The organism is Mycolicibacter virginiensis (genome assembly GCF_022374935.2).
Lineage (GTDB): Bacteria > Actinomycetota > Actinomycetes > Mycobacteriales > Mycobacteriaceae > Mycobacterium > Mycobacterium virginiense.
In genome coordinates, this window is record NZ_CP092430.2 from 113,248 (window position 1) to 170,100 (window position 56,853).

At 66.9% G+C, this 56,853-nt stretch carries 56 protein-coding genes (2 of these 56 cut by a window edge); 37 read left to right on the forward strand and 19 right to left on the reverse strand.

The annotated features are described in order from the left end of the window. Both MJO54_RS00590 and MJO54_RS00595 read left to right on the forward strand, forming a co-directional pair. On the forward strand, positions 1 to 511 hold the 3' portion of the coding sequence (locus MJO54_RS00590) for an SDR family NAD(P)-dependent oxidoreductase (RefSeq protein WP_240175491.1). The gene continues 221 nt to the left of window position 1, outside the view; 511 of the gene's 732 nt are visible here — the last part of the coding sequence; the start codon falls outside the window, past its left edge; its stop codon occupies positions 509 to 511. Beyond that, positions 508 to 1,974, forward strand: a complete 1,467-nt coding sequence (locus tag MJO54_RS00595; RefSeq protein ID WP_047320354.1) for a flavin-containing monooxygenase — start codon at positions 508 to 510, stop codon at positions 1,972 to 1,974. The genes MJO54_RS00590 and MJO54_RS00595 overlap by 4 nt, the downstream gene beginning before the upstream one ends. Here the strand turns inward: MJO54_RS00595 and MJO54_RS00600 are convergent. Then, the gene (locus MJO54_RS00600; RefSeq protein WP_047320408.1) at positions 1,955 to 3,070 is read right to left on the reverse strand and encodes an alcohol dehydrogenase catalytic domain-containing protein; all 1,116 of its coding nucleotides are present in this window, start codon (positions 3,068 to 3,070) and stop codon (positions 1,955 to 1,957) included. The genes MJO54_RS00595 and MJO54_RS00600 overlap by 20 nt on opposite strands. Positions 3,071 to 3,084: 14 nt before the next feature. Between MJO54_RS00600 and MJO54_RS00605 the strand changes: the two genes are divergently transcribed. The 16 genes from MJO54_RS00605 to MJO54_RS00680 all read left to right on the forward strand — a co-directional run bounded on the left by MJO54_RS00605 (position 3,085) and on the right by MJO54_RS00680 (position 19,243). After that, positions 3,085 to 3,540 (forward strand): acyl-CoA thioesterase, encoded by a 456-nt coding sequence (locus tag MJO54_RS00605; RefSeq protein ID WP_047320355.1) that lies wholly within the window; start codon positions 3,085 to 3,087, stop codon positions 3,538 to 3,540. Positions 3,541 to 3,576: 36 nt separating this feature from the next. Then, entirely contained in the window at positions 3,577 to 4,017 is a 441-nt protein-coding gene (locus MJO54_RS00610; protein WP_047320356.1) for an SRPBCC family protein, read from the forward strand. Between the two features lie 20 nt (positions 4,018 to 4,037). Then, positions 4,038 to 5,726, forward strand: coding sequence for a fatty-acid--CoA ligase FadD5 (gene fadD5 / locus MJO54_RS00615; protein WP_047320357.1), 1,689 nt, complete (start codon positions 4,038 to 4,040; stop codon positions 5,724 to 5,726). A gap of 281 nt (positions 5,727 to 6,007) precedes the next feature. Then, positions 6,008 to 6,745, forward strand: coding sequence for an MlaE family ABC transporter permease (locus MJO54_RS00620; RefSeq protein ID WP_109519646.1), 738 nt, complete (start codon positions 6,008 to 6,010; stop codon positions 6,743 to 6,745). 1 nt (position 6,746) lies between these two features. Continuing rightward, on the forward strand, positions 6,747 to 7,616 hold the full coding sequence (locus MJO54_RS00625) for an ABC transporter permease (RefSeq protein WP_047320359.1): 870 nt from the start codon (positions 6,747 to 6,749) through the stop codon (positions 7,614 to 7,616). Positions 7,617 to 7,621: 5 nt separating this feature from the next. Continuing rightward, entirely contained in the window at positions 7,622 to 8,833 is a 1,212-nt protein-coding gene (locus MJO54_RS00630; protein WP_047320360.1) for an MCE family protein, read from the forward strand. Then, positions 8,830 to 9,858, forward strand: coding sequence for an MCE family protein (locus MJO54_RS00635; RefSeq protein ID WP_047320361.1), 1,029 nt, complete (start codon positions 8,830 to 8,832; stop codon positions 9,856 to 9,858). Before MJO54_RS00630 ends, MJO54_RS00635 begins: the two co-directional genes overlap by 4 nt. Further along, complete coding sequence (locus MJO54_RS00640; RefSeq protein ID WP_047320362.1) at positions 9,855 to 11,459, forward strand: MCE family protein; 1,605 nt, start codon at positions 9,855 to 9,857, stop codon at positions 11,457 to 11,459. The genes MJO54_RS00635 and MJO54_RS00640 overlap by 4 nt, the downstream gene beginning before the upstream one ends. After that, entirely contained in the window at positions 11,456 to 13,021 is a 1,566-nt protein-coding gene (locus MJO54_RS00645; RefSeq protein WP_047320363.1) for an MCE family protein, read from the forward strand. Before MJO54_RS00640 ends, MJO54_RS00645 begins: the two co-directional genes overlap by 4 nt. Further along, a complete protein-coding gene (locus tag MJO54_RS00650; RefSeq protein ID WP_230987332.1) occupies positions 13,021 to 14,190 on the forward strand; it encodes an MCE family protein in 1,170 nt (389 codons plus the stop codon). Before MJO54_RS00645 ends, MJO54_RS00650 begins: the two co-directional genes overlap by 1 nt. Further along, positions 14,184 to 15,776: an MCE family protein gene (locus tag MJO54_RS00655; protein ID WP_047320365.1), complete on the forward strand. Its 1,593-nt coding sequence runs from the start codon at positions 14,184 to 14,186 to the stop codon at positions 15,774 to 15,776. Before MJO54_RS00650 ends, MJO54_RS00655 begins: the two co-directional genes overlap by 7 nt. Next, positions 15,746 to 16,399, forward strand: a complete 654-nt coding sequence (locus MJO54_RS00660) for an Rv1363c family protein (protein WP_047320366.1) — start codon at positions 15,746 to 15,748, stop codon at positions 16,397 to 16,399. Before MJO54_RS00655 ends, MJO54_RS00660 begins: the two co-directional genes overlap by 31 nt. After that, complete coding sequence (locus MJO54_RS00665; protein WP_047320367.1) at positions 16,396 to 17,352, forward strand: RDD family protein; 957 nt, start codon at positions 16,396 to 16,398, stop codon at positions 17,350 to 17,352. The genes MJO54_RS00660 and MJO54_RS00665 overlap by 4 nt, the downstream gene beginning before the upstream one ends. Continuing rightward, the gene (locus tag MJO54_RS00670) at positions 17,349 to 17,897 is read left to right on the forward strand and encodes an Rv1363c family protein (protein WP_047320409.1); all 549 of its coding nucleotides are present in this window, start codon (positions 17,349 to 17,351) and stop codon (positions 17,895 to 17,897) included. Before MJO54_RS00665 ends, MJO54_RS00670 begins: the two co-directional genes overlap by 4 nt. Next, entirely contained in the window at positions 17,831 to 18,541 is a 711-nt protein-coding gene (locus MJO54_RS00675) for a hypothetical protein (protein ID WP_052956956.1), read from the forward strand. Before MJO54_RS00670 ends, MJO54_RS00675 begins: the two co-directional genes overlap by 67 nt. 33 nt (positions 18,542 to 18,574) lie before the next feature. Then, on the forward strand, positions 18,575 to 19,243 hold the full coding sequence (locus MJO54_RS00680) for a YoaK family protein (protein WP_047320369.1): 669 nt from the start codon (positions 18,575 to 18,577) through the stop codon (positions 19,241 to 19,243). Between the two features lie 15 nt (positions 19,244 to 19,258). Here the strand turns inward: MJO54_RS00680 and MJO54_RS00685 are convergent, their stop codons facing one another. Genes MJO54_RS00685 through MJO54_RS00730 form a run of 10 tightly spaced genes read right to left on the reverse strand, consistent with a single transcriptional unit; the run spans position 19,259 to position 29,691 of the window. Continuing rightward, positions 19,259 to 20,053, reverse strand: coding sequence for a mannan-binding family protein (locus MJO54_RS00685; protein WP_047320370.1), 795 nt, complete (start codon positions 20,051 to 20,053; stop codon positions 19,259 to 19,261). A 10-nt stretch (positions 20,054 to 20,063) separates the two neighbouring features. Beyond that, positions 20,064 to 20,618: an Rv1363c family protein gene (locus MJO54_RS00690; protein ID WP_047320371.1), complete on the reverse strand. Its 555-nt coding sequence runs from the start codon at positions 20,616 to 20,618 to the stop codon at positions 20,064 to 20,066. A gap of 19 nt (positions 20,619 to 20,637) precedes the next feature. Further along, entirely contained in the window at positions 20,638 to 21,888 is a 1,251-nt protein-coding gene (locus MJO54_RS00695; protein ID WP_047320372.1) for an MlaD family protein, read from the reverse strand. Continuing rightward, a complete protein-coding gene (locus MJO54_RS00700; protein ID WP_047320373.1) occupies positions 21,885 to 23,123 on the reverse strand; it encodes an MCE family protein in 1,239 nt (412 codons plus the stop codon). Before MJO54_RS00700 ends, MJO54_RS00695 begins: the two co-directional genes overlap by 4 nt. A 3-nt stretch (positions 23,124 to 23,126) precedes the next feature. Then, a complete protein-coding gene (locus tag MJO54_RS00705; protein ID WP_082108104.1) occupies positions 23,127 to 24,260 on the reverse strand; it encodes an MCE family protein in 1,134 nt (377 codons plus the stop codon). Further along, positions 24,257 to 25,300 (reverse strand): MCE family protein, encoded by a 1,044-nt coding sequence (locus MJO54_RS00710; protein WP_047320374.1) that lies wholly within the window; start codon positions 25,298 to 25,300, stop codon positions 24,257 to 24,259. The genes MJO54_RS00705 and MJO54_RS00710 overlap by 4 nt, the downstream gene beginning before the upstream one ends. Beyond that, positions 25,293 to 26,387 (reverse strand): MlaD family protein, encoded by a 1,095-nt coding sequence (locus tag MJO54_RS00715; RefSeq protein ID WP_046283295.1) that lies wholly within the window; start codon positions 26,385 to 26,387, stop codon positions 25,293 to 25,295. Before MJO54_RS00715 ends, MJO54_RS00710 begins: the two co-directional genes overlap by 8 nt. Further along, entirely contained in the window at positions 26,384 to 27,961 is a 1,578-nt protein-coding gene (locus MJO54_RS00720; RefSeq protein WP_047320375.1) for an MlaD family protein, read from the reverse strand. Before MJO54_RS00720 ends, MJO54_RS00715 begins: the two co-directional genes overlap by 4 nt. A gap of 1 nt (position 27,962) precedes the next feature. After that, complete coding sequence (locus MJO54_RS00725; RefSeq protein WP_047320376.1) at positions 27,963 to 28,820, reverse strand: ABC transporter permease; 858 nt, start codon at positions 28,818 to 28,820, stop codon at positions 27,963 to 27,965. A gap of 1 nt (position 28,821) precedes the next feature. Further along, complete coding sequence (locus MJO54_RS00730) at positions 28,822 to 29,691, reverse strand: MlaE family ABC transporter permease (protein ID WP_047320377.1); 870 nt, start codon at positions 29,689 to 29,691, stop codon at positions 28,822 to 28,824. Between the two features lie 323 nt (positions 29,692 to 30,014). Here MJO54_RS00730 and MJO54_RS00735 point away from each other — a divergent pair, with 323 nt between their 5' ends. The 4 genes from MJO54_RS00735 to tnpB all read left to right on the forward strand — a co-directional run bounded on the left by MJO54_RS00735 (position 30,015) and on the right by tnpB (position 33,581). After that, positions 30,015 to 30,662, forward strand: a complete 648-nt coding sequence (locus MJO54_RS00735; protein ID WP_052956957.1) for a hypothetical protein — start codon at positions 30,015 to 30,017, stop codon at positions 30,660 to 30,662. A gap of 185 nt (positions 30,663 to 30,847) precedes the next feature. After that, positions 30,848 to 31,474, forward strand: a complete 627-nt coding sequence (locus MJO54_RS00740) for an Rv1363c family protein (protein WP_047320411.1) — start codon at positions 30,848 to 30,850, stop codon at positions 31,472 to 31,474. A 69-nt stretch (positions 31,475 to 31,543) separates the two neighbouring features. Continuing rightward, positions 31,544 to 32,128 (forward strand): IS607 family transposase, encoded by a 585-nt coding sequence (locus tag MJO54_RS00745; protein WP_047320378.1) that lies wholly within the window; start codon positions 31,544 to 31,546, stop codon positions 32,126 to 32,128. Further along, positions 32,121 to 33,581, forward strand: a complete 1,461-nt coding sequence (gene tnpB / locus MJO54_RS00750; RefSeq protein ID WP_105294448.1) for an IS607 family element RNA-guided endonuclease TnpB — start codon at positions 32,121 to 32,123, stop codon at positions 33,579 to 33,581. The genes MJO54_RS00745 and tnpB overlap by 8 nt, the downstream gene beginning before the upstream one ends. A 41-nt stretch (positions 33,582 to 33,622) precedes the next feature. On the opposite strand, the gene MJO54_RS00755 is transcribed toward tnpB, so the two are convergent. Further along, entirely contained in the window at positions 33,623 to 34,345 is a 723-nt protein-coding gene (locus tag MJO54_RS00755; protein WP_047320379.1) for a pirin family protein, read from the reverse strand. 65 nt (positions 34,346 to 34,410) lie between these two features. On the opposite strand from MJO54_RS00755, the gene MJO54_RS00760 reads away from it, so the two are divergent. Both MJO54_RS00760 and MJO54_RS00765 read left to right on the forward strand, forming a co-directional pair. Beyond that, positions 34,411 to 36,324, forward strand: a complete 1,914-nt coding sequence (locus MJO54_RS00760; protein WP_047320380.1) for a putative alpha/beta hydrolase — start codon at positions 34,411 to 34,413, stop codon at positions 36,322 to 36,324. After that, entirely contained in the window at positions 36,324 to 36,881 is a 558-nt protein-coding gene (locus MJO54_RS00765) for an LppA family lipoprotein (protein ID WP_230987334.1), read from the forward strand. Before MJO54_RS00760 ends, MJO54_RS00765 begins: the two co-directional genes overlap by 1 nt. A gap of 4 nt (positions 36,882 to 36,885) precedes the next feature. On the opposite strand, the gene MJO54_RS00770 is transcribed toward MJO54_RS00765, so the two are convergent. Together MJO54_RS00770 and MJO54_RS00775 are read right to left on the reverse strand one after the other, a co-directional pair. After that, positions 36,886 to 38,010, reverse strand: coding sequence for an NDMA-dependent alcohol dehydrogenase (locus MJO54_RS00770; RefSeq protein ID WP_046283287.1), 1,125 nt, complete (start codon positions 38,008 to 38,010; stop codon positions 36,886 to 36,888). A 68-nt stretch (positions 38,011 to 38,078) separates the two neighbouring features. Continuing rightward, complete coding sequence (locus MJO54_RS00775) at positions 38,079 to 38,822, reverse strand: glucose 1-dehydrogenase (protein ID WP_046283286.1); 744 nt, start codon at positions 38,820 to 38,822, stop codon at positions 38,079 to 38,081. 48 nt (positions 38,823 to 38,870) lie between these two features. On the opposite strand from MJO54_RS00775, the gene MJO54_RS00780 reads away from it, so the two are divergent. From MJO54_RS00780 to MJO54_RS00800, 5 genes are all read left to right on the forward strand, one after another. After that, a complete protein-coding gene (locus tag MJO54_RS00780) occupies positions 38,871 to 39,722 on the forward strand; it encodes an alpha/beta hydrolase (RefSeq protein ID WP_240175492.1) in 852 nt (283 codons plus the stop codon). A 45-nt stretch (positions 39,723 to 39,767) separates the two neighbouring features. After that, positions 39,768 to 40,520 carry a DUF2786 domain-containing protein gene (locus MJO54_RS00785; protein ID WP_105294447.1) on the forward strand — a complete coding sequence of 251 codons (753 nt, stop codon included), beginning with the start codon at positions 39,768 to 39,770 and terminating at the stop codon, positions 40,518 to 40,520. Positions 40,521 to 40,531: 11 nt separating this feature from the next. Beyond that, positions 40,532 to 41,041: a TIGR04338 family metallohydrolase gene (locus MJO54_RS00790; RefSeq protein WP_240176026.1), complete on the forward strand. Its 510-nt coding sequence runs from the start codon at positions 40,532 to 40,534 to the stop codon at positions 41,039 to 41,041. Positions 41,042 to 41,152: 111 nt separating this feature from the next. Next, entirely contained in the window at positions 41,153 to 41,740 is a 588-nt protein-coding gene (locus tag MJO54_RS00795) for a TetR/AcrR family transcriptional regulator (RefSeq protein WP_064890426.1), read from the forward strand. Next, on the forward strand, positions 41,737 to 42,957 hold the full coding sequence (locus MJO54_RS00800; protein WP_207543274.1) for an NADH:flavin oxidoreductase: 1,221 nt from the start codon (positions 41,737 to 41,739) through the stop codon (positions 42,955 to 42,957). The genes MJO54_RS00795 and MJO54_RS00800 overlap by 4 nt, the downstream gene beginning before the upstream one ends. 122 nt (positions 42,958 to 43,079) lie before the next feature. On the opposite strand, the gene mymT is transcribed toward MJO54_RS00800, so the two are convergent. Further along, positions 43,080 to 43,229, reverse strand: a complete 150-nt coding sequence (gene mymT / locus MJO54_RS00805; RefSeq protein ID WP_081654569.1) for a copper-binding metallothionein MymT — start codon at positions 43,227 to 43,229, stop codon at positions 43,080 to 43,082. Between the two features lie 122 nt (positions 43,230 to 43,351). Between mymT and MJO54_RS00810 the strand changes: the two genes are divergently transcribed. Further along, positions 43,352 to 44,011, forward strand: a complete 660-nt coding sequence (locus MJO54_RS00810; protein ID WP_240175493.1) for an O-methyltransferase — start codon at positions 43,352 to 43,354, stop codon at positions 44,009 to 44,011. A gap of 128 nt (positions 44,012 to 44,139) precedes the next feature. Beyond that, positions 44,140 to 44,583 carry an SPW repeat protein gene (locus tag MJO54_RS00815; protein ID WP_105294441.1) on the forward strand — a complete coding sequence of 148 codons (444 nt, stop codon included), beginning with the start codon at positions 44,140 to 44,142 and terminating at the stop codon, positions 44,581 to 44,583. Between the two features lie 57 nt (positions 44,584 to 44,640). Here MJO54_RS00815 and ilvD read toward each other — a convergent pair whose 3' ends face one another. Beyond that, complete coding sequence (gene ilvD, locus MJO54_RS00820) at positions 44,641 to 46,362, reverse strand: dihydroxy-acid dehydratase (RefSeq protein ID WP_434085427.1); 1,722 nt, start codon at positions 46,360 to 46,362, stop codon at positions 44,641 to 44,643. A gap of 76 nt (positions 46,363 to 46,438) precedes the next feature. Here ilvD and MJO54_RS00825 point away from each other — a divergent pair, with 76 nt between their 5' ends. The 4 genes from MJO54_RS00825 to MJO54_RS00840 all read left to right on the forward strand — a co-directional run bounded on the left by MJO54_RS00825 (position 46,439) and on the right by MJO54_RS00840 (position 49,889). Next, a complete protein-coding gene (locus MJO54_RS00825) occupies positions 46,439 to 47,011 on the forward strand; it encodes a DUF305 domain-containing protein (protein ID WP_082957277.1) in 573 nt (190 codons plus the stop codon). Then, positions 47,008 to 47,301 carry a copper-sensing transcriptional repressor RicR gene (gene ricR / locus MJO54_RS00830; protein ID WP_064888580.1) on the forward strand — a complete coding sequence of 98 codons (294 nt, stop codon included), beginning with the start codon at positions 47,008 to 47,010 and terminating at the stop codon, positions 47,299 to 47,301. The genes MJO54_RS00825 and ricR overlap by 4 nt, the downstream gene beginning before the upstream one ends. Before the next feature lie 79 nt (positions 47,302 to 47,380). Continuing rightward, positions 47,381 to 48,592, forward strand: a complete 1,212-nt coding sequence (locus MJO54_RS00835) for an MFS transporter (protein WP_065152321.1) — start codon at positions 47,381 to 47,383, stop codon at positions 48,590 to 48,592. A gap of 160 nt (positions 48,593 to 48,752) precedes the next feature. Then, positions 48,753 to 49,889: a L,D-transpeptidase gene (locus MJO54_RS00840; protein ID WP_046284818.1), complete on the forward strand. Its 1,137-nt coding sequence runs from the start codon at positions 48,753 to 48,755 to the stop codon at positions 49,887 to 49,889. Positions 49,890 to 50,006: 117 nt separating this feature from the next. On the opposite strand, the gene MJO54_RS00845 is transcribed toward MJO54_RS00840, so the two are convergent. After that, the gene (locus tag MJO54_RS00845) at positions 50,007 to 52,052 is read right to left on the reverse strand and encodes a M13 family metallopeptidase (RefSeq protein WP_046284819.1); all 2,046 of its coding nucleotides are present in this window, start codon (positions 52,050 to 52,052) and stop codon (positions 50,007 to 50,009) included. A gap of 51 nt (positions 52,053 to 52,103) precedes the next feature. Here MJO54_RS00845 and MJO54_RS00850 point away from each other — a divergent pair, with 51 nt between their 5' ends. Continuing rightward, the gene (locus MJO54_RS00850) at positions 52,104 to 52,817 is read left to right on the forward strand and encodes an Rv1363c family protein (RefSeq protein WP_046284828.1); all 714 of its coding nucleotides are present in this window, start codon (positions 52,104 to 52,106) and stop codon (positions 52,815 to 52,817) included. After that, positions 52,814 to 53,527, forward strand: coding sequence for a hypothetical protein (locus MJO54_RS00855; RefSeq protein WP_046284820.1), 714 nt, complete (start codon positions 52,814 to 52,816; stop codon positions 53,525 to 53,527). The genes MJO54_RS00850 and MJO54_RS00855 overlap by 4 nt, the downstream gene beginning before the upstream one ends. A gap of 23 nt (positions 53,528 to 53,550) precedes the next feature. On the opposite strand, the gene MJO54_RS00860 is transcribed toward MJO54_RS00855, so the two are convergent. Together MJO54_RS00860 and MJO54_RS00865 are read right to left on the reverse strand one after the other, a co-directional pair. Then, positions 53,551 to 54,045: a helix-turn-helix domain-containing protein gene (locus MJO54_RS00860; protein WP_046284821.1), complete on the reverse strand. Its 495-nt coding sequence runs from the start codon at positions 54,043 to 54,045 to the stop codon at positions 53,551 to 53,553. Further along, positions 54,042 to 56,853: the 3' portion of an MMPL family transporter gene (locus MJO54_RS00865; protein ID WP_046284822.1), read on the reverse strand. The gene runs 176 nt beyond the window's last position; the window shows 2,812 of its 2,988 coding nt (coding positions 177–2,988); its start codon lies off the right edge, out of view; it ends in the stop codon at positions 54,042 to 54,044. The genes MJO54_RS00860 and MJO54_RS00865 overlap by 4 nt, the downstream gene beginning before the upstream one ends.

The following is a 56,853-nucleotide window of genomic DNA, read 5'->3' on the forward strand; positions in this document are numbered from 1 at the left end:
CCAACGGTTCGGGGCGCTGACCGCGCTGATCAACAACGCCGGCACCCTGCACCGTGCGGCGATCGCCGATGAGACACCCGAAGACTTCGAAAAGGCCTGGCGGGTCAACTGTCTGGGCGCATTCCTGGGAATCCAGGCGGCGCTGGACCAGCTGCGGACGGCCGAGGGCGCCGCCATTGTCAACACCTGCAGCACCGGGGCGATCCGTCCCTTTCCGCAGCACAGCGCCTACGGGTCGTCGAAGTGGGCGCTGCGCGGCCTGACCCAGACCGTCGCCGCGGAGCTCGTCACGGCGGGCATCCGGGTCAATGCGGTGTTCCCCGGGCCGATCGCCACCCCGATGCTCGACGAAGTCACCCAGCAGCGCCTGGCCGCGGTGTCGGCGGGCGGCCGGCTCGGCCGGCCGGTCGAGGTGGCTGACGCGGTGGCGTTCCTGGTTTCGCAAGCCGCGTCGTTCATCACCGGCGCCGAGCTCGTCGTGGACGGCGGCCAGTGCCTGCAGATCCGATGAACATCGGCATCATCGGCGCCGGGCCGGGCGGGCTGGCGCTGGGAATCCTGTTGCAGCGTGCGGGATTCTCCGACTTCACCATCTTCGACCGGGAGGACGGTGTCGGCGGCACCTGGCGGATCAACACGTATCCGGGGCTGGCCTGTGACGTCAAGTCACACCTGTACTCCTATTCCTTCGACCTGAATCCGCACTGGTCGCGGCAGTGGTCGCAGCAACCCGAGATCCTGGCCTATTTCGAGCGGTGCGCCGCCGACCACGGCCTGGCCGCGCACCTGCGGCTGCGCACCGAGATTCGCTCGGCCCGTTGGGAAGAAGACCGCCGCCAGTGGTGTCTGACCACCGACACCGGCGCGCAGCATCGGTTCGACGTGGTGGTCTCGGCCGTCGGGCTGTTCACCCAGCCGGTGCTGCCCGATCTGATCGAAGAACAGCCCTTCGCCGGCACCGTGATGCATTCGGCGCGGTGGGACCATTCGGTGCCGATCGCCGGGGCGAAGGTCGCCGTGCTCGGGACGGGTTCGACCGCGGCGCAACTGCTGCCGGAGCTGGCCGAGGTCGCCGAGAAGGTGTACTCGCTGCAGCGGTCACCGACCTGGATCCTGCCCAAGCCGGACCGGCGCTACACCCCGCGGGAGCGATGGGCCTTCGCCCGCATCCCATTGGCCAAACGGCTGTACCGGATGCGACTGTGGCTGCGCAGCGAGTCGAACATCTCGGTGATCGAGAACGGCAGCGACAAGACCCGGGAGTTCACCGATATCGCGCGAAAACTCTTGGACAGCACCATCGCCGACGAGCAACTACGCCAAGCGCTCACCCCGGATCACCCGCTGGGCTGCAAACGTCTGGTGTTCTCCTCGGACTACCTGCCCGCGCTGGCCCGACCCAACGTCGAAGTGGTGACCAGCCCGGCCCGGGCCCTGCGCTCCCGATCGGTGGTCACCGAGGACGGCACCGAGTGCGAGGTCGACGTGGTGGTCTGCGCCACCGGATATGCCGCTGCGGACTACCTCGGTCAGATCGAGGTGACCGGGGAGGACGCCACCACGCTCAAGCAGGCCTGGCGGGACGGGCCGCGTGCTTACCTCGGTATGGCGATGCCCGGGTTCCCCAACTTCTTCATGCTCTACGGGCCCAACACCAACGTCGGCTCCAACAGCGTCATCTTCGTGCTGGAAGCCCAAGCGCGCTACATCGTGCGGGTGCTCAAACACCTTCGGCGCACCGGCAAGTCCTACGTCGCCGTGCGGCCGGCCGCGCTGGCCGACTTCATCACCAAGATCGACCGGTGGATGCACGGCACCGTGTGGACCACCCGCTGCAGCAACTACTTTCGTGCCGCCAACGGCCGGGTGGTCACCCAGTGGCCGCGCAGTGCCGGCGCCTTCTGGGCGATGACCCGCCGATTCCGGGCCGCCGACTTCACCTTCGAACCACCAGTCAGTGCGGATCGAAGGTGATGATCTGACGTACCGCGGTGCCGTCGGCGAGTGAGTCCATGGCCTCATTGATCTGCTCCAGCGGCACTGTCGCCGACACCAGCCGCTCGACGGGGAGCCGGCCCGCTCGCCACAACTCCACGAAGCGAGGGATGTCACGCGCGGGGACCGCCGAACCCAGATAGCTGCCGATCAGTGAGCGTCCTTCGGCGACCAGACTCAGCGGGGACACACTGATCCGGGCGTCCGGCGGCGGCAGGCCGACGGTGATGGTGCGCCCGCCCGGCGCGGTCAGGCCGATCGCGGTCTCCAGCGCGGCGGGGTGGCCCGCCGCCTCGATCACCACCGGGGCGCGCACGCCGGCGTCGAGTGCCTGCTGCGGCGTGTAGGTGCGGTGCGCGCCCAACGCGGTTGCGGCGGCCATCTTGTCCGGCAGCCGGTCGATCGCGATCACCTGCACGCCATCGTGGGCCAGCGCGGTCAGCACCGCGGCCATCCCGACCCCGCCGAGCCCGACCACCGCGACGGTGCCACCGGGCGCCGGACGGCCGACGTTGAGTACGGCGCCGCCGCCGGTCAGTACCGCGCAGCCCAGCAGGGCGGCCACTGTCGGCGGCACGTCGTCGGGAACCGGCACCGCGCTGGCCGCACTCACCACCGCATGCGTGGCGAACCCGGAGACACCCAGGTGGTGGTAGACGGTCTGGTCGGCGCGGTGCAGCCGCAGCCCGCCGCCGAGCAGAGTGCCCGCGCCGTTGGCGGCGCTGCCGGGCTCGCACGGCGCCATGCCGTCGGTGGCGCACGCCGCGCAGTACCCGCAGCGCGGCAGGAAGGTCAGCACCACCCGCTGGCCGGGGCGCACCCCGGTGACCCCGGCGCCGACCGCCTCCACGATGCCGGCGGCCTCGTGGCCGAGCAGCATCGGCACCGGTCGCACCCGGTTGCCGTCGACCACCGACAGATCGGAGTGACAGACCCCGGCGGCCTCGACGCGCACCAGCAGCTCGCCCTCGCCGGGCGGGGCCAGCTCCACCTCCGTCACCGTCAGCGGGCGCGAGGCGGCGTAGGGGCGAGGCGCACCGATCCGCTCCAGTACGGCCCCGCGGATCGCGATCATGCTGGAATACAACCATGAGTGTCCCGCCCGCGCCGGAAGGGTTGACCAGCCAGGACTTTCCGGTGCACTGGCCGGTGCTGACCCGCTGGGCCGACAACGACATGTTCGGCCACCTCAACAACGCGGTGTACTACCAGCTGTTCGACACCGCGATCAACGGCTGGATCGCCGCCCATGTCGATATAGACCCGGTCGCGATGCCCGAGCTGGGGGTGGTCGCCGAATCGGGCTGCCGATTCCTGGGCGAACTCGCCTTCCCGGACCGGCTGGCGGTGGGGCTGGCGGTGACCCGGCTGGGGCGCAGCAGTGTCACCTACCGGCTCGCGGTGTTCCGCACACCGGATGACGCCGGCGCCGTCCCGCTGGCCGCGCTCGGGCACTGGGTGCACGTCTATGTCGACCGCACCACCCGGCGGCCGGTGCCGATCCCCGACGGTATTCGCGCGTTGCTGGCCACCGCCCAGGTTTAGCTCGGCGGCAGTTTCGTCGGTGGCTATGCTCGGCGGGTGCCGCTCGTGAGTAAGACCGTCGAAGTCGCCGCCGACGCCGCCACGATCATGGGGATCGTGGCCGATTTCGAGGCGTACCCGCAGTGGAACGAAGAGGTCAAAGGGATTTGGGTGCTGGCGCGCTACGACGACGGCCGGCCCAGCCAGCTGCGGCTGGATGCGTCCTACTCCGGCTTCGACGGCACCTTCATCCAGGCGGTGTACTACCCCAGCGCGACCCAGATCCAGACCGTGCTCCAGCAGGGCGATCTGTTCAGCACGCAGGAGCAGCTGTTCTCGGTGGTCGAGATCGGCCCCACCACGTTGCTCACCGTCGACATGAACGTCGAGACCGAGATGTCGGTGCCCAAGCCGATGCTCAAGAAGGCCTTCAGCAACGCATTGGACTACCTGGCTGACAATCTCAAACGGCGCGCCGAAGAACTGGCTTCGGGCTAGCACGAAGCGGGAGACCCGAATTGAGCCACCCAACCGTCGACCCCGCCGAGCAGCCCTACCGCGCTCGTCGACAGAACTGGGTCAACCAGCTGGACCGGCACGCGCTGATGACACCGGACGCCCCGGCACTGCGGTTCCTGGGCCAGACCACCACCTGGTCGCAGCTGCGTGATCGGGTTGGCGCGCTGGCCGACGCCCTGAGCCGCCGCGGGGTTCGCGCCGGTGACCGGGTGATGATCCTGATGCTCAACCGCACCGAGTTCGTCGAGTCGGTGCTGGCCGCCAACATGCTGGGCGGGATCGCGGTGCCGGTCAATTTCCGGCTCACCCCGCCGGAGATCGCCTACCTGGTCACCGACTGCGAGGCCAGGGTGCTGATCACCGAACCGGCACTGGTGCCGGTCGCCGCCGGTGTGCGAGAGCTGACCGGACTGCTGGACCACGTGGTGGTGGCCGGCGGTTCAGCGAGGCTCGACGGAGGAGAGGCGAAGCTGGGACCGCCGCATGAGCCCGGAGCGCCGGCCGATGAGGCGGCGGGCCTGCTCGCCTACGAAGACCTGATCAGCGAGACAGGCGAGCCGCACGCCCCGGTGGACATCCCCAACGACTCACCGGCCCTGATCATGTACACCTCGGGGACCACCGGCCTGCCCAAGGGAGCGGTGCTCACCCACACCAACCTGGTCGGTCAGACGATGACCGCGCTGCACACCGCCGGAACCGGCACCTCCGACGTGGCCTTCATCGGTGTGCCGTTCTTCCACATCGCCGGTGTGGGCAACCTGTTGCCCGGCATGTGGCTGGGCATCCCGACCGTCATCAACCCCCTCGGCGCTTTCGACGCCGGCCAACTGCTCGACGTGCTGGCCGCCGAGAAGGTCACCGGCATCTTCCTGGTGCCGGCTCAATGGCAGGCGGTCTGCGCCCAGCAGCAGGCCAACCCGCGCGACATCCGGTTGCGGACCATGTCGTGGGGTGCGGCGCCGGCCTCCGACGCCTTGCTGCGACAGATGGCCGAGACCTTCCCCGGCACCAAGATCCTGGCGGCCTTCGGGCAGACGGAGATGTCGCCGGTGACCTGCATCCTGCTCGGCGAGGACGCCACCAGAAAGCTCGGTTCGGTCGGCACGGTCATCCCGACCGTCTCGGCCCGGGTGGTCGACGAGCAGATGAACGACGTCGCGGTCGGCGAGGTGGGCGAGATCGTCTACCGGGCGCCCACCCTGATGAGCGGCTATTGGAACAATCCGGAGGCCACCGCCGAGGCCTTTGCCGGCGGCTGGTTCCACTCCGGCGACCTGGTCCGGATGGATGAAGAGGGCTACGTCTGGGTGGTCGACCGCAAGAAGGACATGATCATCTCCGGTGGCGAGAACGTGTACTGCGCCGAAGTGGAGAACGTGCTGGCCGATCACCCCGATATCGCCGAGGTCGCCGTCATCGGCCGCCCGGACGAGCGATGGGGCGAGGTACCGATAGCGGTCGCCGCGCTGTCCCGGGCCGGCCTCACCCTGGCCGACCTCGACGATTTCTTGACCAAGCGGCTGGCGCGCTACAAGCACCCCAAGGCGCTCGAGATCGTCGACGCCCTGCCCCGAAACCCGGCCGGGAAAGTGCTCAAAACGGAACTGCGCATTAACTACGGGACGGCTCAGGGATCCGAGCGGGGCAGCACCCCAAGCGATGCCGCGCGAAACACCGATGAGTGAGGTGGCGGCACGTTACTCTCCGGTAGGAAGCCCGCGTAGGTTCCGCCCGTTCGATGTCCTTCTCACGGAGACATCAGGTATGGTCCGATGGTCGCCAAGGGCACTTCGGGCCGATAAGGTGACGCGGGTCTCGCTGAACGACGGACGGGAGAAGACACTGTGCGACGCGGTTCCTTGCTGAGTCGTGCGGCGGGATTTCTGGTGAGGGGGGTGGTGTGACGGCTCCAGCGCGTCCTCGTGTCGCCGACTTCCTCCGGGATCGGGTGCTGCCGCCGCTGATCATGGTCGGCGGATTCTTCAGAATGTGTGCCCTGACCGCCCGCGCGCTTTTCGTACGCCCGTTCCAATGGCGCGAGACCCTGCAGCAGGGCTGGTTCATCACCAGTGTCGCCATCATTCCGACCATCGCGGTCGCCATTCCGCTGACCGTGCTGCTGGTCTTCACACTGAATATCCTGTTGGCGCAGTTCGGTGCTGCCGACGTTTCCGGCGCCGGCGCCGGTATCGCCGCCGTCACCCAGTTGGGGCCGCTGGTCACCGTGCTGGTGGTCGCGGGCGCCGGCTCCACCGCGATCTGTGCCGACCTGGGTGCGCGCACCATCCGCGAGGAGATCGACGCGATGGAGGTACTCGGCATCGATCCGATCCATCGACTGGTGGTCCCCCGGGTGATCGCCGCGACCGTGGTGGCCTTGCTCCTCAACGCCTTGGTGATTGTGATCGGCTTGACCGGCGGCTTCCTCTTCGGTGTCTACCTGCAGAACGTGTCCGGCGGCGCCTATCTGTCCACGCTGACTCTGCTCACCGGGCTGCCCGAGGTGGTCATCTCGACGGTGAAAGCCAGCGTGTTCGGACTTATCGCGGGCTTAGTCGGCTGCTATCGCGGACTTACCGTCCGCGGCGGCTCCAAGGGTCTGGGCACCGCCGTCAACGAAACAGTCGTGCTGTGCGTGCTTGCGTTGTTCGCCGTGAACGTGGTGCTGACCACCATCGGCGTGAAGTTCGGAACGGGGACCTGACATGTCGACATCGACAGTAGTTCGGGGACGCTTTCCCGGGCTGGTTGCGAACTACCAGCGCTACGTCGGGATGGCCGGCCGCGGACTCGAAAGAAGCGGCCGGCTCGGCTGGTTCTCGGTAACCGCCCTCCGGCAGATCCCGTGGGCGCTGCGCCGGTACCGCACCGAGACGCTGCGTCTGGTCGCTGAACTGGGCATGGGCACCGGCGCCATGGCCGTGATCGGCGGCACCGTCGCCATCATGGGCTTCGTGATGCTGGCCGGCGGCTCGCTGATCGCGATCCAGGGCTTCACCTCGCTGGGCAACATCGGTGTGGAGACCTACACCGGTTTCGCCGCGGCCTTGGTCAACGTCCGTGTGGTCGGCCCGGTCAACGCCGGTATCGCCCTGGCTGCGACGGTCGGGGCGGGAGCCACTGCCGAACTCGGCGCGATGCGCATCAGCGAGGAGATCGACGCCCTCGAAGTGATGGGGATCAACTCGATCGCCTACCTGGTGTCCACCCGCGTGGTGGCCGGCTTCACCGTGATCATCCCGCTGTACGCACTCGCGCTGATCATGGCGTTCGCCGCACCGCAGATCGTCACCACACTGTTCTTCGGACAGTCGTCGGGTACCTACGACCACTACTTCCGAACGTTCTTGCGGCCCGACGATGTGTTCTGGTCGTTCATTGAAACGATCTTGATCGCGGTGGTGGTCATGGTCACCCACTGCTATTACGGCTTCAACGCCAGTGGTGGTCCGGTCGGCGTCGGTGCCGCGGTGGGCCAGTCGATGCGCCTGTCCCTGATCACGGTGCCCACAGTCGTGCTGCTCGCAGCGTTGGCGCTCTACGGCGTCGACCCCAACTTCAACCTAACGATGTGACGCGTATGGCAACCGGGAAGCAGAACAAAGTGCACAACCCGCCGTTCCGGCTCGCGGGCGTGGTGACCTTCGCCGTCCTGGCGCTGATCGGCGGCCTGGTCTACGGCCAGTTCCGTGGGGCCTTCACGAAGACGACGTCGCTGACCATGGTCGCCCCGCGCGCCGGTCTGGTGATGGACCCGGGCGGACCGGTGACCTACAACGGCGTCCAGATCGGGCGCGTGGCCGACATTGCGCCGACCGAGTACGAGAACAAGCCGGCCGCCAAGTTCACCCTCGACGTGAACCCCAAGTACCTCAAGCTGATTCCGTCCAACGTCAAAGCCGACATTTTGGCTACCACGCTGTTCGGCAACAAGTACGTGTCGCTGACCGCCCCGGAACACCCGGCGCGGGAACGCATCACCAGCAAGAACATCATCGCGACGTCGGTGACGACGGAGCTCAACACGCTGTTTGAGACCATCAACAACCTGTCCGAGCACGTGGACCCGATCAAGCTGAACCTGACGCTGCACGCCGCAGCCGAGGCGCTGACCGGGTTGGGCGACAAGCTCGGCGAATCGCTGGTCAACGGCAACGCGATTCTCGACGACGTCAACGCGCGGATGCCGTCCTTCCGCCGCGACCTGAAGGGTTTCGCAACCCTGGGCGAGGTCTACGCCGACGGCGCACCGGATCTGGTCGGCTTCCTGGACTCCTCGGTGGTGACCGTCAAGACCATCACCAACCAGCAGAAGGAACTGGACGCCGCGTTGCTGGGCGCCGCCGGGGTGGGCAACCTCGGGGCGGATGTCACCCAGCGGTTCGGGCCGTACTTCCGTGCGCAGTTCTCCGACCTGGTCTCGGTGTCGGCGCTGTTGGACGAGTACAGCCCGGAACTGTTCTGCGCCATCCGCAACCTGGCCAATGGAGGACCCAAGGTCTACGACTTCCTGGGCGGCGACGGCTACTCGCTCGCCACCAACAGTGAGCTGGTCGGTCCGGCCAACCCCTACATCTACCCCGAGAACCTGCCGCGTTACAACGCCCGGGGTGGGCCCGGCGGTGCGCCGGGCTGCTGGCAGGAGATCACCCACGACTTCTGGCCGGCGCCTTACCTGGTGGCCGACACGGGAGTCAGCCAAGCGCCCTACAACCACTTTGATACCGGATCGCCCCTGGCCATTGATTACGTCTGGGGTCGCCAAGTCGGGGATTACACGATCAACCCATGAACATCACCAGAACCGCCCTCAAACTCGGCGCCGTCGGCTCGGTGCTGCTGCTCTTCACGGTCGGCCTCGTCGTGGTCTTCGGGCAGATCCGGTTCGACCGGACGGCCCGCTACTCCGCGGAATTCAGCAATGCCAGCGGCCTGCGTCAGGGGCAGTTCGTGCGTGCCTCCGGGGTGGAGATCGGCAAGGTCAAGAGGGTCCGACTGGTCGACGGCGGCCGTCGGGCGGTGGTGGACTTCGACGTCGACCAGTCACTGCCGCTGTTCCAGTCGACCACCGCGCAGATCCGCTACGACGACCTCATCGGCAACCGCTACCTGGAGCTCAAACGGGGCGAGGGTGAGGGCGCCGACCAGCGGTTGCCCATCGGCGGATTCATTCCTGCTTCCCGTACCGAGCCGGCGCTGGACCTGGACGCATTGATCGGCGGTTTCAAGCCGGTGTTCCGGGCGCTGGACCCGGAGAAGATCAACACCATCGCGTCCACCATCGTCACGGTCTTCCAGGGCCAGGGCGGCACCATCAACGACATTCTTCAGCAGACCGCTCAGCTGACAGCTCACATCGCCGACCGGGATGCGGCGATCGGCGAAGTCGTCAAGAACCTCAACGTCGTCCTGGACACCGCGGTTCGCCATCGCCAGACCTTCGATGAAACGGTCGACAACTTCGACAAACTGGTCAAGGGTCTGAACAGCCACGCCGACCCGCTGGCGAACGGCACCGCGGAGTTCGGTAACGCCGCCGGCAATCTGGCGGATCTGCTGGCCGACAACCGCACCCAGTTGCACAGCCTGTTCCCGGTCGCCGGTCCGGAGCCGCCGGACCGGCTCGCCGATGTCGACGAGCTGCTGCAGAAGATTCCGAGGGCGTTGAAGTTGATCGGGCGCACCGGGGTCTACGGTGACTTCTTCAACTTCTACCTCTGCGACGTGACTATCAAGCTTCCTGGATTGCAGCCGGGCGGGCCGGTGCGAAACGCTCGGTTGTGGCAGCAACCGACGGGGAGGTGCACGCCTCAGTGAGGACTCTGGAACCGCCCAACCGGGCACGGATCGGCATCATCGGTGTCGCCACAGTGGCGTTGGTAACCCTGGTGGGGCAGACCTTCACCACGGTGCCGATGCTCTTCGCCGAACCGAGTTACTTCGGACAGCTCTCCGATAGCGGCGGCCTGAACGCCGGCGACAAGGTGCGCATCTCCGGCGTGGACGTCGGCAAGGTACAAGATCTGTCGATCGAGGGCGACCACGTGCTGGTGAAGTTCTCGGTCGGTGCCAACCCGATCGGCAGCGACAGCCGGATCGGGGTCAAGACCGACACCATCTTGGGCCGCAAGGTGCTGTCGATCGAGCCCAAGGGTGAGCGCCGCATAGCGCCGCAGGGTGTGCTGCCGTTGGGCCAGAGCACCACCCCCTACCAGCTCTACGATGCGGTCTTCGACGCCACCAAGGCCGCCTCCGGCTGGGACATCGACACGGTCAAGAAGTCGTTGAAGGTGCTGTCGGAGACGGTCGATCAGACCTACCCGGACCTGAGCGACGCGCTCGACGGCGTCGCGAGGTTCTCCGACACCATCGGCAAACGTGACGACGAGATCACTCACCTGCTGGCACAGACCAACCAGGTCGCGAGCGTTATCGGTGACCGCAGCAACCAGATCGACGCGCTGCTGCGCAATACTCAGACCCTCTCGGCAGCAGTGAACCAGCGCAGCCAGGCGATCTCGGCGTTGCTAGGCAACATCGCCTATTTCGGCGAACAGGTTCAGGGCCTGGTCCGCGACAATCCGGGTCTGGATCTGAACCACGTCTTCGAAGAGGCCTCCACCATCACCGACATGCTGGTGCGGCGCCAGGATGACCTGCGGGAGATGTTCACCATCCTGGGCAGGTACCTGACGATCGTGAACGAGGCGATGGCATCGGGCCCCTACTTCAAGGTCTCGACGCTGAACCTGATCCCGTACTGGATCCTGCAGCCCTGGGTGGACGCGGCGTTCAAGAAGCGTGGCATCTCGCCCGAGGAATTCTGGCGCAACGCCGGCCTGCCGGAGTTCCGTTACCCCGACCCGAACGGAAATCGGTTCGCCAATGGTGCACCGCCGCCCGCTCCGCAGGTGCTTGAGGGCACCCCCGAGCACCCCGGGCCGGCCGTCGCGCCCGGTTCGCCGTGCTCGTACGCACCTGCCGCGGGCATGTTCCCGACTCCGGGCAACCCGCTGCCATGCGCCAACTTGGACCCGAACGACGGCCCGTTCGGACGGAGCGGACCGTACCCGGGGCCGACCGATGTGTTGGTCTCGCCGCCCAACCCGGACGGCATCCCGTCGTCGCCGGGCATCTCGATCGCGGGTCGTCCGGGCGAGACGCCGCCGGTGGTGCCGGGCACGCCGGTTCCGATGCCCGACGCCAACCCGGGCGGGCGTTCGGAGCCGATGGGCCCGGTCGCCGGTCCGGCTCCCGCCAACCCGGGCGCGGCACCCCCACCGGCACCGCGGGCACCCGGTCCGCCTGTTCCGCCTGGACCCGGCAACCAGCTACCGGCACCGTTCATCACGCCTGGTGAAGGCGGCAACAGCCAGCCCGGTGGCGGCGGTGGCGCAAGAGGGAGTGAGCGTCCGTGAGTACCGTCTTTGATGTTCGCAACCTGCGACTGCCGGAGCGATCGCGGACGACGGTGATCGTCGGGTCGCTGCTGTTGGCGCTGGCCCTCGTTGCCGGCTTCGGAGGAGTGCAGCTCTTTCGCAAGCTGAACAGCACCAGCCTCGTCGCCTACTTCCCACAGACCGACGCGCTGTACCCCGGTGACGCGGTGCAGATCATGGGTGTCCGGGTGGGAGCGATCGACAAGATCGAGCCGGCCGGCGACAAGATGAAAGTCACCCTGCACTACAACAACAAGTACAAGGTGCCCGCCGACGCCAAGGCGATCATCTTGAACCCGACTCTGGTCGCGTCGCGGACCATTCAGCTGGAGCCGCCGTACCGGGGCGGGCCGGTGCTGGCCGACAAGGCCGTGATCCCGGAGGAGCGTACCGAGGTCCCGGTGGAATGGGACACGCTGCGCAACGATGTCACCAACATCATCGACAAGCTGGGGCCGACGGCGGAGCAGCCCAAGGGCCCGATCGGTGACGCCATCGAATCCTTCGCCGACGGGCTGGCCGGCAAGGGCACGCAGCTCAACACCGCTTTCAACAGCCTGTCGGACGCGCTGACCGCCCTGAACAAGGGCCGGGGTGATTTCTTCGCGGTGGTACGCAGCCTGTCGCTGTTCGTCAAGGCGCTGGACCACAACGACCAGCAGTTCGTCGCGCTGAACCATGATCTGGCCAAGTTCGCCAGCAACCTGAACAGCACCGACCAGGCACTGGCGACCGCCACCGACCAGTTCTACGCGACGATGACGATCGTCAAGGCGTTCCTCAACCAGAACGCAAAGCCATTGGTGCACAGCATCAACAACGTGGAACAGGTGACCACCGCCATCACGCAACCGGAAGCGCTGGATGGTTTCGAGACCGCGCTGCACATCCTGCCGAACGTGCTGGCTGGCGTGGACGAGATCTACCACCCGGCGCAGGGCATGGTGCTCAGCTACCCGGTTATCGCAAACTTCGCGAACCCGATGCAGTTCCTGTGTAGCGCGATTCAGGCCGGCAGCCGGCTGGGTTACCAGGACTCCGCGGAGCTGTGCGCGGAATACCTGGCGCCGATCGCCGACGCGATCAAGTTCAACTATCTGCCGTTCGGTATCAACATCTGGAACAGCGCGTTCACCACACCGAAGGAGATCGCCTACTCCGAGCCCCGGCTGCAGCCGCCGCCCGGATACAAGGACACCACTGTCCCGGGGATCTGGGTGCCCGACACCCCGTTCTCGCACCGCAACACCCAGCCGGGCTGGATCACCGCACCTGGGATGCAGGGCGTGCAGCCCGGCCACGACACCGAGCGGCTGCTCACCCCGGAGTCGCTGGCGCAGTTGATGGGTGGCCCCGACCCGGCACCGGTGGAGTCGCAGTTCCAGACCCCGCCCGGCCCGCCCAACTCCTATGACGAATCGCCCGGCCCGCTGCCGTTCATCGGCCAGCCTCCCGGGGTGGGTCCGATCGCGCCGCCTCCGCCGGGCCCGAACGTGATTCCGGGGCCGGTGGCACCGATGGCGCCGCGAGGTGACGGCTGATGAGACGGAGGACAGCGATGAACACGGTCGGCCGGCGCGGCTGGCAGGCGCTCGTGCTGCTGATGGCCGCGCTGACGTTGACGTCGTGCAGCAGCTGGCGCGGTATCGCCAACGTGTCGTTGCCGGGCGGTCCGGGCAGTGGCGCCGGTGCCTACACGGTCTACGTCCAGGTGCCCGACACCTTGGCGCTCAACGGCAACAGCCGGGTCCTGGTCGCCGATGTGTTCGTGGGCGCGGTCGAGCGGATCGAGCTGAAGAACTGGGTCGCCACGCTGAAGCTAAAGCTGAACAAGGATGTTCACCTGCCACGCAACGCCACGGCGAAGATCGGTCAGACCAGCCTGTTGGGTTCGCAGCATATCGAACTGAAGTCCCCGGACAACCCGGAGGGCGAACTCAGAAACGGTGACACCATCGGACTGAGCAATTCGACGTCGTACCCGACGATCGAACGGACGCTGGCCGGTATTGCCCTGCTGCTGCAGCGCGGCGGGTTGTCGGACCTGGACACCATCACCACCGAGTTCGCCGCGCTGTCCAACGGGCGCGCCGACCAGATCCACGCCTTCCTGACCAAGCTGGACACCTTCATCGGCAACCTCAACGACCAGCGTGAGGACATCACCCGGGCGATCGACTCCAGCAATCGGTTGCTGAGCTACTTCGGTGCCCACAACGACACCCTCGAGAAGGCCTTGACCGACTTCCCGCCGCTGTTCAAGTACTTCAACGCGCAGCAGGGGATCTTCATCAACGCCGTCGAGGCACTGGGCGCGATGGGCACCCAGGTCAACACCCAGATCGCGCCCGCGCGGTCCGACCTGCACAAGGTGCTCACCTCGTTCCAGTGCCCGGCGCGGGAACTCCGTAAGGCGTCGCCGTATCTGCCCGACCTGCTGCAGGTGATGATCACCGCGCCTTACCACGTCGACGGTGCCTTTAAGGCGGTCCGCGGTGACTTCATCAACACCTCGCTGATGGTGGACCTCACCTACGCGTCCATCGACAACGCGATCCTGACCGGTACCGGGTTCTCCGGAATGCTGCGGGCACTGGAGCAGTCCTTTGGCCACGACCCGGAGAAGATGGTCCCGGATGTTCGGTACACGCCGAACCCGGCAACCGCACCCGGCGGTCCGTATGTGGAAAGGGCTGACCGGAATTGCTGAAACCTCAGATCAAGCGTCAACTGGCGATCTTCAGCGTCCTGACCGCGGTGGCGCTGCTGGTGTTGGGCGTTTACTACCTGCGGTTGCCGACCTTGGCGGGCCTGGGCCAGTACTCGCTGAAGGCGGACCTGCCCGAGGCGGGCGGCCTGTACAAGACCGCGAACGTCACCTACCGCGGCACCATCATCGGCCGGGTCACCAGTGTGGAACCGACCGAGACCGGGGCGCAGGCCACCTTCCAGATCGCCAGCAAATACAAGATCCCCGTCGACGCCGGTGCCAACGTGCATTCGGTGTCGGCGATCGGTGAGCAGTACCTGGATCTGGTGTCGACCGGTAATCCGGGCCAGTACCTCAAGCCGGGCCAGACCATCACCAAGAGCACGGTCCCGTCGGCGATCGGGCCGGCGCTGGACACCGCCAACCGCGGACTCGCCGCGCTGCCGGCCGGCAAGATCGCGGCCCTGCTCGACGAGACGGCCACCGCCGTCGGGGGCCTGGGACCGTCGCTGCAGCGGCTCGTGGACGCCACCCAGGCCATCGTCGGTGACTTCAAGACGAACCTCGCCGATGTCGACGACATCGTGGAGAAGTCGGCACCGATCATCGAGAGCCAGGTCGACTCCGGCGACGCCATCCACCAATGGGCGCGCAACCTGAACGTTCTCGCCGGCCAGGCGGCCAGCCGAGAAGACACGGTCAAGCACATCGTGTCGGATCTACCGCCGCTGATCGACCAGGTGCACACGGTGTTCAACGACACCAAGGACACGCTGCCCCAGCTGATGGCGAACGCGTCGATCCTGACCGAGATGGCCAAGCGCTACAACCGGAACACCGAGCAGGTACTGGTCTTCCTGCCGCAGGCCGGCTCCATCATCCAGACCGTGACTGCCACCAACCCGGGCCGGGGCTCGATGGGCGTTGCCCTCGGTGCCGTCCCCGGCCCCATCTTTCCGGTGCCGGTTCCGGGCCTGAGCCTCAACACGCCGCCGCCGTGTCTGACCGGCTTCGTCCCGGCATCCCAATGGCGGGCGTTCGCCGACACCAGCCCCGCCGAACTACCGGACGTCTCCTGCCGGATTCCGCAGGACACGCCGGCCAACAGCGTTCGCGGGGTCCGCAACATCCCGTGTGTGGACGTACCGGGCAAACGCGCAGCGACACCCAAGGAGTGCCGCAGCGACAAACCGTACGTCCCGCTGGGCACCAACCCCTGGTACGGCGATCCGAACCAGATCCGGAACTGCCCGGCGTTGGGCGCGCGCTGTGACCAGCCGGTCGAGCCCGGCCACGTGATTCCGGCGCCGTCGGTGAACACCGGCCTCAACCCCCTGCCGGCGGACATGGTGCCGCCGTCGCCGCCGCCGGTGAACGACCCGCTGTCACGGCCGGGGACCGGTAGCGTGCAGTGCAACGGGCAACAACCGAACCCCTGCATCTACACCCCCGGTGGGGGACCAGCCGCGATCTACAATCCGCAGAGCGGCCAAGCGGTGGGGCCAGACGGCGTCGAATACTCCGTCGAGAACTCGATGAACATAGGAGACGACGGATGGAAGGGGATGCTGGCACCGTTCCGGTGAGCACGGACGAGGACCAGCAGACCGCAGATACCTCGGCCTTGGGCACTGAGGGCACTGAGGACGCGGTGCCGGTGGACTCGCAGGAGTCGGCCGACTCGGTGGCAGTAGACGCCGAATCGGCGCCGTCGCGTCTTGGCCGTCGCCAGCAGGTGGGGATCTGTGTGCTGTTGCTGCTGTTGGCCGCCGGGTTGGTGGCAGCCGGCTTTGTCGGCCTGCGCGACCACGTGGCGAGCCAGGCGCTGGCCCGCGACAATGCCGAAGCGATCGCCGCGGCCAAGGAGTGCGTGGTGGCCACTCAGGCGCCAGATGGGCGGGACATCGCCCTGGCGCAGCAGAAGATCCTGAACTGCACGACCGGCGAGTTCCGCACCCAGGTCGCCCTGTACGCGGAGATGTTCGTGCACGCCTACCAGGCGGCGAAGGTCCACGCCGAACTCACCGAGATGGGCGCCGCGGTGGAGCGGAACAACCCCGACGGTTCGGTCGACGCCCTGGTGGCTTTCCGGGTCAAGATCGACAACATCGAGACTCAGGGCAAAGAGGTCGGTTACCGGCTGCGGGCCCGGATGGTCCGGGAGGACGGGCAGTACCGAATCGCGAAGCTCGACCAGGTGGCCAGGTGACCGACCCGCTGGCCGACGCGCCGCGCATCGAACCGGCCCGGTGGCGCGCCCGCGCGACGGCGCTGGCGATCGACCTGCTGCCGGGTTCGGCAGTGATGGTGACGATGGGCATGGCCGCCCTGTGCTTCCCGTTCGGGGGACCCTGGTGGTGGCTCGCGACCATCACCGGCGCCTTGGCGTTCTTGGCCACCGAGGTCAACCGGATCCTGTTGCCGGCGATCAAGGGCTGGAGCCTGGGCCGCGCGTTCACCGGAATCGAAGTGGTGCGGGGCGGCGAAGGGTCGGCTCCGGCCGTCGGTGCGGCCCGGTTGTTGCTGCGCGAGGCGGCGCACCTGCTCGACACCGTGCCGGCTCTGCTCGGCTGGATCTGGCCTTTGCGGGACCGCCGCGGGCGTACTTTTGCCGACCTCGTGGCCCGGACCGAGGTCCGCCCGGCCGACCCACGACAGCCCCCGGCGAACATCCGGGTCGTGACCATGGCGGTGTTCGTGGCCGCGGCCGCCCTGAGCCTCGTCGGTGCCGCCACGGCCTACGCGGTGGTCTACCAGCGTGACCACAAGTCGGATCTGGCCCGAGCCCAGATCGCCCGGCAGGGCCCGAAGATCGTCGCGGACATGCTGTCCTACGATCCCGAGACCTTGCAGGGCGACTTCGACCGCGCGCAGTCGCTGGCCACCGACAAGTATCGCGAGCAGCTGGTTCCGCAGCAGGACGCGATCCGCAATGCCAAGCCGGTTCCGAACTTCTATCGGGTCACCGATGCGGCGGTACTCGACGCCGCCCCGCACCGTGCCACGATGCTGCTGTTCCTGCAGGGCCAGCGTGGAACAGCCGGCAAGGAACGTCTGATCAGCGCCACCGTCCGGGTGGCGTTCGCCGAGGCCGCGGGAACCTGGCGCGTCGATGATCTCGCCGTCGTCAGTAAGCCGCTGCCGGCCGAGGGGGAGCGATGAGTCCGCGCCGCCGCGTCGACACCGACGATCAGCCGCTCTTCGTCGACCGGGCGGTGCCCCGGCGCCGGCGGCTGCCGATGGTGATCGCGAGTTCGCTGGTGGTGGCCGCCGCTGCCGTCGCGGTCAGCGCGGTGACGCTGGTGACCCACGAGCAACACCGGCGAGCAGCCTTGCGGGACGTCGAGGCGCTGGCCGCGGTGGAATCGTTCATGACGATGTTCACCTCGCCGGATCCGTTCCATGCCAACGACTATCTGGCCAATGTCATGGACCATGCCACCGGGGATTTCGCCCAGCAGTATCAGGAGAAGGCCAATCAGATCCTGATCGCGGTGGCGCGCAGTGAGCCGACCACGGGAACGGTGACCGCGGCCGGTGTCGAACGGTGGAACGACGAAGGCAGCGTCAGCATGCTGGTGGCTGTTGAGAACAGCGGCAAGTCGTCCGACGGCAAACACGATGTCAAGGTGGCAACCCGATGGTTGGCGACAGCGCAGAAGGAAGGGGACCAGTGGAAGATCAGCAATCTGAACCAGGTGCTGTGACCGAAGAGCCCGACGCCGCCGACGTAGATCTGGAAGCCGAAGCGGAGGCCCAGGAGACGGTCGAGGAGACGGCCGAGGCCGAGGCGGTCGAGGCCGAGACGGCGGCGGACAAGCGCCCGGTCCGGCGCAAATTCGGTGTGCGGCTTGCGGTTGCGGTCTCAGCCGCGGCCTTCGTCGGCGCCGCCGCATTCGCGGGCGCGGCAGCACAGCCGTATCTCATCGACCGGGCCGAGGTAGCCACCAAGCTCGACATCGCCCGGACCGCGGCCAGGGCGATCCACACGCTGTGGAACTACACGCCGGACAACATGGATTCCCTTCCGGACCGCGCCTCGGTGTATCTCAGCGGCGACCTGGAAGCCCAGTATCGGAAATTCATCGACGCCATCGCAGACAGCAACAAGCAGGCGAGGGTCACCGACACCACCGAGATCGTCGGTGCGGCCGTCGAGACTCTGGACGGGCCCGAGGCCACGGTGATCGTCTACACCAACACCACGGCGACCAGTGAACTGAGCAAATCGATCCCGCAGATCAAGTACCTGACCTACCGGCTCTTCATGAAGCGTGACCAGAACCGCTGGGTGGTCACCAGGATGCCGACCATCACCTCGCTGGACCTCACCCCGCGTCTGCAGGGCTGAGCGCGGGCCGGGTCGAGGGTAACGGGGGGGAGCATGCCGATCGCGTCGCCGTTGTCACGACGGCGCACGGTGGTGGCCTTGCTGTTGTTGACGTTCGCCACCGGCCTCGTGGACGCGATCAGCGTGCTGGTGCTGGGGCGGGTGTTCGTCGCGAACATGACCGGCAATGCGATCTTCCTGGGGTTCCTGTTCGTCCCCGGCACCGGCTTCGATCTGACCGCCGCGATCGTGGCGGTCGGCGGATTCCTGATGGGCGCGGTCATCGGGGGACGGCTGTTCCGGATCTTCGGTGAACACAGCCGCCGGCGCTGGCTGACGGTTGCGCTCGGTTTGGAGGCGGTGTTGCTGCTGGCGCTGGCGGCGCTGGCTGGAATGGGTGTGTTGGGCTACTACAGCAACAGCAAGCTGCTCTTGATCGCCGGCCTCGCGGTCGCGTTCGGTGTGCAGAATTCGACTGCCCGTCAGTTCGGTATCCAGGAGCTCTACACCACGGTGCTGACCTCGACGATCGTCGGTATCGGGGTGGACAGCCGGCTGGCCGGTGGGACCGGCGACCGCGGAAAGCTGCGCTACGGCGTCGTTTTCGTGATGATCCTCGGCGCCATTGTCGGCGCAACGTTGACCCACGTTGTGGTGGCGCCGGTCATCGCCATGGCCGGGGTCGTGGTCGCGGCGAGCTTGGCGTTGTTCCGCTACGGCTGATAGGCCCGAGCGCGCTCAGGACCCGCCGTACTCCGGGCGCAGGATCGAGCTGAGCGCCGACAGCGGGATGTGCGCCTGCACGTTGCCACCGTCCATGTACCACTGCATCTGGTTGTACTGAATCGGGCTGTCGTGGCTGACCGGGTAGTCGGGCATGTACAGAATCAGCTCGTCGGGGGTGAGAGCCCAAGACCGGTAGCCGCCGGAGAAGACCTTGTCGGGTGTAAAGCGCTCCGGGACAAAGGGATAGTCTCCCGGGCGGTGTTCCCAGAATGCCCGGTCCAGCGCCTCGGTGATGTAGGGCTCGCCCAGTTGCGGGATCGTCGCCAACGGGTCGATCCCGGGTTTGGTGATGTCAGCCAATTGCAGTTGCCGGCCACCGGCCCCCATGTCGAACGTGAAAGTCCGGTAGGCGTTGTTGATGTAGGGACCGTCGGAGTGGTAGTCCTCGTGGAAGACCGCGGTCAATGCATTGCCGTGCTGGAAGATCTCGTAGTTCTCGTTTCCCCAGCTGTCGGCCACCATGGAGGCGCCTTTGGTGCGCCAATTGGTGAACAACTTCGACAGGTAGTCGCGGATCGGGGGTCCGGCGATCGGGTGGTCGACCAGGTCCCCGGGCACCGCCATCCGGATATAGCGGGTGGCCAGCCGCTCCGAGTGCACATCGGTAGTGCAGTACTGCCCGTCCCAGTTGCCGCCCAGCCCGCTGCAGAACGACGGCGCCGAAGCGCCGGCGACCGGTGCCCCGGACACCGTGGCCACCGCAAGTGTCGCGGCGAGCATGCCCGTCACTAGCCGGGTCGCCCACATAGCATGCCTCCTAAGGCAATTCGACTTTGCTCGCCAGCCACCGGCCGTCGACCTTCTGCATCGTCATCTTCATCCGGGCGCGGTCCACTCGCGGGTCGGGCCGCATGGTGTTGGTGATGGTCTGGTTGACCATCACCAGCACCACAACGGTGTCCTTGGAACCTGACTGCACGGCCGACTCGACCACCGTGCCCTGTGCCCTGGCCTTGTTGTCGATCAGCAGCTGCCGCAGGTTGACGCTGGCTTTGGTGTAGGTGTCTTTGAACTCCCCGGTTGCACCGTTGAGGACCGCGTCGAAGTCGTCGTCGACCTTGTCAGAGTCGATGCTGGTCAACACCTGGGCGTAGTCCACCGCTGCCTGTCGTCCGGCGGCTTCCGCGCTCGAGACCCGATGCTGTTGCCACAACTGCCAGCCGAGCCCGATGACCAACCCGAACACTGCCAGATAGGCGGCCGCGACGAGCGCCATCCGCCACGGGACCCGACGCCTGCGCACCGGCGGCGCGGCTGTCTCTTCCACGTCCTCGGGGGCGGTCTCGGCGGTCGGTTCGTCGGCGGTGCTCACCGCGGCATCTCCTTGAGCATCAACGAGGCGGCTCGATCAGCAGGGGCGGACCGCCGTAGGGGGTGGGAATCGTATAGCGGCCCTTGGGTGTCGGGTCGGTGGTCGCCGCCAGGTCTGCACCGGGCGGCGGTCCCGCGGTGTCATCGCCGGGTGGGCGTGGCGCATTGTGGGCGCCGCGCACCAGCACGGACTGGTCGGTGTCACGGCAGTAGCCGTACAGGAACGGCTCCGGGTAGTCCGCCGCAGAAGGGGGCCGCCGCGGGGTCCCGTAATCGCAGGTGTAGCGAGGATAGAGGTCGGCGGTGAACCACAACCCGTTGTCGTGGAAGGCCGTACCGAGCGCCTCCAGCGTCGAACCGCGGTAGGCGGGGAACAACGCATTGAGCGCCGGAGTCCGGACATAGAGCAGCTGAGCCGCGGTGGTCAGGTTGCCCAGCAACCCGACCATGGTGTCGGAATTGTCATCGAAGAGTCCGTCGACCGCCGACAGCATCCCGGGCGCCTGGTCGACCAATCGATGGTAGCCGCCGATCATCCGGTTGATGCCCGTGAGCACCTTGTCGAGGTTCTCGGTCGTCACGGCCACCCCGTTGTTGACATCGCTGAGCATGGTGAGCGCCACCCGGCTCGACTTCAGCAGGCTCACCGTCTCCGGCAGCACCGAATCCAGGGTGGACAGCAAAAAGGTGCCGCCGTTGACGATGTCGGTCAGCTTCTGCGGACCCTCGTCGGACAGGCTGAGCTCCTTTTTGATCAGGTCGAGCTTGCGCGGATCGGTTTGCGCCAGCATGCCGTTGGCGTCGGCGAGCAACTGCGACATCGGGATCGGGGTTGTGGCGCGGTCCCGCGAGACGACGCTGCCGGCGGACAGGAACGGTCCGGTCTCCGACGGGGGCTCGAAGTCGATGTACTGCTCACCGGCGGCTGACAGGCCCGACACGCGCACCGTGCTGGCCGCCGGAATCTTCACCGTCGAGGAGATGTTGGCGACCGCATCGACACCGGTACCGCTGACCCGCAGCGACTCGATCCGGCCCACCGGAACGCCGCGAACCGACACGTCCTGGTTGGCCAGCAGCCCACCGGAATCCGGCAGCGCGATCGTGATCTGGTAGGTCGAGCGGGCCGGGTTCACCCGCAGCGCCCCCACCAGCAGGTAGCCGGTCGCGACCACCAGGGTCATCGCCAACGCGAGCCCTGACAGCAGGTTCTTTCGCCGGTCGCCGGCGCGGACCAAGCCGACGATGCGCCGGCTGAGTGCCTCGATCATGGTGTCGGCCCTGGTCCCGGCGGGCCGAGCTCCGCTGCTGCTACATCGCCCTCCGCCGGGGTGGGAGGTATCGGCGGGCCGACCGCGGTCCACGGCGCCAGCCCCATATCGGAGTCCGGGCCGCGCCCCACCACGCGCTCCTGTAGTCGCCACAGCGCGTACTTGATGGAGCCGGCCAGCTTCGCCCAGTCGTAGCGCTTCGGGCCGTGAAATGCTGGGTCTCCTTTGAAGCCGGCGTCAGGCATCGACCCCCACACCAGCCTGTCAAAACCTGCCCGTAACGAAACCGCCGACCCAGCTGTCATCTTGATGATCGGCGCCTGCAACCGGTTCAGCGCGGCCAGACTGGTGTCGGGGTCGATAGCCACGTCGTTCCATGCGCCAGCGAGCACGTTGGCGTCCTTGATGAAGCTGTGCCCGGAAGCGTCGGTCCCGGCAATCGACGGGAACCGGGCCAGCTGCTGGCTGGTCGCGCCGAGTTGCTCGACGAGATCGGCCAGCCGACCGGTGTTGTCCACCAGCGTGTCGGTGGCCGGACCCGCCGCGTCGAGCACATCGGTGAGCGCCGCGCTGCGGGCATCAAGCCGGTCGGCAAGCCGGCTGGTCTCACGCAGCGCGGTCTCGATCTCACCGGAGCGGGCGTTGAGTTTTGTCAGCAGCTCATTGGACTGGTTGATCAGCCTGCCGAACGCCTGGCCCTGATCGCCGGTCGCCTTGCCGGCGCCGTTGACGATATTGGTGAAGTTCTGCACAGCCCCACCGTTGACCAGAAGCGCCGCCGAACTCAGCACCGATTCTACCGTAGCAGCCGACGCGGTGAACTCCAGCCCGATGATGTCGCCACCCTTGAGCAGCGGCGTCGACGGGTCGACCTGAGTCGGCGGTTTGACCGCCACGAAGACGTCACCGAGCGGGGTCGCCGACCGCAATTCAGCCGTGCTGCCCAACGGAATCCGGACACCGTCCATGATGCGCAGCGTGGTGACTGCAGTGTAGTTACGGGCGACTATCGACTCCAGCTGGCCGACATCGGCGCCGGAGAGCTTCACCTTGGCGTGCCCGGGCAGATTCAGCGCGTTGGCGAACACCGCGGTGATGAGATAGCCGCCGCTGCCGATGCCGGGAGCTGGCAACGGCAGACTGTCCAGCCCACTGGTGGTGCAGCCAGCAGTGATGACCGCGTTGCACAGCAGCGCCAGCGTCGCCCTGGGCGTTCGTTTCCGTCGCAATGCCATCGCCTACTGCCCCATCATCGAGAGTCCGTCGAGGACGTACGTCAGCCCGAAGTCCGGGCCGTAATCCGCCAAGGTTCCGGTGCCGCAGCCTAATTGCCGCAAATGCATCATGTTGCACAGCTCCTTGGTGCTTTGACTGTCGACCAGGCTCTTGTCGACCAGGGTGTGAGCCCGGATCGCCCCGTTGTTGGTGTCGACGGCGTTGTAGATGTTGTCCAGCGCCAGCGGTAGCAGGTCTATTAGCTCCGCCAGGTCGCGCTGCTTATCCACGAGGGTGGTTACGGCAGTGTCGCCGTTGAGGATGCTCTGCTTGAGGTTGTCACGGTTGGCTTGCAGCAGGGCGGTCGCCTGCGTGATGATCTCGTTGAACTTACGCCCAGTGCGTCCCGCCCCGAAGTCCTCGTCGGCGAGCATCTGACTCAATTGGCGGGTGGTGGAACCGAATTGACGCAGCCTCGCGTCATTGCGGGCCGCCGCGTCCATCAGCGAGCTAAGATTGACGATGATCGAGGTCAACTGATCACCGGTCGCCTCGCCGCGGTCGGAGCTCAGTCGCAACGCCCGAGACAATTCGCTCAGGGCCGACTTGATCTTCGCGCCGTTGCCGCCGGCGATGTCGGCGGCGGCGTTGATCACGTCGGCTACCGGCCCGTTGCCGTTGCCGTCGCCGCTGAGCGACTTCGAAACCCTGTCGAGCATGTCAAGCACACGATCGAATGCCACTGGTGTCCGGGTGCGGTTCAGCCCGATAGTGGTGTGGTCGGCCAACACCGGACCGCCGGTATAGGCTGGCGTCAGTTCGACTTGCCGAGCGGTGAGGATCGAGGTGTTGATGGTCACCGCGTGCACGTTGGCTGGGATCTTTACGTTGCGGTCGACGGTGAACTCGGCCTCGACGTACCCGCCCTTCGGGGTGATCTTGGTGACCTTGCCCACCGGCATTCCGAGCACCGCAACCACATTGTCCTCGTAGAGGCCTGCGGCGCTGCCGAATTGGGCGGTGACGGTGATGTGTCCGCCGAACGGGTTGAGGTAGTAGGCGGCCACGGCAGTGACGAGCAGTACTCCTGCGGTCAGCGCACTCACCAGCGCGGCGACACGGCGGCGGCTGCGGGTGGCGGTCGGCGGGGCGCTCATTTGCAGTCCTTGAAGTACTCGATCATGCCGAACTGCTTGGCGCGGCCACTGATCGCGCACATCCACGAGTCGATCGCCATCCCGTTAACTAGGTAGGTTTCGAAAGCCGGTCCGTAGCCGGTGGCATTGGTCAGACCCCGCAATGGCGGCGGTGCGGCCTGCAGCAGGCTGCGCAGCAGGTCGTCATGCTGGCCGAGCATGTCGGATAGCGCACGCAGGTTGGCCAGCATGTCGTCGAGCATCGTCCGGTCGCTGACCACGATGTTGTTCAGTTGACCCACCAGACTGGTCAGCGCAGCCAGCATGGCGTGGAAGGTGTGCTGTCGCGCTACCAGTTCCCCGAGGAAATCCTGGCCCTGATCGACCAGGTTGCCCAGGTTCGTCTGCTGGTTGTGCAAGGTGTTGGCCACCCGCTGGGTGCTGGCGAGCAGGGTGCCGAGCTGATCACGCCGGTCGGCGGTGATCTTCGACAGCGTGTGCAGATTGGCCATCGCCTGTGGAACCACCGGGGGCAGCCCGCTCAGCTGTTGGCCGAGCACGGCCAGGGACTGGCCGAACTGGTCGGAGTCGACCTGGTCGAATGTGGTGGTGGCGTCCTCTAGCAGCGACTCCAGCGAATAGGGCACCTCGGTGTGGGCGAGCGGGATCCGTTTGTCGGGCAGCGAACCCGGGCCGTCGGGTTCCAGTCGCAGGTAGCGCGACCCGAGGATCGTCATCACCTGGATTTTGGCCCCGGTGTCTTTGCCCAGCGGAATGTTGTTGCGCACGGTAAAACCGGCCTCGACGTGATCGCCGGCGAGCCGCATGCTCGTTACCCGGCCCACCTCGATGCCCGCGATCACGATGGGATTGCCCGGCGCCAGCGCCGCGGCCTGGGCGAACTCCGCGGTGTAGCGGGTGTAGCCGAAGCCGGCCAGCTTGACCAGCAGCGCCGCGGCGACGACGACCGCGACAACCGCCAATGCCGCGAACCCCAGCCAGGTGGTGTTGTAGGACTCCAGTGTCCGGGAGCGCCACCTGCGGAGCGACTGATTATCCATTGACGGTGTTCCTGCATCTCGGGGTGTGCCAGGCCAGGTTCTTCATGGTGATGGGCGTGGCGTTGCCGGGCGTGGCGGCGTTGACGATGATCGTGGTGATGTCGTTGAGGCCGGGAAAGAACCCGGTGATGTTCAGGTCGCAGACATACGTGGAGCCGTAGGCGCCGTCCCCGAGTACCCGACCCAGGCCTTTGAGCAGCAGTGGCAGGTTGTCGCCGGTGAAAGCCAGCTGCGGCTCGATTCCGGCCATGTGCTTGGAGAACCCGGGTTCCCGGTTGATCATCTCATCCAGGGAGGGGAAGACCTCGTCGGCGATCGTCGACAGCTGCCGGGTCACCTGGGCCAGGGAGCCGACCGAGGACTGCAATGCCGGGCGACGCGAGTCTAGGTCGGCGACCGCTCGCCGGGCCTGCGTCAGCGCGTGGTCCAACTGATCGTTCTGCCCGGCGATGGTGCCGGTAAGCCGGTTCAGGCTGGTGATGAGGTCGCCGAGCACCTCGTCGCGCCCGGCCAGCGTCGCGGTGAGCGTCGACGACTGATCCACCAGTGCGGTGATAGACGCCTGGTCGCCTTGCAGCGACTCCAGCACACCCCGGGTCAGATCGTCGGCCTGCTTGGGATCCAGCAGCGACATCAACGGTTTGAAGCCGTTGAGCAGCGCGCCGACGTCGAAGGACGGTTCGGTGTGGTCCACCCCGATCACGCCGCCGCGGGGCAGCACTCGTTCGTCCCCCCCGGTGTACTCGCCGTCTTTGCCCAGCGACAGCCCGAGATAACGCTGCCCGATAATGTTCTGGTAGGTCACCGACGCGACGGTGTTGGCATACAGCTTCTGGTTGCTTTGGACGATGAACGAGACCTTCGCTAACTTCCCTTCCAATGCCACCTCGTCGACCCGGCCCACCCGGACCCCGGCCATCCGGACGTCGTCGCCTTCGCGCAGGCCGTACACATCGGTGAACACGGCCGCATACGGCGTCGTCGCACCAGAGACGTCGCGGCGCAGCGTGGCATAGACCAGCCAGGTCAGCACCATCGAGACGACCATGAAGATGGACAGTCCGATCAGCGGGCCGCGGAATCTCATTTGTGGCCTCCCGTGTCGGCGGGTACGAACGAGACCGCGTTACCGCGGGCGACCGGGCCGAGCAGCAGCTGCGCCGCCACAGATGCCGGCTCACGCTGGCCGGTGATCAGGCCCAGCTGGTTGCGTTCGGCCTGGCTGCCGACCGGACCCACGTTGCCGCCGAAGGCCGCGGGGGCCGCGGGCGCCATCGGGGAGGCCGGCTGCCACTCCGGTGCATGCGGCAGTGACGGGATTGGCGGCTCGGGCGGAGGCGGCGGGCCGAGGTCGAGCGGGTCGCCGGTGCTGGGAATCCGGGGGGCCGGGCCGGTCCACCACGGCAGCGGCGGGTTGGTGCCCTCCAGGCTGCGATTCGGGTTGACCAGGGGCGGTCCGACGGCACGGAGGTTCCCATCCGGGCCGATCTCGGTGCCCGCCGGCGGTTCCAGGCCGGCCGGGAAGTGGTAGTTCTGCGGCAGCATGTTCTCAGGCAGCTCGGAACGCACCTCGATCATCGGCGCGGTGAAGCAGCTCGGCCCCTTCAGCTCGCCGTACTGCGGGCAGTCCGCGCGGGTGTAAGTGTGCATCGGGGTGAACGACAGGTTGAACCGCGTGTTCTTGGAGACGAGGTCGGGGTCGTAGAAGTGGTCGAAGAATTTCTCGGAGAGCCGATTGACCCGGGTGAAGATCGGGACGTACTTGTCGGCGTTGTTGGCCAGCACGCCAACAACGGGCGTGAGGTCGTGGGTGATCTGGATCAGTTGGTCGATGTGGTTGTCCAGGGCTTCCCGGGCCACACCCACGGTGTGCTGGCCACCGCCGACCAACGAGGCCAACTCGGCGCGCTTCTGGGCGAACGCGCGCATCGGTTCGACGGCCTGGTGCAGCGCGTCGACGAGGTCGGGAGCGGTGGACTGCAGGCCATGGGTGGCATCGAGCAAGGCCGAGACGGTCGATGGGCCGGGGTCGGTGGCGACGATGCCGTTGAGCTGATCGAGCAGCCGGGACATGTGCGCGCCCGCATTGAGCAACGCGACGCGCCGATTGTCGGTGGCCGCGCCGACGGCGGCCAGGATGCCCAGACTGTGGTCTTCGCGCCCGCGACCGGTGGCGGCCAGGATGTCGCGCAGTTTGGACACGGTGGTCTGGAAGATCACCGTGGACAGTTCGCCGTTCTCGGCGATGTGGGTGCCGGTACGGATGGTGGGTCCACCGGTTCCGGAGTCCACCAGCTGGATGGACGAGACCGCGAAAACGTTGGACGGCACCACGCGGGCGGTCACCGAATGCGGGATGTCCTTGGCGTAGTCGGGCTTGAGGTTGATGTGTACGTAGTTGGGTTTGCCGTAGGCGGCGGGGATCACGTCGGTGACATTACCGACTAGCAGGCCATGGTACTTGACGTCGGACTGGGCCGGCAGCCCGTCGCCGACGTTGATCAGGTCGGCCACCACCCGCACGTAGGAGTTGAGCATGCCGGTGGACTTGGCCAACAGGCCGCCGGTGGTCAGCGCGATCACCAGCAGGACCGCGATCCCCGCGCCCAGCAGTTGCTGTTCGGAGGGGCCGCGGCCGTCGGTGTCGAGCGAGTTGGCCATGTCAGCCACCGAACCTTGCGCCGGCGTCGATGCTCCACAGCGCCATCGTCAGCAGCATGTTGACCATGATCACGATCGTGATGGAAGCCCGCATGGCCCGGCCGGAGGCCACCCCGACGCCTTCGGGTCCGCCGGAGGCGTAGAAGCCGTAGTAGCACTGCACGGTAGAGGCCAGCCACACGAACACCACGCACTTGAGCACGGAGTAGACGATGTCCTTGCCGCTCAACATCATTGTGAAGTAGTGCGTGTACGGGCCGATGGAGCCGCCGCCGATGATGCCGGTGACCAGCTGGCAGGTCAGGTAGGTGATCGCCAGACAGGCCACGTAGAGCGGGATCACCGCGATGGTCGCGGCCAGCAGTCGGGTGGTGACCAGGAACGGAATGGGCCGGATCGCGATCGAATCGAGGGCGTCGATCTCCTCGGCGATTCGCATGGCGCCGAGCTGCGCGGTGAAGCGGCAACCGGCCTGCATCGCGAACGCCATCGAGGCCATGATCGGTGCCAGCTCGCGGGTGTTGACCAGTGATGAGATGATGCCGGTCGCGGGCCCCAGCCCCAGCAGATTCAGAAAGTTGTAGCCCTCGATCGCCACCAGCGCACCGGCGGTGAAGCCCAGGACGATCGCCACCCCAGCGGTGCCGCCACCCACCACGATGGAGCCGTTGCCCCAGGCGATGTCGGAGAGCAACCGCAGAAACTCCTTGCGGTAGTGACGTAGCACGGTCGGAACACCGGCCGCGGCGCGGCCGAAGAACACCAGCATGTGTCCCAAGCGGATGGTCGGCTCGGACGCCATCCGGTAGGCGCGCAGCAGCGGGCGCGCGAATGCCGGGACATAGGACGACGCGGTCATCTCACAGCCCCGTCCGTGGGTAGAGCACGTTATAGAGCTCGCTGATGCCGACATTGACGATCATCAGAACCAGGATCGACTCGACCACCGAAGCGTTCACCGAGTTGGCGACGCCGGCCGGACCGCCGCGGGTGGACAGTCCCTTCTGGCAGGACACCACCGCGACGATCGCGCCGTAGACCACGGCCTTGATCAGCGCGACGATCATGTCGCCGGTGGTGGCGAACGAGGAGAACGTGGCCACGAAACTGCCGGGCGCGCCCTTCTGGAAATACACGTTGAACAGGTAGCTGGCCAAAAAGCCTACGAAGCAGGTGATTCCGGTCAGCGCTACGCCGATCATGATGGCCGCGGCGAAGCGGGGGACCACCAGCCGACGGATCACCGAGACGCCCATCACCTCCATGGCGTCGGTCTCCTCGCGCATGGTTCGCGAACCCAGGTCGGCGGTGATGGCCGACCCGACCGCGGCGGCCATCAGCATGGCCGCCACCAGCGAGGCAGCCTGCCGGATGACAGCGAGCCCGGCAGCCGCGCCGGCCAGTGAGGTGGCGCCGACCTGGTTGGCCAGCAGCGCGAACTGAATGGAGAGCGTGACCCCGATCGGCAATGCGACCAAAACCGTCGGCAGCACAGCGGTGTTGGCCATGAAGGCGCTCTGCCGGACGAACTCGCCCCATTGGAATCGGCCGCCGAACAGGTCGGAGAAGAAGTACTGCACGGTGCGCACCGCCAGGACGCACTGTTCGCCGACGGTGGTCAGCGAGGCCAGCGGGTGGCGGTTGACATAACCGGCGGTCCAGTCCTGGATGGCTGCCACTCCGTCGAGCGCAGGCTCGGCGGCGAGGTCGCGGTCGTCCTGGGTGGTCATTTGTCGCCGATCGTGGTCGTGAGATCACCTGAGGTTGCCGTTCGCGGGTGCGGCAGATGATCCATGGCGGCCACCATAGTCAGCGTTCGTACTCCGCGGTAGGGTTCGGAACTTCTCGGACCAACTGGTGGGTAGATAAAAAGGATACGCATGGCTACCAAGGGGGATGAGCTCATGGGGTCTCGCCGCGACCTTTCATCCGGACATGATGTCGGACACAATGCCCCGGCAAGGGCGCTTCAGGCAACATGACTCCGGTTATGGCGGAGTTACCGGCCAGTAGCACGCGTTTTCGTGGTTTTGGCATCCTCGTGCGGGCGTCGATGGCGATACTCGACCGGGACAAGCGCGAGACGTGGAAGGAGATCGGGGCGGTGCCGAAGCGGGCAGGGTGGACCCAGATCGCTGCCACAGTCGCGTGTGCGACGGCAGTCACCGGTGTGCTGGCACCGGGTTCCGCGCTCGCCGACCCGGATCAGCCGCCGGCGCTTCCGGGATTCACCCCCGCGCCCACCGACTGGTCTCCACACATGGACATCTGGCCGTACAGCACCTTCACCTATCAGGTGACGCCCGAGATGATCGGCGGCATGTCGGATTCGTGCCAGTGGTTCAACGCGCAGTTCGACCCGTTGATGGGGCAGATCAACGCCTTCAACCGCAACCTTGCCGACCACCGCGACGCCTACGCCGGCGTGCAGTCGCAGGCGGATGCGGTGGTGGCCAACATCGACCGGTCGACCGGCTTCCTGGGGCCACGACTGCAGCCGTTGACCATCCGCAACACCCCCGACAACTTCGGTCCCTACTCGCCGATCTACGGCGGGGAACAGCTGACCGGCGTGCTGTTCCAGCTGTCGCGCATCGCCGACAGCATGCGCAAAAAGCAGCCGGCAGGCTTCACCCGCCCACACATCGACTCCGCAATCGGATGGGCCAACGCCCTGCGGAATTCCCGGGCCTGCACCTAAGCGGCGATTGCAAGCGCGGCGAAGCCGGGCGCTGCAGGTCGCCGCCATCAAGCGAGAACCCGCGGGAGCGGGTTGGGGTAGGTTCGGGGGGCGTTGCGGCCGGACGGCCCCCAGCAGGCGGACCACGAGAGGTAGTTCAGGTGTCGGACCGTGAGGACGAGCAGGCGGCTACCGAAACCGAGGCCGTGGAACCGGCGGTCGAGACCGTCGACACCGAGACCACGGACACCGAGACCGCCGATACCGAGTCCGCCGAGGGTGCGGTCGACGAGTCCGCCGACGAGTCCGCCGACGACTCCGCCGACGAAGCCGACAAGCCCAAGCAAGGCATCGGCGGCCTGAAGCCGAACCGGCGGTGGGTCGCCGCGGCGGTCCTGGCGCTGGGCCTGATCGGGGCGGCCTACGAGGGCTGGCTGCTGTTCGCCCACCACCAGCGCACCGTGGCCGCCGCGCAGGCGCTGGAGGCAGCCGAGAAATACACCCTGGCGCTCACCAGTGTGGACCCCACCGCGATCGACAAGAACTTCGCCGAAATCCTCGACGGAGCCACCGGTGAGTTCAAGGACGTCTACAGCGCGTCCAGCGAGCAGCTGCGCCAACTGCTGATCGACAACAAAGCGTCCGCGCACGGCACCGTCATCGACTCGGCGGTCAAATCCGCCAGTAAGAACAAGGTCGAGGTGCTGCTGTTCGTCGATCAGTCGGTGAGCAACAAAACCGCACCCCAAGCGCAGATCGACCGCAGCCGCATCGTGATCACCATGGAGAAGGTGAACGGCCGTTGGCTGGCCGCCAAGGTCGAGATGCCCTGACCGCGGGGGGTTCTGAACTGTTCGTCAGAATGTGATTATTCGTGATCGAATGTGTGTTTCATTGAGTGTGTGAAATTGGCTGAGTGGGCGCGGATACTGGGGGTGCATCCGCAAACTGCGTATCGGTGGTTCCGGGAGGACCGGATGCCGGTGCCTGCTCGCCGGCTGGAGTCGGGGACGATCTGGGTCGACGTGGCCGACATGTCGGCTGCCGGCCGCACGGTCGTGTATGCGCGGGTGTCTTCGCACGATCAGCGTGCGGACCTGGAGCGCCAGGTCGCGCGACTGACGCAGTGGGCTACCGCCAGGGGGTATGTGGTGGGCGAGGTGGTGTGCGAGGTCGGGTCCGGGCTGAACGGGAAACGGCCGAAGATCCGGCGGGTGTTGTCCGACCCTTCTGCCAGTGTGGTGATTGTGGAGCACCGTGACCGGCTGGCCCGTTTCGGAGTCGAGCATCTCGAAGCCGCGTTGTCCGCGCAGGGCCGGCGCATCGTGGTGACAGATCAGGGTGAGACCGAAGACGATTTGGTGCGCGACATGATCGAGGTGCTGACCTCGATGTGCGCGCGCCTCTACGGTCGGCGGGGAGCGCGTAATCGGGCGATGCGGGCGGTGACGGCCACCAAGCATGTCGGGGCTGGTGTGGATGGCTAGGTTCGAGGTGCCTGAGGGCTGGGTGGCGCAGGCGTACCGGTTCGGCCTGGATCCCACGCCAATTCAGTTGCGGGTGTTGGCGTCTCATGCTGGTGCGGCACGGTTCGCGCATAATCACATGCTCGCGTTGGTGAAAGCGGTAAACGATCAGCGGGCCGCCGAACGGTCCTACGGCATCGCCGAGGATCAGTTGACCCCGGTGTTGGGGTGGTCGTTGCCGGCGTTGCGCAAGGTCTGGAATCAGCGCAAAGCCGACTGTGCTCCGTGGTGGGGCGAGAATTCGAAGGAGGCCTACAACACCGGGCTGGATGGGTTGGCACGCGGGCTGGACGCGTGGTCGAAGTCCCGCAAGGGCCAGCGCGCTGGCCGCGCGGTGGGCTTCCCGCGGTTCAAGTCGGCCCGTGCTCGGCGCTCGGTGCGGTTCACCACCGGGGTGATTCGCATCGAGGCTGACCGCCGGCATGTCAGCCTGCCGCGGCTGGGTGCGGTGCGCACCCATGAATCGACCCGCAAGCTGGCCCGTCGCATCGAGGCCGGCACGGCGCGGATCTTGTCGGCCACCGTGGGTCAAGACAGTGCCGGGCGTTGGCATTGCGCGCTACAGACCATCGTCGCCGCCAAGACCCGACCCGCGCACGCTCTGCGGTCGGTGCATCCCGTCGTCGGGGTTGATGTTGGGGTGAAAGCGGACAGTCTGCTGGTCGTGGCGACACCGGACGGTGTCGAGGTCGATCGGATCCCGGCGCCGAAGTCCCTGAGCGCGGCGCAATCCCGGTTGCGGGCGTTGCAGCGCCGAGCCGCCCGCCAACACGGCCCCTATGACCCGGCCGCCAGGACCAGGCGGGCTCCGTCGATGCGGTGGCGGCGCACTCAGGCCCGGATCGGGCGCACCCATGCGTACGCCGCGGCGGTGCGCCGCGACGTACTGCACAAGGCCACCACCGTGCTGGCCCAGCAGCACCAGGTCGTGGTGGTCGAAACTCTGAACGCCGCGGGCATGCGCTCCAAAGGCGGCGCTTACAAGCGCGGGCTCAACCGTGCCCTCGCCGATGCTGCGCTGGCCCAGATCCGGGGCATGCTGGGCTACAAGACACAGTGGTACGGCTGCCATTTGGTGGAGGCCAACCGATATTTTCCGTCTTCGAAGTTGTGCACGGCGTGTGGGAGGCGAAAGCCAAACCTCACCCTCGCCGATCGAGTCTTCGCCTGTGACGAATGCGGTACGCGGGTCGATCGTGATCTGGGTGCTGCAATCAACCTCGCCCGACTCGGCGTACCCACACCCGTGGGTGAACGGAGTCCCGCCGGGAGTGGCCCGGTGGCAGGACGTGGAGCCACGCGTGAGACCGAACCCGCGCCAGCGGGCGACGCCGCCGGTGATGAAACGTCAACCCCGCACCACCACCCGGTGGATCAGACGGGGACCGCCTCACCGCAAGGCGAGGCTGCCTGATGAACGAATGCACTCACATTCGCTCACCAAAAGGCAACGGCTTAACGGCCCAGCCGCCTTTCCATCGCCCAGATCAACACCTCCGACGGCGCGACCGCAGCCAGGCGTTGACCACCGCCGCCGGTGAAGCGGACCGCGTCGCCGGCATCCAAGGCGCCGGCTCCCTCCAACTCGACACCGCCGAGGGCGACGAACAGGTGCACGTACGGGGCATCGGGCACCTCGACGCTGTCGCCGGACTGCAGCCGAGCGGCGTAGAGGGTCGCGTCGGCATTGCCCACAGTGATCGCGGCGTCCTGGTCGCGGCCTGAGGCGACGGTGACCAGCCGGCCGCCCGCCAACGCGTCACCGATCTCCTGCTGCTGATAGCCCGGTGGACGCCCCGGTGAGTCCGGCATGACCCACATCTGCACGAAATGCACCGGTTCGGAAGAAGATTCGTTCTGCTCCGAATGGAGAATGCCGGTGCCCGCCGACATCCGTTGCGCCAGACCGGGATGGATGACGCCTGCGTTGCCGATCGAATCGCGATGGCTCAACGCGCCGGACAGCACCCAGGTGACGATCTCGGCGTCGCGGTGGGGGTGGGTGTCAAAGCCGGCACCCGGTTCCACGACATCATCGTTGTTGACCAGCAGCAGCCCGTGATGGGTGTTGTCCGGGTCGTAGTAATCGTTGAACGAGAACGAATGCCGCGAGTTGAGCCACGGCGCCCGAGTGGCCGCACGGTCGTCAGCCCGTCGCACCTCGAGCAGGCCGGTCATGACTTCCAAGGTTAGCGTGCCAATGCGGCTGGTTCCGCTGGTCGCAACCGGTTAGCCTCGGTCGGGTGAGCCGCCCCAGCCTGCAGCACCTCCAGGTGGACGGCCTCATCGCGGCGGCCGGCGGCGACCCGTGGGCGATCGACGACAGTCTGCAGGCCGGCAGCCCCACCCAGATCAACTTCCTGGCCCAGGCGTTCCACTCCGCCGCAGGCTCGGCCACCTCGGCCGAGGAAACCTTTGTCACCGCCCAGCAGCACTTCGAGCAGTACAACCGGGAGAACGGCGAGCAACCGATCAACAACAGCGCCGAGGTGCAGCGGGTCAAGGACGGCCTGCACGCCACCAACCAACAGCTCGGCCAGATCGCGGCCGACCTGGAGACCATCGCCGCCGCCTTGGCCCAAGCCCGCACCGCCTCGCTGGCCAACATCACCGCGCTCAACGCCAACCTGATCGTCCTCGACGCCCGCATCGGCGTGTACCTGGAGCAGGAGAGCCAGGGCCACGACCACGACGCGGACATCGCCCAGTGCCGCCAGTTGGCCGAGGACGACACCGAGACCGCGCTGCACAACGCCACGGTCATCCGCAACGGCTACTCCAAGACCTTGCAACAGGCCTTGACGAACCTGCGGGTGCGGGACGGCTACGACCCCGACATCGCGGTGCGCAAATTCGACGCGGACGCGCCGACACCGCCACCGGGACCGGTGCCCGACGACCCGAAACAGTTCAACGACTACTGGAACAGCCTGACTCCTGGACAGAAGGACTGGCTGTATAACTCCGACCACAACATCGGCAACCATCCGGGCATGCCCTGTGATCCGCCGGATCATCTGGGCTACGACCACTACAACAAGCTGCACCTGGCCGACGAACTCAGCCGGGCACAGGGCGCCGCCGCGCAGGCCGACGCGTTGAAGAACCAGCACCCGGACTGGGCTGCCGGCAACAACATCCCGCGACCCAACGAGCCGGGAGCGATCTTCGCCGACCGCGTCGCCTACGAGAATTGGCAACGTCAGTACGACGCGGCAAGGGACGGCGCGAAGTACCTGGACGACCTCAAGGCCGTCGATTCCGCCGTCAGTGGCAGTCCAGACCGCAAGTTGATGCTGCTGGACACCCACAGCGGCACCCAGGCCCGCGCGGCCATTGCCGTCGGTGATCCGGACAAGGCGACCCATGTCTCGGTCACCACGCCCGGGCTGAACACCACGGTGCACGGAGGCATCGGGAATATGACCGAAGAAGCAACCAACGTCAGACGGGAAGCATTGCGGCAATTACGGTTCGAGCCGGGACGCGAGAGCGATACCGTCTCGACGATCGCCTGGATCGGGTACGACCCGCCGCAGGTTCCCGGCTTCGACGACAAGACCGCATCGCTGGCCGGACTCTGGGGCGTCACCCACGACGACCTCGCCAGAGCCGGCGCCCACGATCTGGCTCGCTTCTACGACGGCATCCAGGCCTCGCACCTGGGCGGCCCCGCCGACCTGACCGCGATCGGGCATTCTTACGGGTCGCTGACCACCGGACTGGCCCTGCAGGAGCCCGGCGATCACGGGGTGTCGCGGGCGCTGTTCTACGGGTCTCCCGGCATCGAGGCGTCCACACCGGGGGACCTGCACCTGCAGCCTGGTCAGGTGTTCGCCATGGAAGCCCCCGACGACAAGATCCAATGGGTCTACGACGCCAGAGCTGTCGGCCAGGGCATTCCGATCATCGGCACCTACCTCAACAACGAGCTCGGCGACTTCGGGCCCAACCCGGCCACCAACCCCGAATTCACCCGCTTGGCCACCGGACCCTCCACAGTGACCGACGGCCACGGTGGCACCATCACCCTGCAAGAGGCTCACGGGCACAGTGACTACCCCCGCTTCCCCGACGGCGGAGGCCTTCGGACGACCAACTACAACATCGCCGCGGTCCTCGCCGGCCTGGGCGACAAGGCGGTTCAAGGAAATTGATGTTTCACCAAGTGTCCCCACCCCAGCCGCGACGATGCCTGTTCGCTGTCTTGGCCATCGTCGCACTAACCGCAGGATGTCACGTGTCCCAACCATATGAACCCACTCCGCCCAGCGTCGCCGCCGAGGCCTTGGCCGTTCTCAAGTCGTTGCCGTCGTTTGAGGACACTCAAACTCAGGTAGCCGCCACGATGAATGAAATAACCGCCGCCGCAAAACAACTCATCCCGTCCATCGTCTGGGAGACCCTGGACGAGGGAGATGGCGGAAATTGCGAGCGGCCATATGAGCAAACCGACGGTAAGCGTTACTTCCTGCCGGACGCGGTTGCCCGGGATGTCACGGTGTCAGAGCAGGCCTGGGCCAAGCTCGAAGAGGCCGCCAAGGCGGCGGCCGCCAAGCTGGACGCCACCGAGATTCAGGTCATGCAAGATCAGCCGGGCAATCACGACGTCGGGTTCTATGGCCCCACCGGTCTTTTCATCAAAGTCGGCTATCGGGGAAACCTCGTGGTTTCCGGCTACACCGGCTGCCGGCTGCCGCAGGACAAGAAGTAACCGCCTACCAGTCCGATTCGTCGAACGTGATCACGCCGCGGATGTTCTTGCCGTCGACCATGTCGGCGTAGCCGGAGTTGATGTCCTCCAGCTTGTAAGTCGTGGTGATCATCTCGTCGATCTTGAGCAGCCCGGACTTGTACAGGCCCACCAGCTTAGGCGTCTCGATGTGCGAGCTACCGCCGCCGAAGATGTTGCCCTTCAACGTCTTCTGCAACATGGTGAACAAGAACAGGTTCAACTTGACGTCGGCGTCGACCATCGAGCCCATGCCGGTGACCACGCAGGTGCCGGTCTTGGCGGTCAGGGTCAGCGCCTCTTCGATGTACTCGCCCTTCATGTCGCCCACCGCGATGATCACCTTGTCGGCCATCAGGCCCCAGGTCTCCTCCATCACCGGCATGATCGCCTCGGCCATGGACGGGTAGACGTGCGTGGCGCCGAACTTGACGGCCTGATCACGCTTGAACGCCACCGGGTCGATCGCGATGACGCGCCGCGCGCCGGACAGCACCGCGCCCTGCAGGGCGCTCATACCGATGCCGCCGACGCCGACGATGATCACGGTCTCGCCGGGCTTGACCTCGGCGACGTTGGTGGCCGAGCCGAAGCCGGTGGGCACAGCGCAACCCATGATCGCCGCGGTCTCGAACGGCACGTCCTTGTCGATCTTGACCACCGAGTCCTGATGCACGGTCATGTAGGGCGCGAACGTGCCGAGCAGGTTCATCGGGGAAACTTCATGCGAACCGGCGTGGATCCGGTTGGTGCCGTCGGCGATGGCCTTTCCGCCCAGCAACACCGCGCCCCGATCGCACAGCGAACGGAAGCCCTTCATGCACGGCGGGCAGTTGCCGCAGGCTGGGATGAAGGCCATCACCACGTGGTCGCCCTCTTCCAGGCCCGTCACGCCCTTGCCGACCTTGGTGATGACCCCGGCACCCTCGTGGCCGCCGAGTGCCGGCAGGCCGATCGGGGTGGCCCCGGTGGTCAGGTGATAGTCGGAGTGGCACATGCCCGCGGCGTGCATCCGGACCTGGACTTCGCCTTCAACCGGGTCGCCCAGCTCGATCTCGTCGACCCGCCACGGCGAGTTCAGCTCCCACAACAATGCGCCCTTGGTCTTCATGACCGGCCATCATAGAACACGTTTCAGAAGCGGCCCTGACGGGTGCTCTTAGCTGGGAGAATGCTGTCCTAGCTGGTCTTGTGTGGAATGCCCACCGACAGGCCTCCGTCGATCACCAGGTCGGCCCCGGTCATGTAGGAGGACTCGTCGGAAGCCAGGAAGACCACCGCGGTGGACACCTCCGCCGACTTGGCGCCCCGGCCCAGCGGAATCTGCAGCGAGTCATCGGGGATCGCGATGGTCATCCGGGTGCGGATCAGCCCGGGCAGCACACTGTTGATCCGGATGTTGTGCGGCGCCAGTTCGACAGCGGCGGCCTTGGCCAGCCCGCGCACTCCCCACTTCGAAGCGACGTAGCCGTACAGGCCGGCGGTGCCGCGCATCCCTTCTACCGACGAGATGTTGATGATGGAGCCGCCGCCGGCTGCCTTCATCGGAGCGACGGCGGCGTGCATGCCCAGCATGGTCCCGGTCAGGTTGACGTCGAGAACCTGCTGCCAGGCGGCCAGGTCGAAGTTTTCGAGGGCGTTGTATTTGGCGATCCCGGCGTTGTTCACCAAGACGTCGAGGCTGCCGAAGGCATCGACCGCGGCCTGGGCGGCGGCTTGCCACTGCTCGGGCTGGGTGACGTCGAGACGGACGAAGCGGGCGGTGTCGGCCCCCAGCTCGTCGGCGAGTTTGCTGCCCTCATCCTCCAGAACGTCACCGATCACGACCTTGGCGCCCTCGGCGGCCAGCGCCCGGGTGTGTGCAGCGCCCATGCCCCGCGCGCCGCCGCTGATCAGCGCAACTTTGCCTTCGACTCGTCCCATGGCTGGCGAGGTTACCTGGGCGGACACTTTGCCCGTTACGCTGCCCTGATGGCATCCCCCGGCTCTGGGACCCGCACCGAGCGAACCTTCGAAGGCGTGCGGGGGGTTCCGATCGTCTACGACACCTGGACGCCGGACACTCCGCCGCGCGCCGTGGTGGTGCTCTCCCACGGTTTCGGCGAGCATGCCCGTCGCTATGACCACGTCGCGGAACGGTTCGCTGCGGCGGGGCTGGTGACCTACGCGCTGGACCACCGCGGACACGGGCGCTCGGGCGGCAAGCGCGTGCTGTGCCGCAGCATCGCCGAATACACCGATGACTTCCACACCTGCGCGGGTATCGCCGCCCGCGAGCACCCCGGACTGCCGCGGGTGGTGCTCGGGCACAGCATGGGCGGGGCGATCGTGTTCAGCTACGGCGTCGACCGCCCCGACGACTACCAGTTGATGGTGTTGTCCGGGCCCGCGGTGGCTATGACCGACACGGTGTCGCCGGGGTTGGCCTTCGTCGCCAAAGCGGTCGGGGCTATTGCGCCGAGCCTGCCGGTGGAGAAACTCGACAGTGCCCTGGTCTCGCGCGACCCGGCGGTGGTGGTCGCCTACAACGAAGATCCACTGGTGCACCACGGTCGGGTGCCGGCCGGTGTGGCGCGGGCGCTGATCAAGGTCGGCGAGACCATGCCGACGCGGGCGCAGGCGCTCACGGCGCCGCTGCTGGTGGTGCACGGCGCCGACGACGGTCTGGTGCCCGCCGAAGGCAGCAGGCGGCTGGTGGAGTGCGTCGGCTCGAACGATGTGCGGCTGACCGTGTATCCGGGGCTTTACCACGAGGTATTCAACGAGCCGGAGCGTGCGCAGGTGCTCGACGACGTGGTGGGCTGGATCGACGCGCATCTGTGAGTTGCTGTCGGCGCGGCGTCGCCGCTGTCGGTTAGCGTGGCGGCCATGAGCACCGACGACAAGATGTTGGCGCGGATCGCCGCACTGTTGCGCCAGGCCGAGGGCACCGACAACGCCCACGAAGCCGATGCGTTCATGGCGGCGGCGCAGCGGCTGGCCACCGCGACCTCGATCGACCTGGCGGTGGCTCGCGCGCACTCCGCCACTCGGACAGCGGCCACCGCGCCGGTGCAGCGCACCATCACCATCGGCGAGCCCGGCGCCCGGGGGTTGCGCACCTATGTGCAGCTGTTCGTGGTGATCGCCGCCGCCAACGACGTGCGCTGCGACGTGGCGACCAACTCGACCTACGTCTACGCCTACGGCTTCGCCGAGGACATCGACGCCACCCACGCGCTCTACGCCAGCCTGGTCGTGCAGATGGTCCGGGCGTCGGACGCCTATATCGCCACCGGTGCGCACCGCCCCACCCCGACCATCACCGCGCGCCTGAACTTCCATCTGGCCTTCGGCGCTCGGGTCGGCCAGCGGCTGGCCGAAGCCCGCGACGAGACCCGACGCGATGCCGAGAAGGACCGGAGCCGGCCGCCGGGTACCGCGATTGCGTTGCGCAACAAGGAGGTCGAGCTGCGCGACTTCTACCGCGGTACGTCCAAGGCGCGGGGCACCTGGCGGGCCACCCGGGCGTCTGCGGGCTATTCGTCCGCGGCACGACGGGCCGGGGATCGGGCTGGGCGCACAGCCCGGCTGGGCGAGAGTGCTGAGCTGTCGGTGGCGCGGTCCGCGCTGGAGCGGTGAGCGCTGGAACATTGAGTGAGGGCGCTTCCGAGCGCGACGGTCAGCGCGCCAAGGTCTATGCCGCGGAGGTCTTCGTTCGCACCTTGTTCGACCGAGCTGCCGAGAGCGGCAGGCGAAGTGTGGAGTTCTTCGGCGCCGAGCTGACGTTGCCGCCCGAGGCCCGTTTCGGTTCGGTAGCCGCCGTCGGGCGCTATGTCGAGGACGTCATGGCGCTGTCGCCAGTGCGCGCTCGATGGCCGGATGCTTCTGCGCTGACTGTGCGCGCCCGCCGTGGAACCACGGCGGCGCACTACGAAAAGCTCAGTGCAGCAGGCGTTATCGCCGTACCGGATCAGCGCGGCGTGGACTGGGCATTGCGAGAACTGGTGGTGCTGCACGAGATTGCGCACCATCTGTGTGACGCTCGACCGCCGCACGGCCCGGAATTCGTCGCAACGTTCTGTGAGCTGGCCGAAATGGTGATGGGCCCGGAATTGGGCTATGTGCTGCGGGTGGTGTTCGCGAAGGAGGGTGTGCGTTAGCGGCGGCGCTCAAGGGGTCACGCCACGGTCATGAGATCACCTCGAAGGCGATCGGCATGAATCGCTCAATCACTGATTGAATCGGCGATTGAATCGTGCTTTGATGCTGCTATGACACGCATCGAGACGTCCACTCGCGAGCATCTGCTGAACGTGACCGAACGACTGTTGCTGGAATCCGGCTATGAGGCGGTGTCGGTGCGTGCCGTGTGCGCCGCCGCCGGAGTGAATCCGGCTGCGGTGCACTACCATTTCGGATCAAAGGTCGGTTTGGTGACGGCGCTTCTAGAGACCCGATTGGGCCCGCTGTGGGCAGATGCGCTGCCTGAGGTGACGGCGGATTGCGCGATGTCCGTCGATACCGCGGTGCGGATCGTGGTGGATCCGATCGCGACGTTGGCGGCTGATCCGGCAGGTCGGCTGTACCTGCACTTGTTGGCGCGCCTGCTGCTGGCCCGCAATGAAGTCGCGTGGACAAAAAGATGGTTCACGGTGACACCCTGGGCACGCATTCTGTCCGCCCAGGTGGCTGGATTGAGTGAGCGGGACGCCGTGCACCGGTGGATGCTCGCGTTCGAATTGATTTTCGTACAGTTCGGCGATCCTCTGGCCGGCGACCGTCGACTCACCGAGGAGAAGGTGCGGAACCTACGGGACTTCGTGGCCGCGGGTCTGTCGGCGCCGGTGGCGGGCTCGTGAATGCCGTGGCGGCCGACGTCTTCGGTCAGGCGGCACTGGGGCCGATCACGTTGCGGAACCGCGTCATCAAAGCGGCGACCTTCGAGGCGCGTACACCAGGCGGGGCAGTCACCGAAGACTTGATCGACTTCCACCGTGCTCCGGCGGCGGGTGGCGTGGGAATGACGACGGTGGCCTATTGCGCGGTGTCGCCGGAAGGGCGAACCGAACGCGACCAGATCCTCATGACGCCGGAGGCGGTCCAGGGACTGCAGCGCCTAACCGACGCCATCCACGCGGAGGGCGCCGCCGCGTGCGCCCAACTCGGGCATGCCGGACCCGTGGCAAACGCCAAGTCCAACGGACTTCCGGCCGTCTCCCCGAGCAGATTGTTCAGTCCACTGGGTATGGCGTTCACCCGCCGCCCCGATTCCGGGGACTTGCGTCGAGTGGTTGCCGACCACGCGAGGGCGGCCAGGGTGGCGGTTTCTTCCGGATTTGACGCTGTGGAGCTGCATTTCGGACACAACTACCTGGTCAGTGCATTCTTCAGTCCGTTGTTGAACCGTCGAAGTGATAGCTACGGCGGGAGCCTGGCGAATCGCGCTCGGTTAGCTCGAGAAATTGCCCTTGCGGTTCGAGAAGAGGTTGGGGATCGCATCGCTGTCACGGCGAAACTCAATATGGAAGACGGCTTCTCCGGTGGCCTGCACACCGAGGACGGCCTGCAGATCGGTCGATGGCTGCAGGACGACGGTGCACTGGACGCACTTCAGCTCACAGCGGGTAGTTCGCTACTAAATCCGATGTACTACTTTCGCGGCCGAGCTCCCCGTACCGAGTTCGCCGGAGTCTTCCCGCGGCCGCTGAGCTGGTTCTTCGCCATCGCTGGCCGGGGCTTCCTGCGTCGGTATCCGTTTGAAGAACTCTATCTACTCGACACGGCTCGCCAGTTCCGACGGGAATTGACCATGCCGTTGATTCTGCTCGGCGGTATCACCAATCGTCGCAGCATGGATCTGGCGATGAGCGAAGGCTTTGAGTTCGTGGCGATGGCCAGGGGTCTGCTGCGGGACCCGGGTCTGGTCAAGCGGATTGACGCTGACGCAGATTCCCGTTCCCTGTGTACGCATTGCAACACCTGCATGGTGACGACCTTCGAGCGGACCCGTTGCGTCTTGCGCCCGATCGGGATGGACCGGGAGCCCTTGTGCCCACCACGATCTCCGCGGTGCTGAAGCGTTTCCGAAGCGGGCGTTTCATCAGCCCCTGGCGCCTAGATGGTGGTGTACACCAAGAGCAGGCGTCCGGTGACGCACAACGGTCGAGGTTGTGCGTCACCGGCGCCGCCTGTCTGTCGTTAGCTCTTGACGGGTACCAGCTCGTCGCCGCAGGTGCAGCGGTAGGCCTGCCCCGAGCCAGAGCAGTGGCACGCCGTCTCGATGCGGACGCGGCAGCCGCAGCCTTCGTGGCCGCACGTCAGCAGGGTTCCATCCTCGTAGTTCGCCATGTGTCACACCTTCCTCTGTGATCCCCGGCGGCGGCCGGGTGCCCTGACTATATACCCCATAGGGGTATGGGGTAAAGAAAAATCAGGAGCCAGAATGGCGATCGCGGGCTAGCGTGGATGAAGTGACTGAAAAGCCCACGCCCCGCGATGTTGATGCCCTGCTGGACAACCTGTTCGCCGGAGAAGACCCGGCACTGACCGCGGCGCTGGCCGCCAGCGACGAGGCCGGACTTCCGCCCATCGCAGTCTCGGTACAACAGGGCAAGTTCCTGAATCTGTTGGCGGCCGCGGCCTGTGCCAGCCGAATCCTGGAGATCGGCACGCTGGGCGGCTACAGCACCATCTGGCTGGCGCGAGCTGTGGGACCGACTGGCTCGGTGGTGACGCTGGAGTACGAGCCCAAGCATGCCGAGGTCGCACGCGGCAATCTGGACCGTGCCGGCGTCGGTGATCGGGTGCAGATTCTGGTGGGTGCCGCCCTGGAGACCCTGCCGACGCTGACCGGCGAGCCGTTCGATCTGGTGTTCATCGACGCCGACAAGGAGAACAACGTCGGCTACCTGAATTGGGCCGTGCAGCTATCCCGCCCCGGCTCGGTGATCGTGGTGGACAACGTGATCCGCGATGGCGCGATCCTGGATCCGCGCTCCGACGACGCGACGGCGCGCGGCAGCCGGGACGTGTTGGAGCTGATGGGCACACACCCGCGGCTGCGGGCCGCCGCCCTGCAGACCGTCGGGTCCAAGGGCTGGGACGGCTTCGCCCTGGCCGTGGTCGATTAGCAGTGGCCGACGGTCGGTTGGCGGCGAACATTTCGTTGCTGGCAAACGGCGGCCGGGCGTAATCTTTCATCAGATGGATGGGTGCAGCTGGCACCAAACCGCCTGTTAAATAACAGAAAGGTTACGAAATGAGTACAGTCCATTCATCAATCGAACACCACCCCGATCTGTTAGCTCTGCGGGCACGGTACGAGCGCGCCGCCGAGTCGATGACGGCTCAGGGAACCTTCGGATTGACGCTGCTGGCGGCCGTCTACGGGGCGGCATCCCCGTGGATTGTCGGATTCGAGGCGACCACCAGGTTGGCCATCACGAACCTGGTCGTCGGGCTCTGCGTCGCCTTCCTGGCGTGCGGGATGGCGGCGGCGCTCGATCGCATGCACGGGCTTGCGTGGACCCTGCCGTTCTTCGGGGTCTGGTTCATCGTGTCGCCCTGGATCCTGATGAACGGATCACCGAGCGCCGAGATGATCTGGTCGAACGTGATCACCGGTGCGCTGATGACGATCCTCGGCCTCAACGCCGCGTATTTCGGTATGCGGGCGCGCAGTGAGTCAGCCCGGCACACCTGACGAACCGATCGCGAATAGTCCCCCCGCAGGCGGGTGGGCCCCACTGGCCGCCGACGGCTAGCCGCAGACGGCGCCGTTGGCGGCGGAGCCCACCAGCTTGCGGTACTTGGCGAGCACGCCGGTGGTGTAACGCGGCGGCGGCGGCGTGAAACCCTGGGCGCGGGCAGCGAATTCATCCGGATCCGCCACCACGTCCAGGGTTGCATTAGCCACGTCGAGGCGGATCTTGTCGCCGTCGCGCAGGAACGCAACCGGTCCGCCGTCCACCGCCTCGGGGGCGATGTGGCCGACGCACAGGCCGGTGGTGCCGCCGGAGAACCGCCCGTCGGTCAGCAGCAGGACGTCCTTACCGAGACCGGCACCCTTGATGGCCCCGGTGATCGCCAGCATCTCCCGCATACCCGGGCCGCCCTTGGGGCCCTCGTAGCGGATCACCACGGCGTCGCCGGCGCTGATCGTGCCGTCTTCCAGCGCGTCCAGCGCCGCCCGCTCGCCGTCGAAAACCCTTGCGGTGCCTTCGAACACGTCGGTGTCGAAGCCCGCGGACTTGACCACCGCACCCTCGGGCGCCAGCGAGCCGCGCAGAATGGTGATGCCGCCGGTCGGGTGGATCGGGTTGGTCAGTGCGTGTAGCACCTTGCCGTCGACGACCGGGGGATTGAGCTCGGCGATGTTCTCCGCCATCGTCTTTCCCGTGACGGTCATGCAGTCGCCGTGCAGCAGACCGGCTTCCAGCAGGGTCTTCAACATGACCGGCACCCCGCCGATCTTGTCGATGTCGTACATGACGTGCGCCCCGAACGGCTTGACGTCGGCCAGGTGCGGCACTTTGGCGCCCACCCGAGAGAAGTCGGCCAGGGTCAGATCCACCTCGGCCTCGCGGGCGATCGCCAGCAGGTGCAGCACCGCGTTGGTCGATCCGCCGAACGCCATCACCACCGCGATCGCGTTCTCGAACGCCTCTTTGGTCAAGATGTCGCGTGCCGTGATGCCACGGCGCAGCAACTCCACCACGGCCTGACCGCTGGCGCGCGCATAGCCGTCGCGGCGCCGGTCGATCGCCGGCGGGGAGGCGCTGCCGGGCAGCGACATGCCCAGCGCCTCGGCCGCGCTGGCCATGGTGTTGGCGGTGTACATGCCGCCGCAGGCGCCCTCGCCGGGACAGATCGAGCGCTCGATGATGTCGACGTCCTCTTGGGACATCAGCCCGCGCGAACAGGCGCCGACCGCCTCGAACGCGTCGATGATCGTCACCTCGCGCTCGGTGCCGTCGGACAATTTTGCGTAGCCCGGCATGGTCGATCCCGCGTAGAGGAAGACTGAGGCCAGGTTCAGGCGTGCCGCGGCCATCAACATCCCCGGCAGCGACTTGTCGCAACCGGCCAGCAACACCGAGCCGTCCAACCGTTCGGCGCACATCACGGTCTCAACGCTGTCGGCGATCACCTCGCGCGAGACCAGCGAGAAGTGCATGCCCTCATGGCCCATCGAGATGCCGTCGGAGACCGAGATGGTGCCGAATTCCAGCGGGTAACCACTGGCCTGAAGGACGCCCTCTTTGGCGGCCTTGGCCAGCCGGTCCAGCGACAGGTTGCAGGGCGTGATCTCGTTCCATGACGACGCCACACCGATTTGGGGCTTGGCGAAGTCGTCGTCGCCCATGCCGACGGCGCGCAGCATGCCGCGGGCGGCGGTCTTCTCCAGGCCGTCGGTGACGTCACGACTGCGCGGTTTGATGTCGACGGACGCCCCGGCGGCGTTGGTGCTCGGCGAATTCACCAGCTCAGTATGCCGGTAGGGCCGGACCGGGCAAAACGAATAAATACCCCAAGGGGGTATGCGCTAAAGTGGGCGCATGAGATCGGTTCTTACCGTCGTCGTCGCGGCCACTGTCGGCATGGCCGCCGGCGGTTGTCACCACGCGCCCACTCCGGCGCCCGAAGCGTCGTCCAGTGCGGCAGGCATGGCCTCCGGCAGCCCCGCCGACGTGAGGTTTCTCGAAGACATGGTGATCCACCACCAGCAGTCCCTGGAACTGGCGGCCATGGTGTACAGCCAGAGCGGCAACCCGGCGCTGGTGGCATTCGCCGATCAGAGCGCAACCCAGCAACGCACCGAACTGCAGGGTTGTCAGGCGCAGCTGTTGCAGTGGGAGGTCCCCGGCGGGCACTCCGAGCAGGCCCGGGACGCCGACATTCCCGGCATGGTGGACAAGGCCGCCATCGACAAGCTGCGCAGCCTGCGCGGACCGGCATTCGACACCCTGTGGCTGCAAACGATGATCGCCCATCAGCGTGGTGCGATCACGCTGGCGCAGAACGAGATTCAACATGGTGAGAGTCCCGAGGCGATCAGTATCGCGCAATCGCTCCTGCCGTTTCAGCAAGCCGAGATCAACCAGATGAACCAACTGTTGGGGGCGCCATGACCACCGATGCTCCGGGATACTCCCCGCGCAAAGACAACTACGCCAAACGGATGCGCCGCATCGAGGGCCAGGTGCGCGGCATCGCCAAGATGATCGAAGAGGACAAGTACTGCATCGACGTCCTCACCCAGATCAGCGCGGTCAACAGTGCGCTGCGGTCCGTGGCGCTGAACCTGGTCGACGAACACCTGGCGCACTGCGTCAGCGGGGCAGTCGCAAGCGGCGGCCCGGAGGGCGACGCCAAACTCGCCGAAGCCTCGGCAGCGATTGCGCGGTTAGTTCGTTCCTGACCCTCGCGCCGTTACCATGTGAGCCAGCAGTTACCGGGAGCGCCCTGCGCCACACACCACTCGACGCTGCCCCCAATACATGACTGTTGAAACCGGAAATGCCCGCTTGAGGCCGTGGACGCCACAGACCACGGCGCGGTTGGCGATTCTGTCGGCCGCGGCTTTCATCTACGCCACCGCTGAGATCCTGCCGGTCGGTGCGCTGCCTGCGATCTCGGCCGGTCTGGACGTCAGCGAGGCGCTGGTCGGGACGTTGCTGGCCTGGTACGCGGTGGTGGCCGCAGCGACGACGCTTCCGCTGGTGCGCTGGACCGCGTTCTGGCCGCGCCGCCGGGTGCTGCTGCTCACCCTGATCTGCCTGACCGCTTCCCAGGTGATCTCGGCGCTTGCGCCCAACTTCGCCGTGCTGGCCGGCGGCCGGGCGCTGTGCGCCGTCACACACGGCCTGATGTGGTCGGTGCTGGCGCCCATCGCCACCCGACTGGTGCCGCCCAGCCATTCGGGCCGCGCGACGACAGCGATTTATGTCGGCACCAGCCTCGCGCTGGTGGTCGGCATCCCCCTGACCTCGGCAATGAGCCTGCTGTGGGGATGGCGACTGGCCGTCGTGGTGATCACGGTGGCGGCCGCGGCCATCACCTTGGCAGCCCGATTGGCGCTGCCGGCCCTGGTGCTCAGCACCGACCAGCTGGCGCTGGTCGGCAACCATCACCACCGCAACGGGCGACTGGTGGCGGTGAGCGCGCTGATGCTGATCGCTGTCACCGGGCACTTCATCTCCTACACCTTCATCGCGGTGATCATCGGTGACGTGGTCGGCGTGCCGGGGGCCCGCCTGGCCTGGTTGCTCGCGGCGTTCGGGGCCGCCGGGTTGATCGCGATGCCGCTGCTGGCCCGACCCGTCGACCACCGACCCAAACTGGTCACCGGCGGCTGCATGGCCGCGATGTCGGCGGCCTTCGTAGTGTTGGCGGCGCTGTCCCTCGGCGGGCACCACACCACCGGGACGACGGCGGTGGGGGCGGCCGCGATCGTGCTCTGGGGTGCGATGGCGATGGCGGTATCGCCGATGCTGCAGTCGGCGGCGATGCGCACTGCGCCCGACGACCCCGACGGCGCGTCGGGGCTGTACGTGACGGCGTTTCAGGTCGGCATCACCGGCGGCTCGCTGGCCGGCGGGCTGCTGTTCGAGCGGGCCGGGACCTCGGCCATGTTGGTGGCCTCGGCACTGCTGGTCGGCGTCGCCGCAGTCGGTATCGCGGCCAGCAAGCGCCTGTTCGTCGTTCCCTGACGTTCCTGGAGCGGTAACGTTCGCCACTCCGGCCTTTATCAACACTGCTGGTCAGGCGCATTGGCGCTCGGATCTCGCGCCGCATCCCACCCACTTCGAGAGTTAGCTGGCAACCATCCTGTGAGACACTGGGATCAAGATCGTGACCGGAGGTAGGTAGATGTCGGGATGGAAGCTCGCGCAGTTCGGCGCGTGGCTCAGCGCGGCTGGCTTGGCCGCGAGTCTCACGCTCGGTTGCGGATCAGCCCTGGCTGATCCGCCGCAGCAGCCCGGCGATCCGGCCGCAGCGGACGCCGGGCCGGCCGACCCGGCCGCGCCGCCGCCCCCGCCGGAGTTCCCGCAGTTCCCGCCGCCTCCGCCGGAGCTGCCTCCGCCGCCGCCACCGCCGGGCGAGCCGCCGGCGTTCCCGCCACCGCCCGAGCTCGCACCCGGGTTACCCGCCGCGCCCGAGGGCGTCCCCCCAGGTCCGGACCCGCAGGCAGTTCCGGCCGGCTCGGCAGACCCGGCAGCCCCGGGGCAGCCCGGTGCGGTGCCGGCCGCCGCTTCTGGACCGGTCGTGGGACAGAACCCGGAGCCGTTCACTGGCACGGCGCCGTTCCTGCCGCCGTCGTTCAACCCCGTCAACGGCTCGATGGTGGGTGTCGCCAAGCCGATCATCATTGACTTCCAGCGGCCGATCGCCGACAAGGCAATGGCCGAGCAGGCCATCCACATCTCGTCGAACCCGCCGGTGTCCGGCAAGTTCTACTGGATGACACCCAGCCAGGTGCGGTGGCGTCCGCTGAACTTCTGGCCCGCCCACACCGTCGTCAACATCGACGCAGGCGGTACCAAGTCGAGCTTCCGCACCGGTGACTCCCTGGTGGCCACTGCCGATGACAAGACGCACCAGATGACGATCACCCGAGACGGCAAGGTGGAGAAGACCTTCCCGATGTCGATGGGGATGAGCGCGGGTGGGCACGAGACCCCCAACGGCACCTACTACGTGCTGGAGAAGTTCCCCACGGTGGTGATGGACTCCTCCACCTACGGCGTTCCGGTGAACTCCAGTTGGGGATACAAGCTCACCGTGCAGGATGCGGTCCGGATCGACAACAGCGGCGGCTTCGTGCACAGCGCGCCGTGGTCAGTGGCCGACCAGGGCAAGCGCAATGTCAGCCACGGCTGCATCAACCTCAGCCCGGCCAACGCCAAGTGGTTCTACGACAACTTCGGCAGCGGCGATCCCGTCGTGGTGAAGAACTCCGTCGGTAGCTACACCAAAAACGACGGTTCCCAAGACTGGCAGATGTAAGGCGCACCCTCGACCGCGAGTAGTCGCGAAAGCCCCCATTTCAGCTTGAAAATGGGGGCTTTCGTTGGGGGCACCTCCCGCTTGCGGGGGACCGCTCGCGCCGTAAGAAGGGGACCGTCAGTTCCAGATCCGGACGCGGGATGCGGGCTCGAGGTAGAGCGCGTCGTCCGGCGTGACGCCGAAGGCGTCGTAGTAGGCGTCCATGTTGCGGATCACCCCGTTGCAGCGGAACTCCGGCGGTGAGTGCGGATCCACGGCCAGGCGCCGGATCGCTTCGGCGTCACGGGATTTCGTGCGCCACACCTGCGCCCAGCCGAAGAAAACGCGCTGCGTGCCGGTCAAGCCGTCGATCACCGCAGCCTCGGTGCCGGCCAGTGACAGCTGGTAGGCGAGCAGGGCAATGGAGAGCCCGCCCAGGTCGCCGATGTTCTCGCCGACGGTGAACGCACCATTCACGTGGCGGTCGCCGTCGAGTTCACGCGGCACATAGTTCTCGTACTGGGCGATCAATGCGCGTGTGCGGGAACCGAATTCGTCGCGGTCGGCGTCGGTCCACCAATCGATCAGGTTGCCGTCGCCGTCATACTTGGCGCCCTGGTCGTCGAAACCGTGCCCGATCTCGTGGCCGATCACCGCGCCGATACCGCCGTAGTTGGCCGCGTCGTCGGCGTCGGCGTCGAAGAACGGTGGTTGCAGGATCGCGGCGGGGAAGACGATCTCGTTCATCCCCGGGTTGTAGTAGGCGTTGACGGTCTGCGGTGTCATGAACCATTCGTCGCGGTCCACCGGCTGGCCCAACTTGGCCAGTTCGCGGTCGTAGTTGACCGCATAGCCGCGCAGGTAGTTGCCGTAGAGGTCGGCGGGGTCGGTGACCAGCGCGGAGTAGTCCCGCCACTTTGCGGGATAGCCGACCTTGGCGGTGAACTTGTCCAGCTTGGCCAGCGCCCGCTCTCGCGTTTCCGGGGTCATCCAGTCCAGGTTGGTGATGCTGACCCGGTAGGCCTCGCGCAGATTCCCTACCAGCTCGTCGATGCGTGCCTTGGCGTCCGGCGGGAAATGCTTTGCCACGTAAAGCTTTCCGACGGCGTCGCCCATCAGGGACTCAACCACGGACACGCCGCGCTTCCAGCGGTCCCGGATCTGCTCGGTGCCCGACAGTCGGCGTCCGTAGAACTCGAAGTCCTCGGCGATCAATTCCTCGGTCAGTAGCCCGGCGCGCGCATGAATGACCCGCCACCGTGCCCAGTCCTGCCAGTCGGCGAAGTCCGCGCTCTCCCACAAGGCGGCGAAGGCCGTCAGGAAATCGGGTTGCCGCACGACCAGCTCGTCGGCCGCCGCGACGGCGACGCCGAGAGCGCCCACCCAGCCGGCCCAGTCGAAGCCAGGCGCCTCGACCGGCAGCCCGGCGAAGGTGCGCAGGTTGTAGGTCAGCTCGGCGTCGCGGCGCTTCACCACGTCCCAGTGCGCGCCCGCCAAGCGGGTCTCCAACGCCACAATGCGTGCCGCGGTCGCGGCGTGCTCGTCCGGTTCCCCGCCGTAGACCAGAGCGAACATCGCTGCGATGTGCCCCGGGTAGGCCGCCAGGATCTCGGCGTGCTGCTCCTCGCGGTAGTAGGACTCATCGGGCAGCCCGATGCCCGACTGGTTCAGGTGCAGTAGGTAGCGAGTCGAGTCTTTCGAGTCGGTGTCCACGTAGAGCCCGACGCCGCCGCCGATCCCCGTGCGCTGGCCTGCGCCCACCACCCGCGCCAAGGCCTCGCGGTCACCGGCATTGTCGATCGCGGCCAGCTCCTGACGCAGCGGCTCCACCCCGCGCTCGCGGACAGTCTGCTCGTCGATGAAGCTGGCGTAGAGTTCGCCGATCCGGCGCTCGTCGGTATCGGCCGCGTCCGCGCCCGCCGCGGCGGGTTCACGCGCCGATCCCAGCTTCGCCTCTCCTGCGTCGAACCTCGCTGAATCGGCGGCTTCGTCGAGCAAGTCGCGGACCTGGCTCTCGGCCCGATCAAACAGAGCGCGAAAGGCTCCGTCGGTGGCACGGTCCGCCGGCATCTCGTAGCCGTCGAGCCACCGGCCGTTGACATGACCGAACAGATCGTCCTGCGGGCGGACACCACTATCTATATAGGTGAGATCAAGGCCGGAACGGGTGGCTGGTGAGGTCACCGTCCCATCCTTCCACGACGGATGCTGCAGCTCTCCTGTAGCGTCACCGCCATGCCTGACGAGCAGCAACCCGACGACGCCACCGAGGTGGATGCTGAGATCACCGAGCTCGACGACGTCACTGTCGAGAGCGCCGAGGACCCGGCCGCCGCAGAGCAGGTCCACGAAAAGGCGCCAGCGAAGGCCGGCAAAAAGGGCACGCACGCCCAACCGGCGGCGGCCTCAGGCGGCGGCCTCTCCGGCTACGGATGGGGCTCGGTGGCCCTCGGCGTGGTCGCGGTGGCGGCGTTGATCTTCAGCCTGATCACCTGGTACGAACACCACGAGGATGTCAACGAGCGCGGCTATCGCAGTCGGGTGCTGCAGACCGCCGCCAGCTGGACCAGCGTGCTGATCAACTTGAACGCCGAGAACGTCGAGAAGGGCATGGCGCGGCTGCGCGACAAGACCGTCGGCGAACTCAACAGCGAATTCGACGCCGCCTTGGCGCCCTACCGTGACGTGGTGCAGCGAATCCAGTCGCGCAGCAGCGGCCGGATCGAAGCCGTCGCCATCGAGCTCGAGCACCACGATCTCGACGAGCCGGCCGCGACCGGAGCCGACAAGCCGTCGAACCCCGGCCGTACCGATCCGGTGATGGTGATCGCCACCTCGATCGCCGAGAACGTCGGCGGCAGGCCCCAGACCGTGCACTGGGCTCTGCACCTCGACGTCACCGACGTCGCCGGCAACATGATGATCTCCCGATTGAGGTCGATTCGATGAGCAAGCTGGAACTCTTGAAAACGCAATCTCTGTGGCGGGTGGTGGCCGTCGACATCGCCGCGCCGCTGGCCGCGGTCGGCGGCCTGCTGCTGGTCGGGCTGACGCTGGACTGGCCGGTCTGGTACGTGTCGCTGTGCTCGGTGCTGATCCTGCTGATCGTCGAGGGCATGGTCGTCAACTTCGTGCTGCTGCGCCGTGACGCGGTCACGGTCGGCACCGACAACGAGCGGCCCGGTCTGCGCTTTGGGGTCGTCGGCCTGGCCGCGGCCGCGCTGGTGGCCGCAGCAGTGCTCGGATACCTGCGCTGGACCGTTCCGGACCGTGACCTGGAGGTCGACTCGGTTGAGGCGGTCAAGACCGCCGTCGCCATGGCCGAAGCTGCGGCCACGGTCTCGCCGGCCAACCCGGACGCATCGATCGAGAAGGCTGCGACCTACATGGTCCCGGACCGGGTCAACGCGTTCCGGGAGAGCATCGGCCGGACCGCCACCGACATGGCCAACCGCAATATCGCGGTCGAGGCGCAGACGCTCAGCGCCGGTGTCGAGGCGCTCGGGCCGTCGGCCGCGCGGGTCGCAGTTGTGATGCGCAGCGTCCAGACAGTGGCGAACCAGCAGGTCAAGCAGTCGGTCGTGCCGGTGCGGGTGACACTGACCAAGCGCGGCGGTCAGTGGCTGGTCCTGGAGATGTCACCGATCCACGCTCGCTGACGCGGAAGGCGCAGCGCCCGGCGTCAGACGATGTCGGGCGCCTCGCGGGTCTGCAGCTTGACGAAGCGGTCGGACAATCGGCGCATCCGGATCATCAGCGAGGCCGGCGGGCTGACCGTACCGCTGAGGTATTCACCGAGCGTGTCGGCTGGGACACCGACCCGTGAGGCGAACTCGTGCTGGCTCAATCCCGACCGCTCGATCAGCACCCGCATGTGACGCGCGACCTCCGCGCGTTCGTTGGCCTCCAGGTGGGCCCGGGTGCGGGCCAGGACCTCCGACAGGGCCTTGGCGATACCGAAGGATTCGGTGCCCTCCAGCACCTCTTCGACCTGGCGCGCGGTGCGGCCGTAGGGATCGCGCTTGAGTGCCACCACGATGAGCTGCCAGGTGGAGATGTCGCCGGTCTGCAGCGCAGCGCGGATGGCCGACGTGGGCCAGAACTCGACCGGCCGGTCGGTGTCGCCGGACGGCTGCCGGGGCAGCGGCCCACGGCGTCGATCCGCGGCCAACGTCACCTCGCCTCCTCCAGCATCGCCACGGCAACTGCCAGGCAGCGCCCTTGGACGTGTTCCCAATCCGTACTCGCCCCAAGCGCATCGTCGCCGGAGGTGTAGTCGCCGCGTGCGGTGGGCTCCGGATCGGCGAGTCGACATACCAGCTGGGTGGCCATCCAGTGTCCGTCGGCTGGTTGACCAGAGTAGTACGCATCGATTCCGCGGAGGGCCCCAGCAACGGTTTTCGGGCCCAGCGCATCGGCGAGCTCAGCCAGCCCGGCGTAGTCGCGCGAGCTGTTGCGTGCCAGCACCAGGTAGCCCGCCAGGCGTAGCGTTTCGGCGCCGGTGGGGATCTGTAACCGGTCTCCGGTGGGCAGTTGGACGGCGGCGGCTTCCATCGGACGGCACCGGGTCAATGCCGGAACATCGAGCCCGATCTCGGTGGCCGCCCATGACTCGGTTTCCAGGGCGTCGAGGGCGATGGCGAGCCGGCGGCGCCACACGGTGACCGGATGAACCGGACGGATGGTGCGGGGCTGCGCCCGGACGGTACCGGTACGCGACTGCCAGCCGCCGGTCAGCCGGGCCAGCGCATGGCTGACCATGGTGCCGCCGGAGGGGGCCGGCCCGGTAGCGACCGGCACCGCTTGGATCTTGCTGGTGGCCATCTCGGCGATGCCGCAGCCGCGCAGTGCCAGCGGGTCGCTGACACAGACCGCGTCGGGCACCAGCCCTTTGAGCCGGGCCGCCGACTTGACCACGACACGAAGGTCGGCGCTGGGGGTGATCAGGGTGGAGATGTCATCGGGGATGACCACGACGTCACCTAAATCGACTGTGGGTAGGGGCTTTTCGAAGTCGACCGACGGCAGGATTCGGGCCAGCCAGCGCGGCAGCCACCAGTTCCACTCGGCGAACATCGCCATCAGCGCCGGAACCAGCACCAACCGCACCACGGTGGCGTCGACCGCGATCGCCACCGCGCAGGCCACCCCCAGCTCGGCGACCAGCGGCATCCCGGCAAACGCGAATCCGATGAACACCGCGATCATGATCAGGGCCGCGCTGGTGATGGTGCGTGCGCTGGTACTCACCCCGTAGGCGACTGCGTCGTGGGTGTTACCGGTCTGCAGGAAACGCTCGCGGATGCGGGTCAGCAGGAAGATCTCGTAGTCCATCGACAAGCCGAACGTCATCGCCAGCACGAGTGGCGGAATGAACGTGTCGATGGAACCGGTCGATGCGAAGCCGAACCGTTCCAGCCAGCCCCACTGGAACACCATCACCAGGCTGCCGTAGGCAGCCGCCACCGACAGCACCGTCATCACCACGCCCTTGAGCGCCAGCAACACCGATTGGATGGAGACCAACAGCATCAGGAAGGCGATCAGCGCCACGAAGACCAGCACCATCGGTTCGGCCGCTGCGACCCGGTCGTCGAAATCCTTGATCAACGCTGTCGGTCCGCCGACATCCACCTGCACCGCCGGCGAGCCAGCCGCCTCCGGCAGGTGTTCGCGCATCCAGTCGACGGTTGTCCGAGCGGCCATGTCCTCGGGATCGACGGACAACACCGCGGACAGCAGGCCGCTGCTGTTGTCGTCGCCGAAGACCGGCGGCGACACCGAAGCGATGTTGGGGGCCTGCGACATCTCCTGGCGGATCGCGGCAAACGTCTCGGCATGGGCCGGCGCCGATGCGTCCGCGCCGGGGATGGTCACCAATACCCGGATCGGTCCCAGCGCACCCGGGCCCAGGGCTTGGGCGGCCGCGGCCACCCCGCCCCGGATCTCGTGGGAGGAGTCGAACTGGCGAAGCATGCTGTTGCCCAGCGACAGCGACAGCGCCGGCGCCGCGAGCGCCAGCAGGAATCCCGCAGCCACCAACGCCGAGGCCCAGGGACGTCGCATCACCGAAGCCGTCCAGCTGGTCCAGAACCGTGATTGGACGGTCTGGGGGCTGCGCGCCCAGTGCAGCAGCGCCGACCGCTTGGCCACTGCCCGGCCGAACACGGCCAGCACCACCGGTGTCAGGCTGACCGACGCCAGCACCGCCACCGACACAGCCAGGATCGCTCCGGTCGCCATCGACACCAGCACCGGTGTGTTGATCAGATAGATCCCGGTCAGGGAGGCCACCACGGTGAGACCCGACAGCACCACCGCCAGCCCCGACGTCGCCATGGCCGCGTCGACGGCCTCCTGCGGTTGCCGGCCGGCCCGCAGTTCCTCGCGATAGCGCATCAGGATGAAAAGCGAGTAGTCGATCGCCAACGCGATCCCGAACATTGACACCGTGGACGTGACGAACACCGACATCGTGGTGAACAACGACAGCAGATAGACCAGGCCCATGGTGACGATCACCGTGCCGATCCCCAACGCCAGCGGGATTGCGGCGGCCGCCAGTGAGCCGAACACGGCCAGCAACACGACCAGCACGATCGGCAGATTCCATCGCTCTGCTGCGCCGATGTCCTGCTTGGTCTTCGCCGACGCTGCGGCGCCGAGTGCGCCCTGCCCGATCACGTAGAGGTTCACCGAACCGTTTTCGACCCGGCCGGGATGTTCGCCTTCCACGCCCAGCTTGGTGCGCAGCTTCTTGGCGACATCGACCGCGCCGGTGTTATTGAAGTCCACTCGCAGGGACACCACGTACGGCCGGTCGGGCCGCGGCGGCGGCTGCGTCGTATCCGGCAGCACCGTCACGCTGGGAACTTCGCCGGCGGCCCGCTGGAGCAGCGCGACGGCGTCTTTCATGTCTCGGTAGGTGGCATCGGCGCGGGGTGCGGCCACCAAGGCCAGCGGTGAGGCGCCCTGCTCGGGAAAA

Excerpts from the sequence above, each read along its gene's own strand:
- MJO54_RS00725 (WP_047320376.1), bottom strand. The coding sequence starts at position 28,820 with ATGACCGCGTCGTCCTATGTCCCGGCATTCGCGCGCCCGCTGCTGCGC.
- mymT (WP_081654569.1), bottom strand. The coding sequence starts at position 43,229 with ATGGCGAACTACGAGGATGGAACCCTGCTGACGTGCGGCCACGAAGGC.
- MJO54_RS00630 (WP_047320360.1), top strand. The coding sequence starts at position 7,622 with ATGGCAACCGGGAAGCAGAACAAAGTGCACAACCCGCCGTTCCGGCTC.
- MJO54_RS00660 (WP_047320366.1), top strand. The coding sequence starts at position 15,746 with ATGGAAGGGGATGCTGGCACCGTTCCGGTGAGCACGGACGAGGACCAG.
- tnpB (WP_105294448.1), top strand. The coding sequence starts at position 32,121 with ATGGCTAGGTTCGAGGTGCCTGAGGGCTGGGTGGCGCAGGCGTACCGG.
- MJO54_RS00710 (WP_047320374.1), bottom strand. The coding sequence starts at position 25,300 with ATGGATAATCAGTCGCTCCGCAGGTGGCGCTCCCGGACACTGGAGTCC.
- MJO54_RS00835 (WP_065152321.1), top strand. The coding sequence starts at position 47,381 with ATGACTGTTGAAACCGGAAATGCCCGCTTGAGGCCGTGGACGCCACAG.
- MJO54_RS00695 (WP_047320372.1), bottom strand. The coding sequence starts at position 21,888 with ATGATCGAGGCACTCAGCCGGCGCATCGTCGGCTTGGTCCGCGCCGGC.
- MJO54_RS00650 (WP_230987332.1), top strand. The coding sequence starts at position 13,021 with ATGAGACGGAGGACAGCGATGAACACGGTCGGCCGGCGCGGCTGGCAG.
- MJO54_RS00605 (WP_047320355.1), top strand. The coding sequence starts at position 3,085 with ATGAGTGTCCCGCCCGCGCCGGAAGGGTTGACCAGCCAGGACTTTCCG.
- MJO54_RS00670 (WP_047320409.1), top strand. The coding sequence starts at position 17,349 with ATGAGTCCGCGCCGCCGCGTCGACACCGACGATCAGCCGCTCTTCGTC.
- MJO54_RS00840 (WP_046284818.1), top strand. The coding sequence starts at position 48,753 with ATGTCGGGATGGAAGCTCGCGCAGTTCGGCGCGTGGCTCAGCGCGGCT.
- MJO54_RS00675 (WP_052956956.1), top strand. The coding sequence starts at position 17,831 with ATGGTTGGCGACAGCGCAGAAGGAAGGGGACCAGTGGAAGATCAGCAA.
- MJO54_RS00635 (WP_047320361.1), top strand. The coding sequence starts at position 8,830 with ATGAACATCACCAGAACCGCCCTCAAACTCGGCGCCGTCGGCTCGGTG.
- MJO54_RS00755 (WP_047320379.1), bottom strand. The coding sequence starts at position 34,345 with ATGACCGGCCTGCTCGAGGTGCGACGGGCTGACGACCGTGCGGCCACT.
- MJO54_RS00785 (WP_105294447.1), top strand. The coding sequence starts at position 39,768 with ATGAGCACCGACGACAAGATGTTGGCGCGGATCGCCGCACTGTTGCGC.
- MJO54_RS00705 (WP_082108104.1), bottom strand. The coding sequence starts at position 24,260 with ATGAGCGCCCCGCCGACCGCCACCCGCAGCCGCCGCCGTGTCGCCGCG.
- MJO54_RS00715 (WP_046283295.1), bottom strand. The coding sequence starts at position 26,387 with ATGAGATTCCGCGGCCCGCTGATCGGACTGTCCATCTTCATGGTCGTC.
- MJO54_RS00600 (WP_047320408.1), bottom strand. The coding sequence starts at position 3,070 with ATGATCGCGATCCGCGGGGCCGTACTGGAGCGGATCGGTGCGCCTCGC.
- MJO54_RS00700 (WP_047320373.1), bottom strand. The coding sequence starts at position 23,123 with ATGGCATTGCGACGGAAACGAACGCCCAGGGCGACGCTGGCGCTGCTG.
- MJO54_RS00625 (WP_047320359.1), top strand. The coding sequence starts at position 6,747 with ATGTCGACATCGACAGTAGTTCGGGGACGCTTTCCCGGGCTGGTTGCG.
- ricR (WP_064888580.1), top strand. The coding sequence starts at position 47,008 with ATGACCACCGATGCTCCGGGATACTCCCCGCGCAAAGACAACTACGCC.
- MJO54_RS00825 (WP_082957277.1), top strand. The coding sequence starts at position 46,439 with ATGAGATCGGTTCTTACCGTCGTCGTCGCGGCCACTGTCGGCATGGCC.
- MJO54_RS00815 (WP_105294441.1), top strand. The coding sequence starts at position 44,140 with ATGAGTACAGTCCATTCATCAATCGAACACCACCCCGATCTGTTAGCT.
- MJO54_RS00780 (WP_240175492.1), top strand. The coding sequence starts at position 38,871 with ATGGCATCCCCCGGCTCTGGGACCCGCACCGAGCGAACCTTCGAAGGC.
- MJO54_RS00795 (WP_064890426.1), top strand. The coding sequence starts at position 41,153 with ATGACACGCATCGAGACGTCCACTCGCGAGCATCTGCTGAACGTGACC.
- MJO54_RS00685 (WP_047320370.1), bottom strand. The coding sequence starts at position 20,053 with ATGTGGGCGACCCGGCTAGTGACGGGCATGCTCGCCGCGACACTTGCG.
- MJO54_RS00730 (WP_047320377.1), bottom strand. The coding sequence starts at position 29,691 with ATGACCACCCAGGACGACCGCGACCTCGCCGCCGAGCCTGCGCTCGAC.
- MJO54_RS00850 (WP_046284828.1), top strand. The coding sequence starts at position 52,104 with ATGCCTGACGAGCAGCAACCCGACGACGCCACCGAGGTGGATGCTGAG.
- MJO54_RS00765 (WP_230987334.1), top strand. The coding sequence starts at position 36,324 with ATGTTTCACCAAGTGTCCCCACCCCAGCCGCGACGATGCCTGTTCGCT.
- MJO54_RS00735 (WP_052956957.1), top strand. The coding sequence starts at position 30,015 with ATGGCGATACTCGACCGGGACAAGCGCGAGACGTGGAAGGAGATCGGG.
- MJO54_RS00720 (WP_047320375.1), bottom strand. The coding sequence starts at position 27,961 with ATGGCCAACTCGCTCGACACCGACGGCCGCGGCCCCTCCGAACAGCAA.
- MJO54_RS00775 (WP_046283286.1), bottom strand. The coding sequence starts at position 38,822 with ATGGGACGAGTCGAAGGCAAAGTTGCGCTGATCAGCGGCGGCGCGCGG.
- MJO54_RS00855 (WP_046284820.1), top strand. The coding sequence starts at position 52,814 with ATGAGCAAGCTGGAACTCTTGAAAACGCAATCTCTGTGGCGGGTGGTG.
- MJO54_RS00770 (WP_046283287.1), bottom strand. The coding sequence starts at position 38,010 with ATGAAGACCAAGGGCGCATTGTTGTGGGAGCTGAACTCGCCGTGGCGG.
- MJO54_RS00680 (WP_047320369.1), top strand. The coding sequence starts at position 18,575 with ATGCCGATCGCGTCGCCGTTGTCACGACGGCGCACGGTGGTGGCCTTG.
- MJO54_RS00595 (WP_047320354.1), top strand. The coding sequence starts at position 508 with ATGAACATCGGCATCATCGGCGCCGGGCCGGGCGGGCTGGCGCTGGGA.
- MJO54_RS00620 (WP_109519646.1), top strand. The coding sequence starts at position 6,008 with ATGGTCGGCGGATTCTTCAGAATGTGTGCCCTGACCGCCCGCGCGCTT.